General features: G+C 70.4%; 46 protein-coding genes and 3 pseudogenes (2 of these 49 running past the window's edge). 24 read left to right on the top strand and 25 right to left on the bottom strand.

Features of this window, described 5'->3' with window-relative positions; all coding sequences use genetic code 11:
- Positions 1-596 carry the 5' portion of a GNAT family N-acetyltransferase gene (locus EV375_RS08645; RefSeq protein WP_130298930.1) on the bottom strand. The gene continues 52 nt to the left of window position 1, outside the view, so the window shows 596 of its 648 coding nt (coding positions 1-596); the start codon lies at positions 594-596; the stop codon falls past the left edge of the window.
- Positions 597-866: 270 nt separating this feature from the next.
- Between EV375_RS08645 and EV375_RS08650 the strand changes: the two genes are divergently transcribed.
- The 4 genes from EV375_RS08650 to EV375_RS08665 all read left to right on the top strand — a co-directional run bounded on the left by EV375_RS08650 (position 867) and on the right by EV375_RS08665 (position 5,665).
- Entirely contained in the window at positions 867-1,490 is a 624-nt protein-coding gene (locus EV375_RS08650) for a TetR/AcrR family transcriptional regulator (RefSeq protein WP_207228026.1), read from the top strand.
- 142 nt (positions 1,491-1,632) lie between these two features.
- Positions 1,633-2,382, top strand: a complete 750-nt coding sequence (locus EV375_RS08655) for an ABC transporter ATP-binding protein (RefSeq protein WP_130298932.1) — start codon at positions 1,633-1,635, stop codon at positions 2,380-2,382.
- Between the two features lie 5 nt (positions 2,383-2,387).
- On the top strand, positions 2,388-4,757 hold the full coding sequence (locus EV375_RS08660) for an ABC transporter permease (protein ID WP_130298933.1): 2,370 nt from the start codon (positions 2,388-2,390) through the stop codon (positions 4,755-4,757).
- A gap of 284 nt (positions 4,758-5,041) precedes the next feature.
- Positions 5,042-5,665 (top strand): LysM peptidoglycan-binding domain-containing protein, encoded by a 624-nt coding sequence (locus EV375_RS08665; RefSeq protein WP_130298934.1) that lies wholly within the window; start codon positions 5,042-5,044, stop codon positions 5,663-5,665.
- 449 nt (positions 5,666-6,114) lie between these two features.
- Here the strand turns inward: EV375_RS08665 and EV375_RS08670 are convergent, their stop codons facing one another.
- From EV375_RS08670 to EV375_RS08680, 3 genes are all read right to left on the bottom strand, one after another.
- Positions 6,115-7,245 (bottom strand): helix-turn-helix domain-containing protein, encoded by a 1,131-nt coding sequence (locus tag EV375_RS08670; protein ID WP_130298935.1) that lies wholly within the window; start codon positions 7,243-7,245, stop codon positions 6,115-6,117.
- A 187-nt stretch (positions 7,246-7,432) separates the two neighbouring features.
- Entirely contained in the window at positions 7,433-8,011 is a 579-nt protein-coding gene (locus EV375_RS08675; RefSeq protein WP_130298936.1) for a dihydrofolate reductase family protein, read from the bottom strand.
- A gap of 29 nt (positions 8,012-8,040) precedes the next feature.
- Complete coding sequence (locus EV375_RS08680; protein ID WP_130298937.1) at positions 8,041-8,439, bottom strand: SgcJ/EcaC family oxidoreductase; 399 nt, start codon at positions 8,437-8,439, stop codon at positions 8,041-8,043.
- A gap of 174 nt (positions 8,440-8,613) precedes the next feature.
- Between EV375_RS08680 and EV375_RS08685 the strand changes: the two genes are divergently transcribed.
- Positions 8,614-9,519 carry an ATP-dependent DNA ligase gene (locus tag EV375_RS08685; RefSeq protein ID WP_130298938.1) on the top strand — a complete coding sequence of 302 codons (906 nt, stop codon included), beginning with the start codon at positions 8,614-8,616 and terminating at the stop codon, positions 9,517-9,519.
- A gap of 61 nt (positions 9,520-9,580) precedes the next feature.
- On the opposite strand, the gene EV375_RS08690 is transcribed toward EV375_RS08685, so the two are convergent.
- Positions 9,581-11,800 carry an FUSC family protein gene (locus tag EV375_RS08690; protein ID WP_130298939.1) on the bottom strand — a complete coding sequence of 740 codons (2,220 nt, stop codon included), beginning with the start codon at positions 11,798-11,800 and terminating at the stop codon, positions 9,581-9,583.
- A gap of 175 nt (positions 11,801-11,975) precedes the next feature.
- Between EV375_RS08690 and EV375_RS08695 the strand changes: the two genes are divergently transcribed.
- The gene (locus EV375_RS08695) at positions 11,976-12,476 is read left to right on the top strand and encodes a GyrI-like domain-containing protein (protein ID WP_130298940.1); all 501 of its coding nucleotides are present in this window, start codon (positions 11,976-11,978) and stop codon (positions 12,474-12,476) included.
- A gap of 44 nt (positions 12,477-12,520) precedes the next feature.
- Positions 12,521-12,994 (top strand): GNAT family N-acetyltransferase, encoded by a 474-nt coding sequence (locus EV375_RS08700; RefSeq protein WP_130298941.1) that lies wholly within the window; start codon positions 12,521-12,523, stop codon positions 12,992-12,994.
- Between the two features lie 137 nt (positions 12,995-13,131).
- On the opposite strand, the gene yczE is transcribed toward EV375_RS08700, so the two are convergent.
- Positions 13,132-13,752, bottom strand: coding sequence for a membrane protein YczE (gene yczE / locus EV375_RS08705; protein WP_207228028.1), 621 nt, complete (start codon positions 13,750-13,752; stop codon positions 13,132-13,134).
- Complete coding sequence (locus EV375_RS08710) at positions 13,749-15,368, bottom strand: alpha-amylase family glycosyl hydrolase (RefSeq protein ID WP_130298942.1); 1,620 nt, start codon at positions 15,366-15,368, stop codon at positions 13,749-13,751. The genes yczE and EV375_RS08710 overlap by 4 nt, the downstream gene beginning before the upstream one ends.
- Positions 15,369-15,519: 151 nt before the next feature.
- Here EV375_RS08710 and EV375_RS08715 point away from each other — a divergent pair, with 151 nt between their 5' ends.
- Positions 15,520-16,413, top strand: coding sequence for a LysR family transcriptional regulator (locus tag EV375_RS08715; protein ID WP_130298943.1), 894 nt, complete (start codon positions 15,520-15,522; stop codon positions 16,411-16,413).
- 54 nt (positions 16,414-16,467) lie between these two features.
- On the opposite strand, the gene EV375_RS08720 is transcribed toward EV375_RS08715, so the two are convergent.
- The 6 genes from EV375_RS08720 to iolC all read right to left on the bottom strand — a co-directional run bounded on the left by EV375_RS08720 (position 16,468) and on the right by iolC (position 24,571).
- On the bottom strand, positions 16,468-17,637 hold the full coding sequence (locus tag EV375_RS08720; RefSeq protein WP_130298944.1) for a serine hydrolase domain-containing protein: 1,170 nt from the start codon (positions 17,635-17,637) through the stop codon (positions 16,468-16,470).
- Between the two features lie 108 nt (positions 17,638-17,745).
- Entirely contained in the window at positions 17,746-19,242 is a 1,497-nt protein-coding gene (locus tag EV375_RS08725) for a CoA-acylating methylmalonate-semialdehyde dehydrogenase (RefSeq protein ID WP_130298945.1), read from the bottom strand.
- 226 nt (positions 19,243-19,468) lie between these two features.
- Positions 19,469-21,406: a 3D-(3,5/4)-trihydroxycyclohexane-1,2-dione acylhydrolase (decyclizing) gene (gene iolD, locus EV375_RS08730; RefSeq protein WP_207228314.1), complete on the bottom strand. Its 1,938-nt coding sequence runs from the start codon at positions 21,404-21,406 to the stop codon at positions 19,469-19,471.
- A 44-nt stretch (positions 21,407-21,450) separates the two neighbouring features.
- Complete coding sequence (iolB, locus tag EV375_RS08735) at positions 21,451-22,428, bottom strand: 5-deoxy-glucuronate isomerase (RefSeq protein WP_130298946.1); 978 nt, start codon at positions 22,426-22,428, stop codon at positions 21,451-21,453.
- A gap of 121 nt (positions 22,429-22,549) precedes the next feature.
- Positions 22,550-23,431, bottom strand: coding sequence for a Cgl0159 family (beta/alpha)8-fold protein (locus tag EV375_RS08740; protein WP_130298947.1), 882 nt, complete (start codon positions 23,429-23,431; stop codon positions 22,550-22,552).
- 123 nt (positions 23,432-23,554) lie between these two features.
- Positions 23,555-24,571, bottom strand: coding sequence for a 5-dehydro-2-deoxygluconokinase (iolC, locus tag EV375_RS08745; RefSeq protein WP_130298948.1), 1,017 nt, complete (start codon positions 24,569-24,571; stop codon positions 23,555-23,557).
- Positions 24,572-24,852: 281 nt separating this feature from the next.
- Between iolC and EV375_RS08750 the strand changes: the two genes are divergently transcribed.
- The 4 genes from EV375_RS08750 to EV375_RS08765 all read left to right on the top strand — a co-directional run bounded on the left by EV375_RS08750 (position 24,853) and on the right by EV375_RS08765 (position 28,983).
- Positions 24,853-25,764 (top strand): sugar phosphate isomerase/epimerase family protein, encoded by a 912-nt coding sequence (locus EV375_RS08750; protein WP_130298949.1) that lies wholly within the window; start codon positions 24,853-24,855, stop codon positions 25,762-25,764.
- A 175-nt stretch (positions 25,765-25,939) separates the two neighbouring features.
- The gene (locus EV375_RS08755) at positions 25,940-26,134 is read left to right on the top strand and encodes a helix-turn-helix transcriptional regulator (protein WP_055485277.1); all 195 of its coding nucleotides are present in this window, start codon (positions 25,940-25,942) and stop codon (positions 26,132-26,134) included.
- Positions 26,135-26,330: 196 nt separating this feature from the next.
- Positions 26,331-26,549 (top strand): cation transporter, encoded by a 219-nt coding sequence (locus tag EV375_RS08760; RefSeq protein WP_130298950.1) that lies wholly within the window; start codon positions 26,331-26,333, stop codon positions 26,547-26,549.
- Between the two features lie 64 nt (positions 26,550-26,613).
- Complete coding sequence (locus EV375_RS08765; RefSeq protein WP_130298951.1) at positions 26,614-28,983, top strand: heavy metal translocating P-type ATPase; 2,370 nt, start codon at positions 26,614-26,616, stop codon at positions 28,981-28,983.
- 698 nt (positions 28,984-29,681) lie between these two features.
- Here EV375_RS08765 and EV375_RS08770 read toward each other — a convergent pair.
- Positions 29,682-30,971, bottom strand: a complete 1,290-nt coding sequence (locus EV375_RS08770) for a citrate synthase (protein WP_130298952.1) — start codon at positions 30,969-30,971, stop codon at positions 29,682-29,684.
- A 166-nt stretch (positions 30,972-31,137) separates the two neighbouring features.
- Positions 31,138-33,381, bottom strand: a complete 2,244-nt coding sequence (recD2, locus tag EV375_RS08775) for an SF1B family DNA helicase RecD2 (RefSeq protein WP_130298953.1) — start codon at positions 33,379-33,381, stop codon at positions 31,138-31,140.
- Positions 33,382-33,593: 212 nt separating this feature from the next.
- Here recD2 and EV375_RS08780 point away from each other — a divergent pair, with 212 nt between their 5' ends.
- The 6 genes and pseudogenes from EV375_RS08780 to EV375_RS08810 all read left to right on the top strand — a co-directional run.
- On the top strand, positions 33,594-34,601 hold the full coding sequence (locus EV375_RS08780) for a LacI family DNA-binding transcriptional regulator (RefSeq protein ID WP_130298954.1): 1,008 nt from the start codon (positions 33,594-33,596) through the stop codon (positions 34,599-34,601).
- Entirely contained in the window at positions 34,598-36,277 is a 1,680-nt protein-coding gene (locus tag EV375_RS08785) for a sugar ABC transporter ATP-binding protein (RefSeq protein ID WP_130298955.1), read from the top strand. Before EV375_RS08780 ends, EV375_RS08785 begins: the two co-directional genes overlap by 4 nt.
- 40 nt (positions 36,278-36,317) lie before the next feature.
- Positions 36,318-38,310: pseudogene (locus tag EV375_RS29645) on the top strand (ABC transporter permease/substrate-binding protein).
- Between the two features lie 285 nt (positions 38,311-38,595).
- Positions 38,596-38,985 carry a D-ribose pyranase gene (gene rbsD / locus EV375_RS08800; protein WP_130298957.1) on the top strand — a complete coding sequence of 130 codons (390 nt, stop codon included), beginning with the start codon at positions 38,596-38,598 and terminating at the stop codon, positions 38,983-38,985.
- Positions 38,986-39,198: 213 nt separating this feature from the next.
- Positions 39,199-39,579: pseudogene (locus EV375_RS08805) on the top strand (VOC family protein); the annotation flags it as partial.
- A gap of 201 nt (positions 39,580-39,780) precedes the next feature.
- Positions 39,781-40,254: pseudogene (locus EV375_RS08810) on the top strand (GNAT family N-acetyltransferase); the annotation flags it as partial.
- Positions 40,255-40,293: 39 nt separating this feature from the next.
- On the opposite strand, the gene EV375_RS08815 reads toward EV375_RS08810, so the two are convergent.
- A complete protein-coding gene (locus tag EV375_RS08815; protein ID WP_130298958.1) occupies positions 40,294-40,647 on the bottom strand; it encodes an antibiotic biosynthesis monooxygenase in 354 nt (117 codons plus the stop codon).
- Between the two features lie 196 nt (positions 40,648-40,843).
- Between EV375_RS08815 and EV375_RS08820 the strand changes: the two genes are divergently transcribed.
- The 6 genes from EV375_RS08820 to EV375_RS08845 all read left to right on the top strand — a co-directional run bounded on the left by EV375_RS08820 (position 40,844) and on the right by EV375_RS08845 (position 48,609).
- Positions 40,844-45,517 carry an RHS repeat domain-containing protein gene (locus tag EV375_RS08820; RefSeq protein ID WP_130298959.1) on the top strand — a complete coding sequence of 1,558 codons (4,674 nt, stop codon included), beginning with the start codon at positions 40,844-40,846 and terminating at the stop codon, positions 45,515-45,517.
- 3 nt (positions 45,518-45,520) lie between these two features.
- A complete protein-coding gene (locus EV375_RS08825) occupies positions 45,521-46,156 on the top strand; it encodes a hypothetical protein (RefSeq protein WP_130298960.1) in 636 nt (211 codons plus the stop codon).
- Positions 46,157-46,174: 18 nt separating this feature from the next.
- Entirely contained in the window at positions 46,175-46,600 is a 426-nt protein-coding gene (locus tag EV375_RS08830; protein ID WP_130298961.1) for a hypothetical protein, read from the top strand.
- A gap of 276 nt (positions 46,601-46,876) precedes the next feature.
- Positions 46,877-47,218 carry a VOC family protein gene (locus EV375_RS08835; protein ID WP_130298962.1) on the top strand — a complete coding sequence of 114 codons (342 nt, stop codon included), beginning with the start codon at positions 46,877-46,879 and terminating at the stop codon, positions 47,216-47,218.
- 288 nt (positions 47,219-47,506) lie between these two features.
- Complete coding sequence (locus EV375_RS08840) at positions 47,507-48,406, top strand: Scr1 family TA system antitoxin-like transcriptional regulator (protein WP_130298963.1); 900 nt, start codon at positions 47,507-47,509, stop codon at positions 48,404-48,406.
- Entirely contained in the window at positions 48,403-48,609 is a 207-nt protein-coding gene (locus tag EV375_RS08845; RefSeq protein ID WP_130298964.1) for a DUF397 domain-containing protein, read from the top strand. Before EV375_RS08840 ends, EV375_RS08845 begins: the two co-directional genes overlap by 4 nt.
- Before the next feature lie 165 nt (positions 48,610-48,774).
- Here the strand turns inward: EV375_RS08845 and EV375_RS08850 are convergent, their stop codons facing one another.
- The 9 genes from EV375_RS08850 to EV375_RS08890 all read right to left on the bottom strand — a co-directional run.
- Positions 48,775-49,287: a zinc ribbon domain-containing protein gene (locus EV375_RS08850; RefSeq protein WP_130298965.1), complete on the bottom strand. Its 513-nt coding sequence runs from the start codon at positions 49,285-49,287 to the stop codon at positions 48,775-48,777.
- Between the two features lie 699 nt (positions 49,288-49,986).
- Entirely contained in the window at positions 49,987-50,838 is an 852-nt protein-coding gene (locus tag EV375_RS08855; RefSeq protein WP_130298966.1) for a sugar phosphate isomerase/epimerase family protein, read from the bottom strand.
- A complete protein-coding gene (locus EV375_RS08860; protein WP_130298967.1) occupies positions 50,835-52,031 on the bottom strand; it encodes a dihydrodipicolinate synthase family protein in 1,197 nt (398 codons plus the stop codon). Before EV375_RS08860 ends, EV375_RS08855 begins: the two co-directional genes overlap by 4 nt.
- A 97-nt stretch (positions 52,032-52,128) precedes the next feature.
- The gene (locus EV375_RS08865; RefSeq protein WP_165434703.1) at positions 52,129-53,280 is read right to left on the bottom strand and encodes a Gfo/Idh/MocA family protein; all 1,152 of its coding nucleotides are present in this window, start codon (positions 53,278-53,280) and stop codon (positions 52,129-52,131) included.
- A 162-nt stretch (positions 53,281-53,442) separates the two neighbouring features.
- Complete coding sequence (locus EV375_RS08870) at positions 53,443-54,051, bottom strand: hypothetical protein (RefSeq protein ID WP_130298968.1); 609 nt, start codon at positions 54,049-54,051, stop codon at positions 53,443-53,445.
- A gap of 6 nt (positions 54,052-54,057) precedes the next feature.
- Entirely contained in the window at positions 54,058-54,924 is an 867-nt protein-coding gene (locus EV375_RS08875) for a carbohydrate ABC transporter permease (RefSeq protein ID WP_130298969.1), read from the bottom strand.
- A complete protein-coding gene (locus tag EV375_RS08880; RefSeq protein ID WP_130298970.1) occupies positions 54,924-55,949 on the bottom strand; it encodes a carbohydrate ABC transporter permease in 1,026 nt (341 codons plus the stop codon). Before EV375_RS08880 ends, EV375_RS08875 begins: the two co-directional genes overlap by 1 nt.
- Positions 55,949-57,232 (bottom strand): ABC transporter substrate-binding protein, encoded by a 1,284-nt coding sequence (locus tag EV375_RS08885; RefSeq protein ID WP_130298971.1) that lies wholly within the window; start codon positions 57,230-57,232, stop codon positions 55,949-55,951. Before EV375_RS08885 ends, EV375_RS08880 begins: the two co-directional genes overlap by 1 nt.
- Before the next feature lie 98 nt (positions 57,233-57,330).
- On the bottom strand, positions 57,331-57,671 hold the end of the coding sequence (locus tag EV375_RS08890; RefSeq protein WP_130298972.1) for a cupin domain-containing protein. Its footprint extends 403 nt past the window's final position; 341 of the gene's 744 nt are visible here — the last part of the coding sequence; its start codon lies off the right edge, out of view; the stop codon is at positions 57,331-57,333.

The raw sequence follows: 57,671 nt of genomic DNA on the forward strand, positions 1-57,671 counted from the left end.
ATGCCGGGAACCAGCGGCGTGGCACCGTACTTGGTGAAACCCATGCGTTCGAAGAACCGCACCGCCCGGGTGTTCTCCGCCAGGGTCAGCAGGTGACACCCGGGTGAGCCGCCGGCCCGCAGCCGCCGGAACCACGCGTTCATCAACCCGTCCGAAGCGCCCGTCCCACGCGCCTCCGGTGCGACGTTGATGTGAAGATGCGCCGGCCAGCGCTCGTCACTGAAGTCCGACGCGGTCGGCTCACCCCGGAGGGCGGCCCGGCCCAGGTCGAGGACGCTGCGGGCCAAGAACGCCGCCGGCCGCGGCCGAAGGGCGAGCCGGTGCTTCTTGATGGCCCTCGCGATGCGCTCGCTCTCGCTGGGGAACCGCGAGGGGTCCAGGCTCCCCGCCAGATAGCCGGCCAGCGCTCCGTCCACCACGGCGACGAACAGCGATTCCGGTTCCAGGTCCATGTACGCGCGCAGGTAGATCTCCGCTTCCGACTCCTCGTGACCCCACAGCGAAGCCGTCGCCGCGCCCGCCCCGGTCTTGCGGAACAGCTGCCGCAGTTCGGTGCGGTCGGCCTGCGCGAACAGGCGGATCTCCGTCTCCGTCACTTCGGACGCACCCCCGTCGCCCTCCTGTCGTCACCCGTGGCTCCCAGGATGCCCCGGCCGCCCGGGAGGCGCACAGTCCACCGCACTCGTCGGCGGGGGCTTCTCCTCGGTCCCGGAAGGGCGTACTGTGACAAGCGAGATTGGACGTACGACCAAGTCGTTCGGCCAATGCGTACGCCCAAGTCGTACGTCCAAAACATGCCCGCACTGCCTGTTCCGTGCTGTACGGGCCCGTACAGGCAGGCCCTGAGGACCGAGTTGGAGCGAGATTTGACACCGACATCCGCGGAACGCGGCCACGAGACCCGGCAGCGGCTGCTCGACGCGGCGGCACAGCTGATCGTCGAGGACGGCTGGGGCGCGGTGACCACGCGGCGGGTGGCGGACCGCGCGGGACTGCGGCCGGGGCTGGTGCACTACCACTTCTCCACCGTGACCGATCTGCTGATCGAAGCCGCAATGGCCTCGGCGAGGCGCGAGATGGCGCAGGCGACCGAGGCGATCCTTCGAGCTGACGATCCGGCGCAGGGCGTGGCCCAGGTGCTGGAGGCGGTGGCGGAGTACTCCGCGACGGATCCGGCGACGGTGCTGTTCAGCGAGATGCTGCTGGCATCGACACGGCTGGAGCGGCTGCGCACGCAGCTGGCGGAGCTGCTGGCCGAGTGGCGCACGAGTGTCGCCGAGTGGCTGCGCGCCTCCGACACCACGGCGCAAGAAGGCAGTTCGGGCACGGCGGCGGGGCGCTCCGACGACGACGCGGAGGCCACCGCGCTGCTGCTGGGCGCCGTGATCGACGGACTCGTGCTGCACCGGCTCATCGACCCGTCCGTCGCGCGGATCCCCGTGTCGGGGCCGCTGGCACGCCTGGCCGGGGTCGCACGCACGACCGGTTGAGGCAGTCGGCACCCACGGCGGCCGAGGTCCGTGGAACCGGCTGCCCCGGACTCGGAGCCGTCCGGGAACGCGGCGGCCGGCCCGGCACGGAGACAACGCCCGGAAGCATCGGCAGGCCGGGCCCGGCAAGAGGGAGGAATCAGTGGCACACACCGGCACAGCCCGCACGGGAACCGGAGTCACGCTCCGGGGCGGGGCGCGGCTGCGAGGCCTGTCGAAGACGTACGGGACGGGGGACGCGGCCGTCGCCGCGCTCGACGGAGTCGATCTGGACCTGGACGCGGGCGAGTTGGTGGTGGTGCTCGGGCCCAGCGGCTCGGGCAAGACGACGCTGCTGAACGTGCTCGGCGGCATCGAACCCGCCGATGCCGGCTCGGCGAAGGTCGCCGGAGTCGACCTGACAGGACGACGCCCGCGCGAACTGGCCGCGTTCCGCAGGGATCACATCGGGTTCGTCTTCCAGTTCTTCAATCTCGTGCCCACCCTCACGGCCCGGGAGAACGTCGAGGTGATGGTCGAGCTGACGGGGCGGGGCGAGCGGCGCGAGGTGGCCGGGCTGCTGGAGTCCGTCGGCCTCGGGGACAGGCTGGACAACTTTCCCGCGCAGCTCTCCGGTGGGCAGCAGCAGCGTGTGGCGCTCGCCCGTGCCCTCGCCACCGACCCGGATCTCCTGCTCGCGGACGAGCCCACGGGCGCCCTCGACGTTGCGACGGGCAAGTCCGTGCTGAGACTGCTCCAGCGCACCAACCGCGAGGGCCGGGGCGTGCTCATGGTGACGCACAACGCCGCCGTGGCGCGGATGGCCCACCGGGTGGTGACCATGCGCGACGGACGTGTGGAGTCGGTCGAGCGCAACTCCGACCCGGCCGACGTCGCCGACGTGGACTGGTGAGCGGCATGAACCGGATTCTGCTCGCCAAGACCCGGCGTGATCTGCGGCGCCGCCTCCCGCAGTTCGTGGCGGTCGGGGTGACCGTGATGGTCGGCGTGCTCCTGTTCGTCGCCAGCTACGACGCCTACCGCAACCTGGGCTCCAGCTACGAACACACCTATTCGCAGATGCGGTTCGCCGATCTGACGGCCTCCGGCGGTGACGCCGCGAAGGCCGCCTCGGCGGCCCGGGCCGCGGACGGCGTCGAAGCGGTGGCCACCCGCACCCAGGGCCGGCTGCCGGTGAAGCTCGGCGGCGACGAACTCCTCGGCAGGGTCACGGGATTGCCCACCGGGAAGCAGCCGCAGGTCAACAAGGTCGACGTCGTATCGGGCCACTACCCGCGAAGCGGCGACCGCGACGGCGTACTCGTCGAACGGCACACCGCGAAGACCTTCGGCCTCTCCCCCGGCGACAGCACCAGGGTCCACGACGGCTCACGCTGGCGGACGCTGACCGTGCGCGGTGTGGCCGACTCGCCCGAGTATCTGTGGCCGGCGCTCACGCGGCAGGAAGTCCTCAGCGACCCGCACAACTTCGCCGTGCTCTTCGCGCCCGAGGCGACCGTTCGGAGACTCACGCACGAGGCGGCCACCGCGCAGACCCTCGTACGGCTGAGCGACGACGCCCGCGGGGACGGCACCGCCGCACGCGTCGCCGACCGCCTGCGCGCCGCGGGAGCCACGGAGGTCCAGCCGCGCGCGGAGCAGCCGTCCGACGCCACTCTGAACGAGGATCTGAAGGGCTTCTCACAACTCTCCGTCGCCTTCCCCGTGCTGTTCCTGTCGGCGGCGGCGGTGGCCGCGTACGTCCTGATCACGCGCCTGGTGCTGGCGGAGCGCAAGGTGATCGCCACCTTCCTGGCCGCCGGAGCCCAGCGCGGCACGGTCGCACGGCACTACCTCGGTCACGGCGTGCTCGCCGGTGCGGGCGGTGCGGTACTGGGCGTGGCCCTGGGCGCGGTGGCGACGACGGCGATGACCCACGCGTACACCGCCGAGCTCGGCATCCCGTACACGCTCGTCGAACGTCGCCCCGCGGTCATGCTGACGGGGCTGCTCTTCGGTGTCCTGGTGGGGCTGGTGGGCGGTGCCGCACCGGCGTGGGCGACGACGCGCACCGCACCGGCCGAGTCCATGCGGGGCGACGGCGGCACCCTGCGCCCGCCGGGCCGCTGGAGCGCGGTTCTGGTACGGGCCCGGCGCCTCCCGCTGATCCTGCGGCTGGCTCTGCGCGAACTGGCACGCAGCCGGCGCCGCACGCTGGCCACGATGCTCGGCAGTGTGCTGGCGCTGGTGCTGGTGCTCTCCTCGGCCGGGATGGCGACGAGCATGAAGGCCGCGCTGGACGTGCAGTTCGAGACGGTGCAGCGGGAGGACGCCACCGTCACCGCCGACGCCCGGGCGCCCGGTACCAGGAAGGCCCTGAGCGCCGTCCACGGGGTGAGCGCCGTGGAGCCGGTGACGACGGCACAGGTCACAGCCGCCGCCAACGGCGAGTCCTACAGCACATCGCTCACCGGTTACCGGCCGGAGACCACGATGCACGGGTTCCGCATGCCCGGCGGAGGGGAGCGCCGGCTGCCGGCCGACGGCGGCGTACTGGCGGGCAAGGCACTCGCCGCCCGCCTGCACATCGCCCCCGGCGACCGCTTCACCCTGCGTACCTCGGGCAGCGCGGGAGCCCAGGAGAGGCAGGTGCGGCTGGCCGGGCTGGTCGACGAGCCGATGGGTTCGGCGCTGTACGGCACACGGGAGACCGTCGAGGCGGCGACAGGCGCCGGACCCGGCGGTTATGCGCTGAAGTTCGCCTCCGGACCGGCGGCGCCCTCGCACGACCGCATACGCGAGGACGTCACGGCCCTCGAAGGCGTCGTCGCCTACACCGACTCACGGGCCGTCGAGCGGCAGGTCGACCGCTACATGACGCTGTTCCGCGTGTTCGTCGGGGTGATGCTGCTGCTCGGCGGGGTGCTGGCACTGACCGTCGTCTACGTGACGATGACGGTCAACATCGCCGAGCGCACGGGCGAGTTGGCCACTCTGCGCGCTGCCGGAGTGCCGTTGCGCCGCATCGCGGGGCTGCTGGCGGCGGAGAATCTCACTGCGACGGCGCTCGCTCTCCCGATAGGGCTCGCGGCGGGCCTCGCCGCGGCGCGGGCGTCTCTCGGCTCCTTCTCGAGTGACTTGTTCTCCGTCCGGCTCGAGGTCGGCTGGCCAGTCACCGTGGGGGCGGCGGTCGCCGTGCTGGGCGCTTCGCTGCTCTCCCAGGTCCCCGCGCTGCGTGCGGTGCGGCGGCTGGACATCGCACGCGTCGTGCGGGAGCGCGCCAACTGAGGGCCGGCGCGGGGCTGTCGGTGACGAGGGGCCGCGGGTGGACGGGAGGATGGGCCGTCAGGGTGTGACCCTTCTCTCCGCACATGGCCCCGAAAGCCCGGTTGTCCGGTTCACACCTCTCCGCATGACCTGCGGCGATAGTGACTCCTGGCGGCTTCCTTGCTCTACGTGATCACTCGTGTCGGTTTTTGCCCACCCGGGGCAGTGTGCTTACGGTCGCCACCGCTCGACACGTTCGCCGCAGAACATGTGGCGAACTCCGCGATCGTTAGGAAACATTCACCATGCTGTTTTCCGGTAACGGCCGTAACCGCGGGCCCGTGAAGGCCACCCGTCTCGCCGTGCTCAGCGGCGTCGCGGGTGCCGCCGTCGCCCTTCCGATGGTGACTGCGCCCAGCGCTCAGGCAGCCTCCGTCCGTACGTGGGACAAGGTCGCCGAGTGCGAGTCCAGCGGCAACTGGCAGGCCAACACCGGCAACGGTCACTACGGCGGTCTGCAGTTCTCCAACTCCAGCTGGAAGGCGGCCGGCGGCACGAAGTACGCGCCGCGCGCCGACCAGGCCACCAAGGCGCAGCAGATCGCCACCGCCGAGAAGCTGCTGGACCGTCAGGGGCCCGGGGCCTGGGCCTGCGCCGGCGAGGCAGGGCTGACCGCGGACGGCGCCCCGGCCAAGGTCGGCAAGGGCGGCTCCGGCGGCAAGGGTTCGCAGGGCAGCGAGTCGCAGCGCCCGGCCAAGGGCAAGACGCAGGCAGGGGGCAAGGGCAGCTACACCGTGAAGGCCGGTGACACGCTCTCCTCCATCGCCGCCGCGCACGGCGTCAGCTGGAAGAAGCTGCACGAGAACAACAAGTCCGTCGTCAACGACGTCGACGTGATCATGCCGGGCCAGAAGCTCAAGGTCGGCTGAGTCAGCCGCCACCTGCCCCGGCAGCCGCAGCCCGCGCCCTTCCCCCCGAGGGCGCGGGCTGCGGTGTGCTCTTCCCCCCGCCGACGGGCGCCTGCGGGCGGTTCCCCTGCCGGCGGTTCCCGGCGGGCCGCTCGGCCGAGTCCGTCCATGTGCCGACATCCGGCAGTCAGGACGGCGCCCGGCGGACTCCCCGAAACGCATCGAGCCGATGCCCTCACCCCCGTCGAGGGCATCGACTCGTGCTTGCACGCCTTGCGGCGCACGCTCATCGTGACACCGGAGGCCGCTGACACACATTGCCAGAACCCGGCAATCATTACGCGCTTTTGACGTCCTGTGAGCAACCAGGTCACCCTCGCGCCCCACGCGCCGGACCACGTCATCACGAGGGTCTGACAGTCCACGTGCCGAAACCGCCCGCGGGACCTCTTCGCCGCGGCCCGACCGCCTCAGAGGTCCTTGTCCGGCCAGCCCAGCAGCCGGGCGCCCATGACAGCCGCCTCCAGCGTGAACCGCTGCAAGGGATCGCCCGGCGAGTAACCGGTGAGGGTGCGGATGCGTTCCAGACGGTACGACAGGGTGCGCACGCTCAGGCCGAGCCGCCGGGCCGCCTCCGCGTTGACGTAGCCGGCCGCGGCACACTCCATCAGGGTCTCCAGCAGCGGCCGCGCCCCGCCGCGTGCGTTCGTCAGCGGCCCCAGCACGGTGCGGACGAGATCCGCCATGGCCCCGCGGTCACGCAGCAGCACCGGGAAGACCAGCAGTTCCGAGGCGTTCAACCGCACGCCTTCCAGGCCCAGTCGCTCGGCGAGCTCCAGTGCGCCCAGCGCCTCCTCGTAGCTGCTCACCACTCCCCGCGCGCCCGAGTGCTCACGCCCGACGGCGATGCGCCGCGCCGCAGGACAGCCCGTGCCCGGCTTCTCCGCCAGGCGCACGAAGTGATCCAGCACGTCGCGGTCGCCGCTCGCGGCGATGCAGACCAGCCGCCCCTCCTTCGTTGACAGCAGCACGTCCCGCGGTCCGAACCGCCCGATCAGCTCCCGCTCGATGTGCCGCACCGTGCGGTGCACGTCGTCGTACTTCTCCGGGCCCACCGCCACGGCGACCGTGTGCAGCCCCGCCAGGCGCAGCCCGAAGCGCTGGGCACGCTCCGCGAGCCGGCCCATGTCGCTGCGTCCGTAGAGCAGGTCGTCGACGAACTCGCGCCGCTCGCCCTCCTCCTGGCGCACAGCGAGCCGCTGCGCACGCTCGTGCCCCTCCCCCAGCGCCGACACGGCGACCTCGACGGCGGCCAGCAGGGCGTCACCGGTGCGGGCACGCTCGCTCGCGATCGCTGCGCGGGCGACTCCCGGCAAGGTGCCCCACAGTTCCCGTGTCCGCCCCAGGTAGAGGCCGACCAGGTCGCGCAGCGCCCACCCGTCCTCGGCCGCGCGTTCGCCCAGGGCGCGGAAGGAGTCCAGCTCGTGCCGGCGCGGCCGGCGGCCGGTCTCCGACACTTCGGCCAGCAGCTGCGGGTAGCAGCCGAGGAAGTCGCCGGTGCCGTCGTCCTCGTCGCCGGCCTGCGGTCTGTTCTCGTCCACAGCTCCGCTCTCCCCCTCGCTCCTCGTGGCACGCTCCCGCCCCGCGGGCACAGCGTATGGGAGTGGAGGCCCGGGGCACGGGGTGGTCCCGCCATCCCGTCCCGTCAGCCCTCCGCCGGCGGCCCCGCGCCGGCAGCCGGGGCAGGGCCTTCCGTGCCGCGTCCGGCGGGGCCCGCGGCGGTCCGGCTCATGCGGGTGCGGGGGCCTCCGCCCGCTCGTGGAGCAGCAGGACGACGCCGTTGCCGAACGTCCTCGTCCCGGTCAGGCGCAGCGGCGTTCTGCCGCCCGCCGGGGGGAACAGCGGCCTGCCCGCGCCGAGCAGGACGGGGTGGACGAAGGTGCGGTACTCGTCGACGAGGTCGTGCTGCCGGAAGGCTGCGGCAAGCTCGGCGCCGCCGACGAACATGTCACCGCCCGGCTGCGCCTTGAGCTCCCGGATCTCCTCGGGGTCCACCTCCCGCCTGACGGTGGCGTTCCCGCCGGCCCGCTCCAGGGTTCTGGAGAAGACGACCTTGGGGGTGTCGCGCCAGATCCCGGCGAACTCCAGCATCGGGCCTGTAATTGCCGGGTCGGACTCCGCGGTCGGCCAGACCGACTCCATGAGCTCGTAGTCGACGCGACCGAGCAGGAAGACGCTCACGTCCTCGAACTGCTGGTTGATGTACTCGTGCAGTTCGTCGTCGACCATGTGCCAGTCGATCGTGTGGTCCGGCCCCTCGAAGTAGCCGTCCAGCGAGACCGACATGGACAGGATGATCCTTCTCATGGGCCTGAACTCCTCCTGGTCGTCCGGGGTCAGCTCTTGTGGGGGAACGAGTGGTGCTCGTGCGAGACGGTCCAGCCTCCGTCCTCCTTGCGGAGGCCGACCGTCAGACGCAGGCGGCTGTCCGGGTCGGCCCGCAGTCCCTCTGCGGTGCCGCAGCGCAGCAGGGCGTGCGCGAAGGCCACGTCGGCGCCCGCCGTGACGTCCAGCGAGACGATCTCGAAGCAGGCGCCCTGGCGCTGCCAGTCGAAGAACGGCGGCCACGTCTCGCGGTAGCGCTCGATGCCGCGCACACCGTCGTCGGGCGGCGGCACGTCGAACATCACGATGTCGTCGGCGTGACCGTCCAGCACGGCGTCCATGTCGCCCTCGTGCACCGCTTTCGCCCAGCGTCCGATCAGCTCGCGGATCTGCGTCTCGTCGTCGGCCACACCGGCTCCCCTCGTGTCCCTCGCGTACGAATGCCGCGTTTCGCGTACCGGTGCTGACCCGGGTGGCGCCCGTAACTCATCGGCACGCCCCCGCTCCGCCACAGCGGTGGCGTGCTCGCGCGGCTGCGGCGTGGCCGCCCGGCCGCCCCTGGCCACGGCAAGAGGGTGGGCGCTGTGGATTCCGGTGCGAACGGCGGGCTCGTTGTGCGGCTGCCGTTGGAGCTCGTGCGGCCGAAGCCGGCGGAGGCCGTCCCCGACGGGCCGGGCTGGCAGCACTCCATCAAGCTCGACGGCTGGCGCGTGGCCCTCGCTGTCACCGCCGAGGGCGTACGGATCCACTCGCGCAGCAAACGTGAGGTGACCCGCCAGTTCCCCGAACTCGTCGATGCGGGCGCGCGGTTGGGGACCGGAACCGTCATCGACGGCGAGGTGGTGGTCTGGAACGAGCAGCAGCGCGCCTTCGACTTCGAGGCCCTCCAGTCGCGGGGCCTGGCGAGACGGCCCGCTTCCTCCGCGCCCGGTGCGGTCCTCGTCGCCTTCGACCTGCTCGCCGCGCCGCACACGGATCTTCGCACCGAGCCTCTGCGTACGCGCTGGGAGCGGCTGCGCGACGTCGTCGGCGAGGCGGGCCCCGAGATCCAGCTGATCCTCGCCACGGACGACGCCGACGAGGCCCGCGCCTGGATGGGCGACATGAAAGCGCAGGGCGTCGAGGGGGTCGTCTCCAAACGCTGGGACTCCGCCTACCGCCCCGGAGATCCACGGTCCGCATGGCGGAAGGTGAGGTCGGCGGACACGGTCGACGCACAACTCATCGGCATCACGGGCCCGGAGCGGCGCCCTTGGGGGGCCGTCGTCGAACTGCCCGGCGGGCGCCGGGCGGTGACCACGCCGCGACTGGCCCCGGTGACCGCGGCACAGCTGGGGCGGGCCGTCGCCGGCCGGCTCGGCGCGGCGGTCGCGGACACCGAACTGGACGTGCGCTGGCGGCCGTTGACCGAACCGCTCACGGCGGAGGTGCGCGTGCGCACGGGCCGGGTCCCGCTGGTGCGGTACGTGCGGCTGCGTCCGGACGTCTGAGGGGTGGGGGCCGGCCGCCCCGTCCGGCCGCGGGCTGCGAACCGCGCGGTCAAAGGTCCGCTCACTTCGGCTTCGGGGTCACCGCGTCGGCGAGGTCCTCCAGGGCGTCGGCGAGCAGGTCCGCGCTGCGCAGGGCCACCGACGGGGAAGGCCGGCCGGCCTCCCGCTCCCACCACCGCGACAGCGCGTCGTGCACGGGCCCGAAGTCCGGGAGTTCCCTCTCGCGGACGGCCTTCGCCGCCTCGGGCAGCGTGCTCTCCAGGGCGGAGGCGAACTCCCGTGCGCCCGGGTCGGGTTCGGCGTCCGGTCCGGGCAGGTGGGCCTCCAGCAGCATCGTGACGCGCCCCGTCGTGATCAGCGCGTCCTGCGCGTCGGCGGCGGAGCGCCGCGAGAGTCCGCCGCTGTGGCGTACGGGCTCGGCTCCCGCACGCGAGACCGTCTGTTCCCACTCCTGGCGTGCGGCCCGCGTGTCGAGCAGCGCTTCGCGGATCCTGCGGTCGGGATGTCCCGGCAGCGGCGTGCCCGTGGGACCCGAGGCGGTCACCTTCGGACGGGCGAAGCGGTCGAGCACCGCGACCGTGTAACTGCCCGTCGCCGTGAGCCAGTCGGCGAGCCGGTCCCGCAGCTTCGGTGTCTCCCACGCCGGGAAGACCGCGTAGCCGACCATGGCCGCCGCACCGCCCAGCGCCGTCAGCCAGATCCTCTCCAGCACGGTCTGCGACCACTGCGACCCGGCGATGCTCAGCAGGAAGACGACGTACGCGCCGATACACGCGGAGGTGATGGCGTAGCCGGTGCGCATCAGCAGATACATCAGGGCGATGCTCGCGACCGCCAGCGCGGCGCTGCCCCAGGGCGAGGGATGCGCCAGCGCCGTCACCGCGCCGGCGACGGCCACCCCGACAAGCGTCCCCGCGAGCCGCGCGAAGCCCCTCTCGTACGTACGGGAGAAGTCGGGCCGCATCACCATCACCACGGTCAGCGGCGCCCAGTAGCCGTGCTCGGGCGGCAGCGCCCTGCCCAGCAGATAGGTCGCGGCGACGGCGGAGGCGACGCGCACCCCGTGCCTGCACACCGGCGAGGACCAGCGCAGCTCGCGGCGCACCGTGCGCAGGGCGACCGGCACGAGTCCGGTCAGGGTCGGCCGGCTCAAGTGCCGTGGCACACGTGCCCGTTCGGGCGTCGCCTCGGGGTCGGCGTAGACGTCCTCGTCCTCGGAGCGGTCCGCCCGTGCCGGCATCCGCCACGTCGCGCGCGGAATCAGCGGCAGGGAGCGGGTGACCTCGACCGGTTCCTGTGCGGCGTCGACGGCTTCCTGCGTGAGGGCTATGAGACGCATGGCGGCCTTGCGTGCCGGTCCGTGCAACACCGGTCCCGCCTCGGGGACTTGGAGCACGTCGAGCGCGTCCTGAGGGATGCGCACGCGTTCGCCGCGGCGGATCGCGCGGGCCGTGGCGTCCAGCACGGTCGCGGCGGCCGACAGCAACTCCCGTACGCGCTCCCGCTCCTGCCCCACCATGGGCGCCCCCACCTCGGGGTCGGCGAGGGAGGCGAGCACCGGCCTGAACCGCTCGGCAAGCCCCCGGTATCCGCCCAGCTGCCGCGGCCGGCGGCGTGCCTGGCGCGGCGTGACCGCGGCGGCGCTGCGGGCCGTCATCAGGGGCTTGGGATCGAAGGGGGCGCTGGGGTCGTGGCGCAGGCGGCGGGCGTAGTCGGCGACGGCGGCCAGCGCGTCGGCGAGCGCGTCACGCCGCTCGCCCCAACGCCGTACGGGGAGCAGCACGATCAGGGCGGCCTGCACACACCCGCCGGCCGCGATGAGCGCCGCGTGCGTGAGCGCGCCGAGGAGCGTCGTGGGCAGGGTGACGGTGACGAGCATGACGGCGACGGTCGAGGCGGCCACCACTCCGGCGGTGGGCCCCACTCCCCACGCCATGCCGGACAGGAACGCCCAGACGGCGAGCAGCAGTACGAACGCCAGTGGCTCACCCGCCGCGAGGAAGCCGACGAAGGTCGACAGGGCCAGGCCCGCCGCCGCCGACAGCGCCAGCACGGGACGCGGCCGCCAGCTGCGCTGGAACGTGGCCACGCCGGAGGAGAACGCGCCGAACGCGGAGGAGACGGCGAGTTCGGGCGAGCCGGCCCACAGCGTGAGCCCGATGACGATCGCGACGCCGAGCGCCCCCCGGAGAGCCACGAGCGGATGGAGCGCCGTCGGCTCCACCGAGAGTCCGGACCTCGCCGTCCCACCTATCGCTCGGAGCCAGGGCAGGACCTTCATGCCGTCGAGCTTACGGGGACGCTTCCGGACCGACGCCCGAGGTCACGGGTGTGCGCAGCACCACGCGGCAGCACCGCACCGCCGGAGGCGATGAATTCCACCCGGCGGACCGGTCCGACTCGGATACACGCACACGCGCACGCATGCCCGCGTGCGCGCGCCCCCGGGGAGGATCATGACCAGCAACGCGTCACAGCACGAATCCGGAGCAGGGCCAGCCGGGCCGGAGCTCGTCACGGTGGGCGGGAGCGTGACCGCCGTCGTCCGCGGCGTGGTGCCGCTCGCCGGGCTGCGGGACTTCTTCGACGCCTCGTTCCGGACACTGGGCGAGACCCTCGCACGTCAGCAAGTCGCCGTGACGGGACCGGCGTTCGGCTTCTACCGCGAACCGCCGAAGGAGAGCGCCGACCTGGAGGTCGGCTTCGCGACGGACCGCCCGGTGCGGCCCGAGGGGGACGTCGTCGCCGGCTCGCTCCCCTCGACGCGGGTCGCCCGGCTCGTCCACCGCGGTCCGTTCGACGGGCTGGGCGCCTCGTGGCAGCGGCTCTACTCCTGGACGCGAGAGCAGGGACTGAAGCCCGGCCCGGGCCTGTGGGAGGTCTACCTCACCGAGCCCACACCGGAGATGGACCCGGGGGATCTGCGCACGGAACTCAACCTTCCCGTCGCGGAGTGACGGGAAGGCGACACGAGCCGGTTGGGCCGGGCCATCATGGACAGGTGAAGAACATCGGCATCCGTCCGGTACGGCCCGGCGAGCTGGAGGCCGTCGCCCTGCTCCGGTGGCGGTGGGCCGAGGAGACGGGACGGACGCCCGTCGCGTCCCGGGACGAGTTCGTCCGGCAGTTCGTGACGTGGGCGGTGCACAACGCCTCCTCGCACAGGTGCCTGGTCCTGGTCCGTGACGGGGAGGTCATCGGCATGGCATGGCTGGCTGTCACACAGCGCGTGCCGCATCCTGGCGCTCCCGTACGGGCGTCGGGGGACGTGCAGTGCGTGTACGTGTCGCCGGAGGAGCGTGCCGGCGGGCTGGGCGGCCGGCTCCTCGACGCGGTCCTGGAGCTGGCTCACGAATCCGGACTGGAGCGGGTGACGGTGCACTCCAGCGACCGCGCGGTGTCCGCGTACACCCGCGCGGGCTTCAGCCAGTCTCCCAACCTGCTCCAGTCCGCCCCGGGCCGGGAACGGACCTGAGGGCAGGCTCAGGCCGACGCCGCGTAGCGCAGAGTCCCGCACCCGCTCCGGTCAGGGCCGAAGAGCCGGCCCAGGTCCGCCGTGCCCGAACAACAGGGAAGTCCATGTGCGCGACGGCCCTCGGCGCGGAACGGCGACTATCGATCGGGCCGAACGGGACGGTGTCCCAGGGCCGGAGCGGGATCAATGGACAGCAACCTTATGGACGACTGTGCAAGCGGACCGATCGCCAGGGCGAAGAGGAGCGTCCCCATACCGACTGCACCGCCGAGCAGCCATCCGGTGGCGAGCACGGCCACCTCGATTCCGGTCCGGACGGATCGGACCGAATGCCCGCGAGCGGCGATTCCGGTCATCAGACCGTCACGCGGTCCCGGACCGAGGCCCGCTCCTATGCAGCAGCCCGTGCCTGCGGCGGTGGCCGCAACTGCCGCTATGAGATACCCGGAGCGGGTCACCACTCCGTCCGGATCCGGCAGGAGGTGAAGAAAGAGGTCGGCGAACGGCCCCAGCGCGACGGCGTTGGTGACGGTGCCGATTCCGGGTCTTTGGCGCAGCGGAATCCACAGGAGCAACGCAAGCACGGCAGTACCGGCCACGCATGTGCCGATCGTCAGACCGGTGCGGCGGGCAAGACCGTGGTGCAGCACGTCCCAAGGGGCGTTGCCCAGGCCCGAGTCGACCTGGAGTGCAATGCCGAGCCCGTACATGGCGCACCCGACGAACAGTTGACCGAGGCGCCGCAGGATGAAAGTCACTGGGCTCGATTCGCGTGAGGCAGTTGCACGATGACTCCCTCATGGGCGGCAAGCCGCAACGGATCCAGCACGATGGAGGTCTTCGGACCAGGCAGGGTGCTCAGCAGGCGCCGGCCCGCGGCGGGCAGCCCGGTCATCCGCACGGTGGCCGGAGTCGCTGCGAGGTTGAGCGCGATGAGCAGTCGCTCTTCGTGGGTTCGGCGTTGAAAGGCGAAGACCCCGTCGCTTCCGGATCTCACCGCCTCGTAGGTACCGCGGGTGAGGGGCCGGTGCCGACGGCGGATCGCCAGCAAGTCCCGGTAGAGGCTCAGCAGTGAACGTGGATCGCCGCGTTGGGCCGCCACGTTGACGCTTTCGGAGCCCGCGGAGGTGGGCAGCCATGGTCGGCCCACGGTGAACCCGCAGTGCTCCGAGTCGTCCCATTGCATGGGGCTGCGCTGGGAGTCGCGGCCGTCAGGGTCGGACTTCACGGTCGCGGGAATGAACGCGTCCGTCATTCCGATCTCTTCGCCGTAGTACAGAAATGGCGTGCCTCGCAGGGAAAGCAGCATCATCGCGGCCAACCGCATGCGTGCCGGGCCGTGTCCGCCGTGGTTGTAGCGGCTGGCCGCCCGCGGCAGGTCGTGGTTGGACAACGCATAGGTGGGCCAGGCATGGGATGGCGTTGTGGACTCCGCGACCGCGACCGTTTCCTGAAACCTGTCCGCGGACCAGGGCTGGGACCAGAACGCGAAGTTGAAAGCAAGGTGGAGTTCGTCGCCGTCTCCGGAATACGTCGCCAGTCGCAGTGGGTCGGTTATTCCGACTTCGCCGACCATCATCCGGTCGGGACAGGAGTCGAGAACACGTCGCAGACCACGCATCACTTCGTGTATCCCGGGATGGTCGAGATTGCGGGGCCGGGTGCCGGCGGGTACCTGCGCCGCCCGACGCAGACCTGCCAGTTCGGGGGGATTGTCACGAAGATCCGGGTCCTTCAGGATTCGATGTGGTACGTCGACACGGAACCCGTCCACACCGCGATTCAGCCAGAACCGCATCACTTCGGCGAATGCACTGCGAACCCGCGGGTTCCACCAGTTGAGGTCGGGCTGGTGGCGGGTGAAGGAGTGCAGATAGTACTGCCCGGTCTGCTCGTCCAACGTCCACGCAGAACCGGTCGCAGGAAAGCAGCTCAGCCAGTTGTTCGGCGGCCCCCCGTCAGCAGAGGGGTCTGCCCAGATGTACCAGTCCCGGCGCTTCGAATTACGACCCGATCGGGAGTCGAGAAACCAACTGTGCTGGTCGGAGGTGTGGTTGGGAACAAGGTCAGTGATGATCCGCAGGCCCCGGCGGTGTGCGGCGGCGAGAAGTTCGTCGAAGTCGGCGAGAGTTCCGAACACCGGATCAACAGCGCAGTGATCGCTGATGTCATATCCGAAGTCGACTCCCGGCGAGGGGTAGAACGGCGAAAGCCAGAGGGCGTCCACGCCCAGTCCCCTGGTTGCGTCGCTGAAGTGATCCAGATTCGCGGTGATCCCCGGCAGATCACCCACTCCGTCTCCGTCGGAGTCGGCAAAGCTGCGGGGATAGATCTGATAGAAGACCGCGTCCTGCCACCAATTCCGGCTGTCCATTACTTCGCCTCCCGTTCTGGCCCTGTGGCCGGCCCGGTGCCGGCGCTCCTCGCAGTTGCGCCGGCCCCGCCGCAGACGCTAGGAGACGGGAACGATCGGAACCAGAGGAAACAACCTCTGCTTGTATCGGCATCTCCTATAGATTGCTCGTATGGAGCTTCGCCAGATGCGCTACTTCCTCGCCGTTGCCGAATGCCTGCACTTCAGCCGGGCCGCCCTCCTGCTCGGCGTCTCACAGGCCACCGTGAGTGAGCAGATACGCCGCCTGGAGGACGAGTTGGGCTTTCCTCTCCTGACTCGCACAAGCCGTCATGTCGGCCTCACATCAGCGGGTCACGCCTTCCAGCAGGGCTGCGAGCGTGCTCTGGAACAGCTCGACGACGCCGCACTGGCAGCCGCCGACGTCGCCGCCGGACGGCTCGGCCGCCTCAGGCTGGGAGCCGGGGGCGCCCCCCTCACCCGCATCGTCCCGGCGATCCTCCGCTCACTGCGCAGCCAGGCTCCCGGTTTGACGGTGACGGTTTCTCAACTCAGCATCGCCGCTCAACTGGCAGCACTGAGACACGGCGACATAGACGCCGGCTTTCTCCGCGCCGCAGAAGCAGGCGCAGACCTGCGAGTGGAACCGCTGATCTCCGAGAAACTCATTGTCGTGCTCCCCGCCGACCACCGGCTGGCTGAGGCCGAAGACGTACGCCTGGACCAACTCGCCGACGAAACACTGGTGATGTGGCCCCGCCGCGACGGGCACGGCTTCTACGACCAGATCATCAACCTCTGCGCCCAGCGAGGCCTCCAGCCGCACACCGTCCTCCAGGCACCGGACACGACCACTCAGGTCGCGCTCGTGGCCGCCGGCCAGGGGATCACGATCCAACCCAGCACCTTCAACACTCTTGGCGCAGACGTGTCGATGGTCCCGATCGCGCCGCCCACCCCGACGACGACTCTGCAAATCGCCTGGCGCGCATCCACCGACAGTCCCGGTCTCAGCCGCCTGGTGGAGACCGCACACCGAATCGCACGCGAGCAGTTCGACTCCTGAGCCTGCGATCGAGCCCCCGGTGATCCGCACGACAGACCGCGGGCCGCTTCGGAATCACGCCGCGTAGCGCCAGAAGTCCCGCATCCGCTCGGGCCAGGACGGTCCGGACAGCCGCAGTTGGGTGAGCAGGATGGTGACGGCGCCCGTGGACGGGACGATATGGGCCGCTGTTCCGCTGCCGCCGACCCAGCCGTAGCGTCCCGGCACGTTCCAGGACTCGAGGGCCTCCACGTCGACCGAGCCGCCGAAGCCCCATCCCTGGCCCTCCATGAAGTGCCTGCCGGCCCGGCGTTGGGACTCCGCCAGGCGGTCCGTGGTCATCTTCCGCACCGATGCCCGCGAAAGCAGCCGACGGCCCCCACCGCTTCGGCCCGCGCCCTCTCCGGCCATGCCGTCGGCGAGCAGCATGCGGGCGAAGGAGTACCAGTCGTCGAGGGTCGATACGAGCCCGCCGCCACCCGACGGGAACGCGGGAACACTGCTCCACTGACCATCGGGGCCGTCCACCGGCTCGACCTCGCCGTTCCGCCGTGCGGGCAGGTGGAGGGTGGTGAACCGGTCGCGCTTGCCCTCCGGTACCGCGAACCCGGTGTCCCCCATTCCGAGCGGCTCGAACAGCCGCTCCGCGAAGAACTCCGGCAGCGGCATCCCCGACGCACGGGAGATCAGCACGCCCAGAATGTCCGAGCAGGTGTGGTACAGCCAGCCCTCGCCGGGCTGGTGCAGCAGCGGGATGCGTGACAGCGCCGCCATCCACTCCTCCGGAGGGGGCGCGGCCTGGGGGCGTACGGGGTCGACTTTCAGGTCGCGGAAGAGCTGCTTGACCACCGGCAGGGAGAAGTCGGGCGCGTAGCCGTACCCCGCGCGGAAGGTGAGCAGGTCGAGCACCGTGATGGGACGCGACGCCGGAACCACGTCCTCCACCGGACCGGACGGCGTACGCACCACCACCGGCGACGCCAGCTCCGGAAGCCACTCACCGACCGGATCCCCCAGCGCGAAGCGGCCTTCCTCGACGAGCATCAAGACGGCCGCCGCCGTGACCTGTTTGGTCAGCGACGCGATCCGGAAGATCGACTCCCTGGTGACCGGAGAGCCGCCGCCCACATCCGCATGGCCGACGGCCTCCACCTCGATGCGGCCCCCGCGGGCCACCATCCCCACCGCCCCCGGCGGCGAGCCCCGGCCCACATGCCGTTCCAGGACCTCACGCAAAGCCGTCATCGTTCCCCTCCACGGTCGGCGGACGAAGCGAGACCCCGCCATATCGCGGCATCATCGCCCACACCCGCAGCCCCGGAAAGGCTCCCGCCCCGCTCAGGAACGACGACGCTACGACGACGTGGGGAAGCCCAGGTTGATCCCGCCGCTCTCGGCGGGGTCGGGCCAGCGGGTGGTGACGACCTTGCCGCGGGTGTAGAAGGCGACACCGTCGTTGCCGTAGATGTGCAGGTCCCCGAAGAGGGAGTCCTTCCAGCCGCCGAAGGAATGGTGGCCGACCGGCACCGGGATGGGCACGTTGACGCCCACCATGCCCGCCTCGACCTCCAGTTGGAACCGGCGGGCAGCGCCGCCGTCGCGCGTGAAGATGGCGGTGCCGTTGCCCCACCGGCTGCTGTTGATGAGGCCGACGGCCTCCTCGTAGGTCTCCGCCCGGACGACGCACAGCACGGGCCCGAAGATCTCGTCCCGGTAGGCGTCCATCTCCGGGGAGACCTTGTCGAGGAGGGAGACGCCGAGGAAGAAGCCGTTTTCGTGGCCCTCGACGGTGTGGCCGGTGCCGTCCACGACGACGTCCGCGCCCTGTTCGCGTGCGCCGCCCACGTAGGAGGCCACCTTGTCGCGGTGCTCGCGGGTGATGAGCGGGCCCATCTCGGAGGACGGGTCGTCGCCGGGGCCGATGCGCAGCTTGCGCGCCCGGTCGGCGATCTTCGCCACGAGCTCGTCGCCGGTGTCGCCGACGGCGACGACGACGGAGACGGCCATGCAGCGTTCGCCGGCCGAACCGTAGGCCGCGTTGATGGCGTTGTCGGCGGCGAAGTCCAGGTCGGCGTCCGGCAGTACGAGCATGTGGTTCTTCGCGCCGCCCAGCGCCTGGACCCGCTTTCCGTGCGCGACGGCCTCCGACTGGATGTACTTGGCGATCGGTGTCGACCCGACGAAGCTGACCGCGGCCACGTCCGGGTGGGACAGCAGCCGGTCGACCGCGGTCTTGTCGCCGTTGACGACGTTGAGCACCCCGTCGGGCAGGCCCGCCTCGGCGGCGAGTTCGGCGAGCCGGTACGGCGCGGACGGGTCCTTCTCGCTCGGCTTCAGCACGAACGCGTTACCGCAGGCGATGGCGAGCGGGAACATCCACATCGGCACCATCGCGGGGAAGTTGAACGGCGTGATGCCCGCGACGACTCCGAGCGGCTGCCGGATGGAGGAGACGTCGACCCGCGAGGAGACCTGTGTGGACAGCTCTCCCTTGAGCTTCTCCGGGATGCCGCAGGCCAGTTCGAGGATCTCCATGCCGCGGGCCACCTCTCCGAGCGCGTCGGAGTGGACCTTGCCGTGCTCGGAGGAGATCAGTGCGGCGATCTCGTCGCGGTGGGCGTCAAGGAGTTCGCGGTACTTGAAGAGAAAGGCCGTGCGCTTTGCGAGCGAACTCTGCGACCACTCCTCGTACGCGCGCCGTGCGGCGTCGACGGCCGAGTCCACCTCCTCCACGGAGGCGAACGCCACCTGTGTGGGCTGCGTGCCGGTGGCGGGATCGTAGACCGGCCCGACGTTTCCCGAGACGGACTCGACCGCCTTGCCGCCGATCCAGTGTCCGAGAGTCTTCATGTGGTGGCCTTTCTCAGGGTGTTGGGCAAGGGGCTTGCTCGAAGTCGGTTGTCGAACTCAGGGGTCGTGAATTCCGGAGGCCGGAAGCTGCGAGGTGAGGTGGCTGCGACGTCGGATGGTTGCGACGTCAGGTGGTGGCGGCGAAGTCCGGTCGCGTGCGGGGCTGTTCGGCCGTGGCCCCGCCGGCCTGGCGGCCCCCCGAGCCCGGCCCCGGCCGGCCGGGGCGTCACAAGTGCCGCCGCCTGGCCGCCGCGTGGCGTTCGTACTCCTCACGTGCCCGGCGCGCGGCCGGACGGTCCGAGGTCTCCGCGACGACCACGTCCCACCAGGCCGCCGCCCCCGGCGGTGCCGGCGCGGAAGGGCTGGTGTCGGTCTCGACGTACACGCAGGTCGGACGGTCGGAGGCGCGCGCCTGCGCGAGGGCGGTGCGCAGTTCGACGACGGTCTCCGCACGGATGACGTCCATGCCGAGCGACGCGGCGTTGGCGGCCAGGTCGACGGGCAGCGGATCGCCCGTGTAGGTGCCGTCCGGCGCGCGGTACCGGTAGGCGGTGCCGAAGCGTTCGGCACCGGTCTGCTCGGACAGGCCGCCGATCGAGGCGTAGCCGTGGTTCTGCACCAGAACCACGTTGATGTTGACGCGCTCCTGCACCGCGGTGACGATCTCGCCGGGCAGCATCAGATACGTGCCGTCGCCGACGAGCGCCCACACCGGCCTGTCCGGCGCGGCGAGACGGACGCCGATGGCGGCGGGGATCTCGTAACCCATGCAGGAGTAGCCGTACTCCAGGTGGTACTGGCGCGGTGAGCGGGCCCGCCACAGCTTGTGCAGGTCGCCGGGGAGGGAGCCGGCGGCGTTGATGACGACGTCGTCGTCGCCGACGGCTCCGTCCAGGGCGCCCAGCACCTGGGTCTGCGTGGGGCGCGCGCCCTCGTCCTTCGCCGCGTACGCGGAATCGACGGTCCGCTCCCAACTCGCCTTGCCCTGCCCGTACTCCTCCTCGTACGCCGCCGGGACCCGGTGCCCGAGCAGCGCTCCCGTGAGCGCCTCCAGTCCGGCGCGGGCGTCGGCGACGAGCGTCGTCGCGCCCATCTTGTGCGAGTCGAAGGGAGTGATGTTGAGGTTGAGGAAGCGCACGCCGGGCTCGGCGAAGAGCGTGTTCGACGCGGTGGTGAAGTCGCTGTACCGGGTGCCGACGCCGATCACGAGGTCCGCGGCGCGCGCCAGTTCGTCGGCGACCGCCGTTCCCGTGTGGCCCACGGCGCCCACGTCGCAGGGGTGGTCGTGGCGCAGCGAACCCTTGCCGGCCTGGGTGCTCGCGACGGGGATGCCGGTGGCGTCGGCCAGTGCGCGCAGCGCGTCCTCGGCCTCGCTGTGGTGGACGCCTCCGCCCGCGATGATCAGGGGCCGGCGTGCGGCCAGTACGGCGGTGGCGGCGGCCGCGACCTCGGCGGCCTCGGGGCCGGGCCGCCGTACGTGCCACACGCGTTCGGCGAAGAACTCCTCGGGCCAGTCGTACGCCTCGGCCTGCACGTCCTGCGGCAGCGCCAGCGTGACGGCACCGGTGTCGGCGGGGTCCGCGAGGACGCGCATGGCCTGGAGGGCCGCCGGGATCAGCGCCTCGGGCCGGTGCACGCGGTCGAAGTAGCGGGAGACGGGCCGCAGCGCGTCGTTGACGGAGACGTCGCCGGCGCTCGGCACCTCCAGTTGCTGAAGCACCGGGTCGGCGGTGCGGGTGGCGAAGATGTCGCCGGGGAGCAGCAGGACCGGCAGCCGGTTGATGGTGGCGAGTGCGGCGCCGGTCACGAGGTTGGTGGCGCCGGGGCCGATCGAGGTGGTGACGGCGTGGGCGGAGAGGCGGTTGTTCTGACGGGCGTAGCCGACGGCCGCGTGCACCATGGCCTGTTCGTTGCGTCCCTGGAGGTAGCGCAGTGGCGCGTCGTCGCCCTGGCCGCTCTCCACGAGAGCCTGGCCGAGGCCGGCGACGTTGCCGTGGCCGAGGATGCCCCAGCAGGCGTCGATCAACCGGTGGCGCCGCCCGTCGCGTTCGGTGTACTGGACGGCGAGGAAACGCACCAGCGCCTGCGCGACCGTCAGGCGCACTGTGCGCGCGCCCTCCGCGGCGCCGCGGGCACGGCCGCGGTCCGGGCTTGCGGCAGGCACGGCGGTCCGGTCGTCCGTGCGGCGGTCCGCTTCCGGTACGGAGCTCACTTGGCCGTCTCTCCTTCCACAGTCGGTGCGTGGTAGAGCGGCAGCCTTGGATCGACAGGCTGCTCATCCCAGCTGCCTCGGATCCAGGCGTGGTCTGGATGGTCGCAGATAAGCCACGCACGCTCCAGACCCGGTCCGGCCATCACGTTCAGGTAGTACATGTCGTGACCGGGCGCGGCGATGGACGGCCCGTGCCAGCCGTCCGGGATCAGCACGGCGTCGCCGTCACGCACCTCGGCGAGCACGTCGGTGCCGCTGCGGGGGCCGGAGGGCGAGACACGCTGGTAGCCCATGCCGGGCACGGTGCCGGTGTCGGTGCGGTGGGGGGCGATCTCGAAGTAGTAGATCTCCTCCAGTTCGCTCTCCACGCCGGGCCGGTCCTCGTCGTGCTTGTGCGGCGGGTACGAGGACCAGTTACCGCCCGGCGTCAGCACCTCCACGGCGATGAGCTGGTCGGCCTCGAAGACGCCGGCGGCGCCGAAGTTGTTGACCTGCCGTGAGCAGTTGCCCCTGCCGCGCAGCTCGACGGGGACCGACGAGGCGGCGCCGTACCGTGCCGGCAGCCGCCGGCTGCACCGGGCGCCGGTCAGTGCGAAGCGCCCGCCCGCGGTGCTGGTGACGCTCACCTCGGCGTCGCGCGGAACGTACGCGAAGTCGCTCACGCCGTCGAAGACGCTTGTGCGGCCGTGGAGTTCGAACGTCTCACCCTCGGCGGCGACCGTGCAGCCCCCGCTGAGCGGGAGGACGATCCACTCGCTGTCCCCCGCGCCGAACTCGTGGGTACCGCCGGGCTCCAGCTCCAGGACGCGCAGCGAGGAGTAGCCCCAGCCGGCCCGGTGCGGATCGATGTCGAGGGTGTACGCGCGTGAGCCGGCGCTGCCCGCCGGGAGATGGAAACCCGCGCCGGAGCCGACCGGGGCCGCCGCCGCGCGTGCCGTTCCGTCCGTTCCTGTGGTGCCTGTCGTGCTCGTCATGTCCGCCGTCCTCGACCGTGTCGCCGCTGCGGCCCGCGCGCCGTGCCCGGGCCCTCGTCGTTCCTTGTTCCGCTCCGGGGGTTGCTGCTCGGGCGGCTTCGACCCATGGCGGGCGGGCCGTTCACAGCAGCCCGACCGCGGTGTCCACGGCGCCCGCGACGTCGCCGTCCGCCGGGTAGAGCAGGGAGCGTCCCACCACCAGCCCGTGGACGACCGGCAGGCGCAGCGCCGTCCGCCACTTCTCGTACGCCCCTTCCTGGTCGCCGTTCGTCTCCCCGCCGAGCAGCACCACCGGCAGGGTCGAGGTCTCGCACACCCACGTCATGTCGCCGGGGTCCTCGGCGACCGGCAGTTTGAGCCAGGTGTAGGCGGAGGTTCCGCCGAGCCCGGAGGCGATCGCTATGGAGCGGGTGATGGCCTCGGCCCGGAGGTCGTTGCGGACCTGGCCGTCCACGCGGCGGGAGATGAACGGCTCGACGAAGACGGGCAGCCGGCGGGCCGCCATGTCGTCCACGGCGCGTGCGGTGGAGTGCAGGGTGGCCAGCGAGCCGGGGTCGTCGTAGTCGATGCGCAGCAGAGCCTTGCCGGCGTCGAAGCGCAGCCGTTCGATGTCCTGGGCGCGGTATCCGGTGAAGCGGTCGTCGAGTTCGTAGGAGGCGCCGGCCAGGCCCCCGCGGTTCATCGACCCCATGACGATCTTGTTCTCGAGGGCGCCCAGGAGCAGCAGGTCCTCCAGGATGTCGGCGGTCGCCAGTACGCCGTCGACTCCGGGACGGGACAGGGCCAGCACCAGCCGCTCCAGCAGTTCCGCACGGTTGGCCATGGCCAGGTCGCTGCCGCCGGTGCCCAGGGCCCCGCGGGCGGGGTGGTCGGCGGCGACGATCATCAGCCGGCCGCTCTCGCCGACCAGGGGGCGGCGGGCGCGTCTGGCGGCGGCCTCCGCGATCGCCTCCGGGTGCCGGGCCCGTACGGCGACGAGGTCACCGATGCTGATGCTGCTCAAGTGGTCTGCTCGCTTTCGTGGCTGGACGCGGGCGCGGCCGGGTGCGGGCGGGTGCTGGCGGGTGCGGGCGGGGGACGGACGCCGGCGCGGCCCAGCGGCGGGGCCGGTTCCGGGGCGTGGCCGTCATCCCCGCATGAGTTCCTCGACCTCGCCGGCCGTGGGCATCGCGGCGGAGCAGGCGAGCCGGGAGGCGACCAGCGCGCCCGCGGCGTTCGCGTACCGCATCAGGTACTCCAGGTCCCAGCCGGCGAGCAGTCCGTGGCAGAGCGAGCCGCCGAAGGCGTCGCCGGCTCCGAGGCCGTTGACCACCTCGACGGGATGCGGCGGAACCTCCGTGCGGGTGCCGTCGCGATGCGCGGCGAGCACTCCCTTGGGCCCCTGCTTGACGACGGCGAGTTCGACACCCGCTTCCAGGAGTGCGTCGGCGCAGGCCTGGGGCTCGCGCGTGCCGGTGGCGACCTGGCACTCGTCGAGGTTGCCGACGGCGACGGTGGCGTTCGCGAGGGCCCGGCGGTAGTGCGGGCGTGCTTCGGCCATGACGTCCTCATCGGTGGTCCCGCCGCCCTCCCCCCAGAACATGGGCCGCCAGTCCATGTCGAAGACGGTGGCGGCCGGAGCGTGGTCCGTCCCGCCCGTGTGCCGCATCCGGCTCTCCGCGCGGGCCTCCAGCGCGGTGAGTGTCGTGGTGCGGCTGGGCTCGGCGCACAGGCCCGTGCCCGTCACCCAGAAGACGGGCGCGGACCCGATCGCGGCGAAGTCCAGGTCTTCGGGGACGAGTTCGAGGTCGGGGGCCTTGGGCTCGCGGTAGAAGTACAGCGGGAAGTCGTCGGGCGGGAAGATCTCGCAGAAGGTGACCGGCGTGGGGTACTTGGTCACAGGTGTCACCCAGCGGTCGTCCACGCCGAAGTCCCGCAGCGCCTGGTGGCAGTACTCGCCGAAGGGGTCGTCACCGGTGCGGCTGATGACGGCGGCGGAGCGGCCCAGGCGGGAGGCGGCGACGGCGACGTTGGTGGCGGACCCGCCGAGGAACTTGCCGAACGTCTCCACCTGCGGCAGCGGGACGCCCGTCTGCAACGGGTAGATGTCGACGCCGATGCGGCCCATCGTGACGACGTCGTGCGGCTCTTCCGTGGCTGCCATGGATGCCCTCTCCTGGGTCGTTCCCGCGGTCGGCCTCCTCATCGTCGGCGCTGACGGCGAAACCTGTCAATGATTTGTCCTTACATACTGACGTACCAGTGACATGACGGCCCGGCGCCACGGTGACGGCACAGCGGTCTCCCCGGTCTACGTCCGTATGAAACATTGTCCTTACATACTCTTGACAGTGGCGCCGCCCACCGAGTTGGCTCGCCCCGTCGCACCGACGCGACACACCCGCGGCCCGTGACACGTACGCACAGCACAGCGAGGAGCCCTTCGTGACTTCTGCGACCCCTTCCCTCGACCGCATCCGGGTCGGCTCGGCTCCCGACTCCTGGGGCGTCTGGTTCCCCGAGGACCCGGAGCAGGTGCCGTGGCGGCGCTTCCTCGACGAGGTCTCGCAGGCCGGCTACGAGTGGATCGAACTGGGCCCCTACGGCTACCTGCCCACCGACCCCGCACGGCTCACGACAGAGGTCGGCGCCCGCGGCCTCAAGGTCTCCGCGGGCACCGTCTTCACCTCGCTCCACCGCGGCCCGGACGTGTGGGACGCGACATGGGAGCACGTCGGCCAGGTCGCCGCCCTCACAAGGGCGATGGGGGCGGACAACCTCGTGGTCATCCCGTCGTTCTGGCGCGACGACAAGACGGCCGAGGAGATCGAACCGCGCGAACTGACCGCCGAGCAGTGGCGTCACCTCGCGAGCGGCACCGAACGGCTGGCCCGTGAGGTGAGGGACGAGTACGGCTTGCAGATCATGGTTCATCCGCACGCGGACACCCACATCGACACCGAGGAGCACGTCGAGCGATTCCTCGACGCGACCGACTCGGACCTGGTCAACCTCTGCCTGGACACCGGGCATTACGCGTACTGCGGCGGAGACAGCGTCAAGCTCATCGAGACCTACGGCGAGCGGATCGGCTACCTGCATCTCAAGCAGGTCGACCCCGCGGTCCTCGCCGACGTCGTGGAGAAGGGGACGCCGTTCGGGCCCGCGGTCCGGCAGGGCGTGATGTGCGAACCGCCGCTGGGCGTACCGGCGATGGAGCCCGTGCTCACCGCGGCACAAAGCCTGGGCGTCGACCTCTTCGCCATCGTCGAGCAGGACATGTACCCCTGCCCGCCCGACCAGCCGCTCCCGATCGCCCAGCGCACACGGCGATTTCTGCGCGGATGCGGCGCATGAGCCCTGCTTGAGCGCCGTGTTCGGGGTGTCGGCGCCCTGTCACGAGCGTCACCATTACCCGGTCGCCGCGTCACAGCCCCTCAACAGGCCCTCCCCCTTGGTCACTCAGCGTCGTTCACCGGGCACAGGCTGGTGATCAACAACCACTTCTGTGGTCCCTGTGGGAGGTGCCGAGTTGGCCGATCGACGACTGTGGTCGTACAAGGACATCGCCGCGCACATCGGAGTCCGGACGGACACTGTGCGCTCGTACCGCAAGCACGGCCTGCTGCCGCCACCCGACCTCGTGGAGGGCGGCAAGCCCTTCTGGTACGCGGACACCGTACGGACCTGGGTCACCCGGCGCCCCGGCCACCGTGGAGGGCGGTGACGCACGACTGACGGACCCACCCGTCCGGTGACGCAGGCCGAGGCCCCGGCGCCCGGCCCCCGAGGATCCTCGGGGGCCGGGCGCCGGGGCCTCTGTCATATTCGGAGCCGCCGCACAGGACCGAGGGAATACCTAGGGGGGGTATAGTGGTTCTCACCCGTGCAGGCACCGGAGCACCAGAATCCAGGGAGCGGACATGAGCACAGTCACCACCACCTACAAGGTCAGCGGCATGAGCTGCGGGCACTGTGAGGGTGCCGTCTCCGGCGAGATCTCCGAGATCGAGGGCGTGACCTCCGTGAAGGCCGTCGCCTCGGCGGGCGAGGTCACCGTCACATCCACGACGGAGCCGGACTACGAAGCGGTGCGTGCCGCCGTCGACGAGGCCGGGTTCGAACTGACCGGCCGCGCGTAAACCGCGGGCGCCGCGAGAACCCGCCGACCCCCGCGGAAACCCGACCACTTCCCGGAGCATCACGATGACCAGCACCACGGAACACCAGGCACCCTCCACGGACGAGCACCGTGTGGAACTGTCCGTCGGCGGGATGACCTGCGCCTCGTGCGCGGCCCGGGTCGAGAAGAAGCTCAACCGGATGGACGGGGTCTCCGCCAGCGTCAACTACGCGACGGAGAAAGCGAGGATCTCGTACGCGGACGCGGTGTCCGTCGACGACCTCATCGCCACGGTGGAGCGCACCGGCTACTCGGCGCAACTCCCGCCGCCGTCACCGGCAGCGCCCGGACCGGAGGCACCGGCCACCGCTCCGGGCGGCGAACGGGGCGACGAGGCCACCGGGGCCGCCGGGGCCGAAGCGCACGGGTCCGGTACGGACTCCGGGTCCGAGGGGACGGGTGAACTGGCCGCGCTGCGGCAGCGCTTCCTCGTGGCCCTCGTGTTGTCCGTGCCCGTGGTGCTGCTGTCGATGGTGCCGTTCCTCCAGTTCGACAACTGGCAGTGGCTCTCACTCGTCCTCGCCGCGCCCGTCGTCGTGTGGGCCGGCCTGCCCTTCCACCGCGCCACGTGGAAGAACCTGCGGCACGGCGCCGCCACCATGGACACCCTCATCTCGGTGGGCACGCTGGCGGCCTTCGGCTGGTCGCTGTGGGCGCTGTTCCTCGGTGACGCCGGGATGCCCGGCATGCGCCACGGCTTCGAGTTCACCCTCTCCCCCGGCTCCGGCGGCGGTACGTCCGCGCTGTATCTCGAAGTCGCGGCCGGCGTGACGACGTACCTCCTGCTGGGGCGCTATCTGGAAGCGCGCGCCAAGCGCAGGGCGGGCTCCGCCCTGCGTGCCCTGATGCAGCTGGGCGCGAAGGACGTGGCGGTGCTGCGGGACGGCGCCGAGCACCGGATTCCCGTCTCGCGCCTGGCGGTCGGCGACCGCTTCGTCGTACGCCCCGGGGAGACGATCGCCACGGACGGCACCGTCGACGAAGGGTCCTCGGCCCTCGACACCTCGATGCTGACGGGTGAGTCGGTGCCCGTCGACGTGGGCGAGGACGACGCGGTGACGGGCGCCACCGTCAATGTCTCGGGCCGTCTGGTGGTCACGGCGACACGCGTCGGTTCCGACACCCAACTCGCCCGTATGGCACGGATGGTGGAGGACGCGCAGAGCGGCAAGGCCGAGGTGCAGCGGCTCGCCGACCGGGTCTCCGCGGTGTTCGTTCCCGTGGTGCTGGTGCTGGCGGCCGCCACCCTCGTGGGCTGGCTCCTGGCCACCGGCGCCGTCGTCGCCGCGTTCACGGCGGCCGTGGCAGTGCTGATCATCGCCTGCCCGTGCGCTCTGGGGCTCGCGACGCCGACCGCGCTCATGGTGGGCACGGGCCGCGGCGCCCAGCTCGGCATCCTGATCAAGGGGCCGGAGGTGCTGGAGTCCACGCGCCGGGTCGACACCGTCGTGCTCGACAAGACCGGCACCGTCACCACCGGCCGCATGGAGCTTCACGACGTCGTCCCGGCCGAGGGCGTCACCGAGGACGAACTGCTGCGTCTCGCCGGTGCGTTGGAGGACGCCTCCGAGCACCCCATCGCCCGCGCCATCGCGCGGGGCGCGCGGGAGCGCCGCGGGGCGGACGCACCGCCGCTGCCCACCCCGGAAGACTTCGGCAACCTCACGGGCCTCGGTGTGCGCGGCACGGTCGATGGCCGGGCCGTGGAGGTCGGACGGACACCCCAGGGCGGACTGCCGGAGGCCCTGGCCGAGGCGGCTGCCGCGGCGGAGGCCGAGGGCCGCACGGCGGTCACGGTCAGCTGGGACGGCTCCGCGAGGGGCGTGCTGGCCGTCGCGGACACGGTGAAGGACACCAGCGCCGAGGCGGTACGGGAACTGCGGGCGCTGGGGCTCACGCCGGTGCTGCTGACGGGCGACAACAGAACCGTCGCGGAAGCGGTGGCCCGCTGCGTCGGCATCCTGAGTGACGGAGCCGCCGCCGAAGACACGGTCATCGCCGGGGTGTTGCCCGAGGACAAGGCCGGCGAGGTGCGGCGCCTCCAGGCCCGAGGACGCACGGTCGCCATGGTCGGCGACGGAATCAACGACGCGGCAGCCCTCGCGAGCGCCGATCTGGGCCTGGCGATGGGCACCGGCACGGACGCGGCGATCGAGGCCGGCGACCTGACCCTCGTGCGGGGAGACCTGCGGGTGGCCGCGGACGCGATCCGCCTGTCCCGCAGGACGCTCGCCACCATCAAGGGCAATCTCTGGTGGGCCTTCGGCTACAACGTGGCGGCCCTTCCGCTGGCGGCCGCCGGGCTGCTCAACCCGATGATCGCGGGGGCGGCGATGGCCTTCTCCTCGGTCTTCGTGGTCACCAACAGCCTGCGGCTGCGCCGCTTCAAGTAGCCGGCCCCGCCCCGTTCGGACACCCGGTCTTCGGACACCCGGTCTTCGGGCGCCCAGTCTTCGGAGACCCGTCTTCGGACGCCCGGAACCCTCGCACGGCGCCCCCGCGGACGACTGGTTCCGGACCGACGGCGGAGTGGAACCGGCGCCGCGGGTCCGATAAAAGTGAGGGAAGCGTGAAGATGAAGTGACGGCCATCCGCCCGCATTTCCCTACGCGTCACCCTTGATGCAAGAAATCCGGAATAACGAACTCCACCGTTCCGCGCGCCCTTTGGGGCCACCGGCAGCCCCGTCAGGGCAACGAAAAGCGCCCCGCCGAACAGGTCCCCCACGGGCCTGTTGACGGGGCGCTTCCGTTTCCCGGTCACGGATTCCCCCCACGGGATCCTGGCCGGGTGCTCACTGGCTGCACGTACGGACGGGAGGGCCGCTCAAAGCTCCCCGCGCACGCTTGCCGATTCTGCTCACCGGGTCCGTCCCCCAAAGACGTACTCGGTGGTGACTGCGGCCCCGCCGGGGTGCCGCTGCCACCCGGTTAGACGCCCGACCCCGGGCAATGGTTACCCCCCAATTTCTGTGACCTACGTCTCTCCGGGAGTCTACGCATACGGAAGGCCCCGATCCGCTTGGATGGGGCCTTCCGCGGACGCCTCTCAAGGGAGCGTCACGCACTGTACAGCAAACGTCACCCGGCGGTCAGCGGGATTCGATGGGGACGTACTCACGCTCGACGACCCCGGTGTAGATCTGCCGCGGACGCCCGATGCGGGAGCCGGGCTCCTTGATCATCTCGTGCCACTGGGCGATCCAGCCGGGCAGCCGGCCGAGGGCGAACAGCACGGTGAACATGCTGGTCGGGAAGCCCATCGCCCGGTAGATCAGACCGGTGTAGAAGTCCACGTTGGGGTAGAGCTTGCGCTCGACGAAGTAGTCGTCACTGAGGGCGTGTTCCTCAAGCCGCAGGGCGATGTCGAGCAGCTCGTCACTCTTGCCGAGGGCCGAGAGGACGTCGTGCGCAGCCGCCTTGATGATCTTCGCCCGGGGGTCGAAGTTCTTGTAGACGCGGTGGCCGAAGCCCATCAGCTTTACGCCGTCCTCCTTGTCCTTCACCTTGCGGATGAAGGTGTCGACGTCGGAGCCCGACGCCTGAATGCCCTGGAGCATCTCCAGCACGCTCTGGTTGGCGCCGCCGTGGAGCGGGCCCCAGAGGGCGTTGATGCCCGCGGAGATCGACGCGAACATGTTCGCCTGCGAGGAGCCGACGAGCCTCACCGTCGAGGTGGAGCAGTTCTGCTCGTGGTCGGCGTGGAGGATCAGCAGCTTCTCGAGGGCGTTGACGACCACGGGGTTGAGCTCGTACTCCGCTGCCGGGACGGAGAAGGTCATCCGCAGGAAGTTCTCGACGTAGCCGAGGTCGTTACGCGGGTAGACCACCGGGTGGCCGATCGCCTTCTTGTAGGCGTAGGCGGCGATCGTCGGCAGCTTCGCCAGCAGCCTTATGGTCGACAGGTGCCGCTGCTTCTCGTCGAACGGGTTGTGGCTGTCCTGGTAGAAGGTCGACAGCGCACTGACCACGGACGAGAGCATGGCCATCGGGTGTGCGTCACGCGGGAAGCCGTCGTAGAAACGCTTGACGTCCTCGTGCAGCAGGGTGTGGCGGGTGATCTCGTCCTTGAAGGAGGCCTGCTGGTCGACGGTGGGAAGTTCGCCGTGGATCAGAAGGTAGGCCGTCTCCAGGAACGAGCCCCGCTCCGCCAGCTGCTCGATCGGGTAACCGCGGTAACGCAGGACACCGCCCTCACCGTCGAGGTAGGTGATGGCGGATTTGTACGCGGCGGTGTTGCCGTAGCCCGAATCCAGGGTCACCAGACCGGTCTCGGCGCGCAGCTTGCCGATGTCGAAACCACGGTCGCCCACCGTGCTGTCGACCACGGGGTAGCTGTACTCGTCGTCCCCGTACCGAAGTACTACAGAGTTGTCGCTCACGTCTTCCCTCACCGACGTAGTGCCTCTTCTTCGAGGTGCCCTGACCCTTTCCACTGTCTCCCACCGAGCGCGGTGCGGTGCACTCGGGGTCGGCCAAAGGGCTCTTTGGTGGCACGCAGTGCCGTCCTATTTCGTTCAACATCCTGCACCCTCCACGCGGCGGCGGTCACCCCCCGGAACAGCGGTCACTGCCGGGGAGCGCGGCGCCACCACGCAGCCGGTGATCCAGGGCCGTGCACCTGCGGCCCGCCGATACCGTGCGGACTGCCTGGCCGATCGCCTTCCGCGACCCCACGAGCACCACCAGACGCTTTGCCCGGGTGACGGCGGTATAAAGCAGATTGCGCTGAAGCATCATCCAGGCACTCGTGGTGACGGGAATCACCACCGCCGGGTACTCGCTGCCCTGCGACCGGTGGATGGTGACGGCGTAGGCGTGGGCCAGCTCGTCCAGTTCGTCGAAGTCGTACTCCACCTCCTCGTCCTCGTCCGTACGGACCGTCAGACGCTGGTCCTCCACGTGGAGAGCCGTGACGACGCCGACGGTGCCGTTGAAGACCCCGCAGGCGCCCTTCTCGTAGTTGTTGCGGATCTGGGTGACCTTGTCGCCGACCCGGAAGACCCGTCCGCCGAAACGCTTCTCGGGAACGTCCGGCCGGGCCGGTGACACCGCCTGCTGGAGCAGGCCGTTGAGCGTGCCCGCGCCCGCCGGGCCGCGGTGCATCGGCGTGAGCACCTGGACGTCACGGCGCGGATCGAGGCCGAACTTCGCCGGGATGCGCCGCGCCACGACGTCGACGGTGAGCTTCCCGGCCTCCTCCGCGTCGTCCTCCGCGAAGAGGAAGAAGTCGCTCAGCCCGTGGGTGACGGGCTGGGCCCCGGAGTTGATGCGGTGGGCGTTGGTCACCACCCCGGACTGCTGCGCCTGCCGGAAGATCCGCTTCAGCCGCACGGACGGGACGGGACCACCTTCCACGAGCATGTCCCGCAGCACCTCGCCCGCACCGACGGACGGCAGCTGGTCCACGTCCCCCACCAGCAGCAGATGGGCCCCCGGAGGCACGGCCTTGATCAGCTTGTTGGCGAGCAGCAGGTCGAGCATCGACGCCTCGTCGACGACGATCAGATCCGCCTCCAGGGGGCGGTCGCGGTCGTAGGCGGCGTCGCCGCCCGGCTTCAGCTCCAGCAGCCGGTGCACCGTGGAGGCGTCCGCCCCCGTCAGCTCCGACAGCCGCTTGGCCGCCCGCCCGGTGGGCGCCGCGAGGACCACCCGCGCCTTCTTGGCCCGCGCCAGCTCCACCACGGACCGGACGGTGAAGGACTTGCCGCAGCCGGGGCCGCCCGTCAGCACGGCCACCTTCTCGCTGAGCGCCAGCTGGACCGCCTGTCGCTGCTCGGGGGCCAGCTGGGCGCCCGTGCGCTCCGCGAGCCACCCCAGGGCCGCCTCCCAGTCGACGTCCTGGAACCCGGCCATCCGGTCCTCCGGGGCGTGCAGCAGCCGGCGCAGCTGAGCGGCGAGGGACAGCTCGGCACGGTGGAAGGGCACGAGATAGACGGCCGTGAGCGGCTGCCCGTCCTCCCCCGGAACGGTCTCCTTCACCACTCCCTCCTCCTCGGCGGCGAGCTGGCCCAGGCAGTCGATGACGAGGCCCGCGTCGACCTGGAGCAGCTTGACCGCGTCGGAGATCAGCCGTTCCTCGGGGAGGTAACAGTGCCCCTGGTCGGTGGACTGCGAAAGGGCGTACTGGAGACCGGCCTTGACGCGCTCCGGACTGTCGTGCGGGATGCCGACGGACTGCGCGATGCGGTCGGCGGTGAGGAAGCCGATGCCCCACACGTCAGCCGCGAGCCTGTACGGCTGGTTCTTCACCACGGAGATCGAGGCGTCGCCGTACTTCTTGTAGATCCGCACGGCGATGGAGGTGGAGACGCCCACGCCCTGGAGGAAGACCATCACTTCCTTGATGGCCTTCTGCTCCTCCCAGGCGGCGGCGATCTTCTCCGTGCGCTTCGGGCCGAGACCCGGGACCTCGATCAGCATGCGGGGGTCGGCCTCGATGACGTCGAGCGTGCCCGTGCCGAAGTGGTCGACGATGCGCTCGGCGATGCGCGGGCCGATGCCCTTGATGAGGCCGGAGCCGAGGTAGCGGCGGATGCCCTGCACGGTGGCGGGCAGGACCGTCGTGTAGTTCTCCACGGTGAACTGGCGGCCGTACTGCGGGTGGGAGCCCCAGCGGCCCTCCATCCGCAGCGACTCGCCGACCTGCGCGCCCAGCAACGAGCCGACGACCGTGAGCAGTTCGCCGCCGCCCCGGCCGGAGTCGACCCTGGCCACGGTGTATCCGTTGTCCTCGTTGGCATAGGTGATGCGCTCGAGGACCCCTTCGAGCACCGCGTTCTGGAAGGACATGTGACAGACGGTAGCGCCCGGCGCCGACAAGACGGCAGGCCTGTGGACAACCCGGTCACGCACTCGACGGCGCTCTTCCGCCGCGGTGTCACGATCGGGTGTCGGACCCTTGTGCAGCGCCGGTGCCGTCCTTTCTCATGTCGGATGTAATCGTTACCACGGAGCCGGAGTTCAACCGGCGGTCAGCCGGACTTCAAGGACGGGCAAGGCAGTTGACCAGCATCAAGGACGTCGCATCCCACGCCGGGGTGTCGGTCGCCACGGTCTCCCGGGTGCTCAACGACCACCCGGCCGTGCGCCCGGACACACGCTCGCGCGTGCTGACGTCCGTCACCGAACTCGGCTACCGCCCCAACGGCGTGGCCCGTTCGCTGAGGACGCACCAGACACGCACCCTCGGCCTCGTCATCAGCGACGTCCTCAACCCGTTCTTCACCGAGCTGGCCCGCGCCGTCGAGGACGCCGCCCGTGAACGCGGCTACAGCGTCATCATCGGAAACGCCGACGAGCGCCCCGCACTTCAGGAACACCACGTGCGCACGCTCCTGGAGCGCCGCATCGACGGACTGCTGGTCTCCCCCACCGACGGCGGCAACGCGACGATCCGCGACGCCGCCGCCGCGGGCACCCCCATGGTCTTCGTCGACCGGTGGATACGCGGCCTCGACGTACCCGTCGTGCACGCGGACGGACGCGCCGCCGTCCACGACCTCGTGGCGCATCTGCACGCGCTCGGCCACCGGCGCCTCGCCATCATCGGCGGCCCCAGCGAGACCACCACCGGCGACGAACGGGTGGCCGCCTTCCGTGCGGCACTCGACGCGCACGGACTGCCGCTGCCCCAGGAGTACACGGGCCAGGGCGACTTCCAGACCGAGAGCGGCAGACGGGCGACCGCGGCCTTCCTCGACCTGCCCGAGCCGCCCGAGGTCGTCTTCGCCGCCGACAACCTCATGGCGCTCGGCGCGATGGACGAGCTGCGCCGCCGGGGCCTGCGCGTCCCGGACGACGTCGCCCTCGCCGCGTTCGACGACATCCCCTGGTTCCTGCACACCGATCCGCCGATCACCGCGATCGCACAACCGACCGGCGAACTGGGGCACAAGGCCGTGGAGGCCCTGATCAGCCTCGTCGAGGGGCGCCCCGCCGCGTCCGTGACCCTCGAAGCCCGCCTTGTCACGCGCCGCTCCTGCGGCGAGAGCGAAGGGAAGAGCCGTTGACAACGCCCAGCCCCCCACGGCCGCGTGAGCTGCTGCGCACCGAAGGAATCCGGAAAGCCTTCCCCGGCGTGGTCGCGCTCGACGGCGTCGACTTCGACCTGCACGAGGGCGAAGTCCACGTCCTGCTGGGCGAGAACGGCGCCGGCAAGAGCACCCTGATCAAGATCCTCTCCGGAGTCCACCGTGCGGACTCCGGGCGGGTGCTGCGCGACGGCAGGCCCGTGCGCATCCACGGCGCCGGCGACGCGGAGAAGCTCGGAATCGCCACCATGCACCAGGAGTTCAACCTGGTGCCCCACCTGAGCGTCGCCGAGAACATCTTCCTCGGCCGGCAGCCCCGCCGCTTCGGTCTGCTCGACCGCACCCGCATGGAGGCGGACGCCGCCGAAGTGCTCGCCCGCGTCGGCGTGGACATCGCGCCGGACACCCCGCTGCGCGAACTCGGCGTCGCGCGCTCGCAGATGGTGGAGATCGCCAAGGCGCTCAGTCTGGACGCCCGCGTACTGATCATGGACGAGCCGACGGCCGCGCTCACCGCCGACGAGGTGGAGAAGCTGTTCGACCTCGTGCGGAGGCTGCGTGCAGACGGCGTCGGCATCGTCTTCATCACGCACCACCTGGAGGAGATCGCCGCGCTCGGCGACCGGGTCACGGTGCTGCGCGACGGGCGCAGCGTCGGGCAGACCGCCGCGTCCACGCCGCGCGACGACCTCGTACGGATGATGGTGGGGCGCAGCATCGAGCAGCAGTACCCGCGGGAGACGGGAGCCGCCGCCGGCACGTCCGCAGAGGCGAGCGGCCCGCCGCTGCTGCGCGTCCACGGGCTCACACGCTCCGGCGGCTTCTCCGACGTCGGCTTCGAGCTGCGCGCGGGCGAAGTCGTGGGCCTGGCAGGGCTGGTGGGGGCGGGCCGTACGGAGGTGGCCCGGGCCGTCTTCGGCGCCGACCCCTACGACTCGGGCACCGTCGAGGTGCAGGGCAGGCGGCTGCGCCGGCACGACATCACCGCCGCTCTCGCCGCCGGCATCGGCCTCGTCCCCGAGGACCGCAAGGGACAGGGCCTGCTGCCGGACTCGTCCGTGCAGGACAACCTCGGCCTGGTGACGCTGCGCAGGGCCAGCCGCGCCGGCTTCGTGAACCTCTCGGGCCAGGAGGAGTCCGCGGACCGCATCGCGAAACGGCTGGGCGTGCGCATGTCCGGGCTCGGGCAGCGCATGGGCACTCTCTCGGGCGGCAACCAGCAGAAGGTCGTCATCGGCAAGTGGCTGCTCGCGCAGAGCAGGGTGCTGATCCTCGACGAGCCGACGCGCGGCATCGACGTCGGGGCGAAGGTCGAGATCTACGAACTCATCAACGAACTCACCGCGTCGGGGCACGCCGTCCTGATGATCTCCAGCGATCTCCCAGAGGTGCTGGGCATGAGCGACCGCATCCTCGTCATGGCCCAGGGCCGCATCGCGGGCGAACTGGCCGCACGGGAGGCCGACCAGGACGCCGTGATGCGCCTCGCCGTCGGCGCCGCCCACGGGCAGGGCGCGTATGCGCAGGGCCAACAGCCGTCGCAGCGGCCCGCGTTCACCGAGAGCAGCAGTGGCACGAGTACCGGCGTGACGAAGACCGGCACGAAGACCGGCGGCACGAAGACCGAGAGCAAGGAGGGCCCCCGTGGCCACTGACATCCACAGCAGCAGCGGACAGGGTCAGCGGGGGCAGTCCCTGGGCAAGGGTCCGGCGAACGGCCGCGGCCCGGGCGGCGGCGAACGCGGCGCCGGTCAGGCACTGCGCAAGGTCCTCAAGGACAACGGCGCGCTGAGCGGACTCGTCGTCCTGGTCGTCGCGTTGACGGTCATGTCGCCCGACTTCCTCAGCACCCAGAACCTGCTGAACGTCGGCGTGCAGGCCGCCGTGACGGCGATCCTCGCCTTCGGTGTCACCTTCGTCGTCGTCTCCGGAGGCATCGACCTGTCGGTCGGTTCGGTCGCCGCCGTCTCAGCGATCATGCTCGGCTGGACGTCGACGAAGGAAGGGCTGCCCGTCTGGCTGTCCGTGCTGCTCGCGGTCGGCACGGGCGTCGCCTGCGGCCTCGTCAGCGGCGGCCTCATCGCCTACGGCAAGCTGCCGCCGTTCATCGCGACGCTGGCGATGCTCTCCGTCGGGCGCGGCCTGTCGCTGGTCCTGTCCGAGGGAACGCCGATCGCGCTTCCCTCCTCCGTCGCCACGGTCGGTGAGACGCTCGGCGGCTGGTTCCCCGTACCGCTGCTGGTGCTGCTCGTCATGGGCGGCATCACCGCGCTGGTCCTCGCCCGCACCTACAGCGGCCGCGCGATGTACGCGATCGGCGGCAACGAGGAGGCCGCACGGCTCTCCGGAATCCGAGTGCGCCGCCAGAAGCTCGTCATCTACGCGCTCTCCGGGGCGTTCGCCGCGGTGGCCGGGATCGTGCTGGCGTCGCGGCTGGCCTCGGCGCAGCCGCAGGCAGCCACGGGGTACGAACTGGACGCCATCGCGGCCGTGGTGATCGGCGGGGCGAGCCTCGCGGGCGGCGTCGGGAAAGCGTCCGGAACACTTGTCGGCGCACTTATCCTCGCGGTCCTCCGCAATGGTCTCAATCTGCTCGAAGTCTCCATCTTCTGGCAGCAAGTCGTCATTGGGGCAGTGATTGCCCTCGCTGTCCTGCTCGATACACTCCGTCGTCGCGCATGATCTCTGTGCGTCGGGGGGACAGCACGACGTTCGTTCACTGTCGTCGACTGCAAGGAATGCAGCCATGAGCACGCGAAAGAGCACGGTTGCCGTAGTGACAGCTGCGGCGTTGATATGCGCAGCGGCCACCGGATGTGGCAGCGGCTCGGGGAAGTCCGGGGAGAAGAAGGACATCAAGCTGGGCCTGGCCCTCTCGACCCTGGACAACCCTTTCTTCGTGGAGATGAAGAAGGGGGCGGAGGCGGAAGCCAAGGCCCAGGGCGTCAAGCTGAATGTGCAGGACGCACAGAACGACGCGTCCCAACAGGCGAACCAGCTGCAGAACTTCACAAGCCAGAACGTGAAGTCCATCATCATCAACCCCGTCGACTCCGACGCTGCGGCACCCTCCGTCAAGGCGGCGGACAACGCCGGCATCCCCGTTGTCGCCGTCGACCGCGCGGTCAACAAGGCGAAGGTCGCCACGACGGTCGCCTCCGACAACGTCTCCGGCGGCCAGAAGGCGGCCAGGGAGCTGGCGAAGCAGCTCGACGAGCAGGGCAGCGTCCTCGTCCTGCGCGGTCAGCCCGGCACTTCCGCCTCGCGTGAGCGCGGCAAGGGCTTCATGTCGGCGATCAAGAAGTACCCGAACATCAAGATCGTCGGTAAGCAGGCCGCCAACTTCGACCGCGCCAAGGGCCTCGACGTCACCACCAACCTTCTTCAGTCCCACCCCGACGCGACCGGCATCTTCGCCGAGAACGACGAGATGGCGCTCGGCGCCGTCAAGGCGCTCGGCAGCAGGGCCGGCAAGGAGATCAAGGTCGTCGGCTTCGACGGCACCCCCGACGGCTTCAAGGCGATCAAGAAGGGCACGCTCAACACCTCGATCGCCCAACAGCCGTCCGAGCTGGGCAAGATGGCGGTGCGCAACGCGATCCGCAAGGTCGAGGGCAGCGACCCCGACAAGCAGATCATGGTCCCGGTCGTCACCGTGGACAAGTCGAACGTCAACCGGTACTCCTGACCGGCCGCCCGCTCCCTCCGTCCCGGGCGTGGGTGCCCGGGGCGGAGGCGGGAGCGGGGCAGCGGAGGAGGTGGTCGGTCGGGGGTGACCAGCCGGGGGCAACAGGCCGGGGGCAACCGGCCGTCGCCGCAGGGGCGTTCGCCGTCACTCACCAGTCGCGGGCACGAGCCGCAGGCACGAGCCGCCGCCACCGGTCGCCGCACCGGTCGTCGCCACCATTCGTCATCACCGGGCCCCGAAGGGGGCCGCAGGAAGTCGGACACGAAGAAGGAGCTGGCCGTCCGCATGAAGAAGTCGGGCATCCTCAACCGTCATCTCGCGGGCGCACTGGCCTCGTTGGGCCACACCGACCGCGTCGTCGTCTGCGACGCGGGGCTTCCGGTGCCCTACGGCCCGTTCCTGGTCGACCTTGCGTTCCGCGCGGGCGTCCCGCCCTTCGACGAGGTGCTCTCCGGCCTGCTGGACGAACTCGAGATCGAAGGTGCCACCGCCGCCTCCGAGGTGAAGGACAGCAACCCGGAAGCGGCCGAGCTGCTCCACGGCCGCTTCCCCGACCTGCAACTCGTCTCGCACAAGGAGTTCAAGGCCCGCACCCGCCAGGCACGCCTCATCGTCCGCACCGGCGAGGTCCGTCCGTACGCGAACGTGATGCTGCACTGCGGGGTGCCGTTCTAGACACGGCGTTCCGGAGACCGGGTTCGGGCCACCGGTTCTGGACGGAGACCCGGTTCCAGAGACCCGGTTCCGGCCACCGTTCCGGACGGCACCGGTCCCGTTCCGGACGGCACCGGTCCCGTTCCGGCCGTCCCGCCGCTGCCTTCCGGCCCTTCGCCGGGGGCGCGCCGAAACGCGATGGCGCCGCGTGCCCCGCGGCGGCAGGATCGCCGGATGCCTCACCTCGGCCTGGTGACCGTCGTCGTTCCCGACTACGACGACGCGATCGCCTTCTACGTGGACGCCCTCGGCTTCGAACTCGCCGAGGACACACCCCTCGACGACGGGAAGCGCTGGGTGGTGGTCGCACCGCGGGGAGCCCGGGAGACCGGCGTGCTGCTCGCCAGGGCCGGCACCGGCGAACAGCGGGCCCGCATCGGGGACCAGACCGGGGGACGCGTCGGCTGGTTCCTCAGCACCGAGGACTTCGCGCGGGATCACGCCCGGATGCTGGCCGCGGGCGTCGCCTTCGAGGAACCGCCCCGGCACGAGCCGTACGGAACGGTCGCGGTCTTCCGCGACCCGTACGGGAACCGCTGGGACCTGATTCAGCCGCGCCGGGTTCCCGTGGAGGGGGCCGGGCCGGAGAGCGGGAGACCGGGACGTACGGAAAGTACGGGGGACAGGGGCGAGGCGTCGCAGGAGCAGGGCGCGGCCGACGGGGACGACGGCGGGCCGGCCGCCCGGGACCGTCCGGCTCCCGGCACGGAAGTCTGGCCCGCCGCCGGGCCGATGACCACGGCCCGGCTTCTGCTGGAGCCCCTGCGCCCCGATCACGCACCGGAGGCCTTCCCGGTCTTCGACGACGAGCGGCTGCACGCGTGGATCGGCGGATCGCCCGACTCCGCCGCGGAGTTGCAGGCCCGGTACCGGCGGCACTCCGCAGGGCGCTCGCCCGACGGCGGACAGGGGTGGCTGAACTGGATGCTCCGCCGTCGCTCGGACGGGCAGCTGGTGGGCACGGTGCAGGCCACGCTGCACCGTCCGGCCGAGGGAAGCCTCACGGCCGAACTCGCCTGGGTCGTCGGCTCGGACCACCAGGGCAACGGTTACGCGCGGGAGGCGGCAGCGGCCGTGCGGACGTGGCTGCGGGAGCGGGATGTGGACACCTTCGTCGCCCACATCCACCCGGAACACGAAGCGTCCGCCGCCGTCGCGCGCGCCATCGGTCTCACGCCCACGGAAACCGTCGTCGACGGAGAGATCCGCTGGAGCAGCACGGGGCTGTGACGCTGCCCCGCGTCCTGCCGGATGCCGCTGTCGCCTGCCTCAGGACTCGCCCCCGGGGTCGGGGAATTCCGCGTACGAGGTCGCGTGGGGACGTTCCCGGACCCATTCGTGGAGCTCGGGCCCGAGAGGGCCGTACAGCTCGACGCCGATCGACTCCGTGCACTTGCGCACACGGTCCAGCAGCTCCGTGGCGCTGTCGTTGTGCGCGAGCGCCGACGCCGTGTCGGCGTACTCCTCCAGCAGTGCGTATCTGCCGGAGCCGGAGGAGAAGAACCGATAGGTCAGGATCCCGGGACCGCCCTCGGCTTGTTCGCACAGCGCGAGTGCCAACTGCTCGAATTCCGCCCTTTGTTCGTCACTGACGTCGAACCGGACGCGTACGAAGATGCTCATACCGCATTCCAGCAGAACCGGCCCGGCCCGCCGGCCGGTGACTCGCCCTCCGGCGCAAAAGGTGAGGTGTCACACGGCCGAACTACCCTGTGTACAGGGCATGTTGACGCTCATTAAAATGTCGGCCGCTTCGAACTGGCTGTCGCCGAGTCGGTGTTGGGCGCGTTCGCGCGCTGCGAGACGGGGGGTACGGGGGATGGGTTACGTTCTGCCGGGCTGGCTGGATGAGATTCTGGACTTCATCGGGATCAACTGGCCCAACGTGGACGAGGACGACTACCGCGAGATGGCCGACGCCATGCGGGAGTTCGCGGAGAAGTTCGAGGGCCACGGCGGGGAAGCGCACGCGGCGGTCAACCGCATCCTGGCCTCCAGCGAGGGCTACGCCGTCGACGCCCTGAAGGGGCACTGGGGCAAGGTCAAGGGCTCCCATCTGGACAAGGTCCCGGAGATCGCGCGGACGTTCGCCAAGGCGTGTGACGTGGTCGCGGACGTCATCTACGGGATGAAGGTCAAGGCCGAGATCGAACTGGGGGCGATGGCGGCCTCGGCGGGCATCGCGATCGGCGCCGCCGTCGTCACCGGCGGGCTGTCGGCGCTGATCGGTGCGGCGCAGGTGACGGCGATGCGGGAGCTGATCCGCCGCCTCATCAAGGAGGCGCAGGAAGAGATCGTCGAACGGCTGCTGGCGGAGGTGACCGAGCCGGTCACGGCCAAGCTGGAGAAGCTGACCGAGGACATGATCCTCGATCTGGCCGACGACGCCATCAGCCTCCCGCCAGGACAGGGCGGTGGTGGTGGCGGGGACGCCGGTGGCGGTGGCGGCGACGGCAAGCCCGGGGGCATGAACCTCAACTCCGCCGGCGGCGGGGGCGGTTCAGGCGGAGGCGCCGTCGGCGGTGGCGGTGGCGGTGGCGGTGGCGGCCGGATGCGGATCGATCTGAACGAGTTCGACAACGGTGCGGAGAAACTCTCCCGCCACGGCTCCGACCTGCACACCAACGCCCTTGCCCCGCTGGGCCGCGCCAAGGGCGCCTTCGGCCGCACCAAGGGACGCGACCCGTTCACCCAGGCCTTCGACAGCGTCCTCGACGGCGCGATCAACGGCTCGGAGAAGGCACTCAAGAAGGTCGCCAAACACGTCAGCGAAGGCGTCCCCGGCGGCGTGCGCTCCATGGCGAAGCGCCACCGCGACAACGAGAACTCCGTCGCCGACTCGATGAAGGCGATCACCTCACGCGGCGACGGCAAAGGGCCGAACGGGCTGCCCGGCGGGCCCAACCCGGCCGGCAAGAACGCGCCGGGCAAGCACAAGCCCCCGTCGCCGGAGCTGTCGGCCAAGGGCCGCAACGCGGCCGACAAGTGCCTGGGCGGCGACCCCATCGACATGGCCACCGGCGAGGTCTTCCAGCACCAGACCGACCTCACCCTGCCCGGCGTGCTGCCCCTGGTGATCGAGCGCACCCACATATCCGGCTACCGCAACGGCCGCTTCTACGGCCCCTCCTGGGCCTCCACCCTCGACGAACGCCTCGAAGTCGCCGAGGACGGCAAAGAGTTGTGGTGGCACCGAGTGGACGGTTCCTCCCTGCGGTACGGCCACGCCCCGGACATGATCGGTGAACAGGTCCACCCCTACGAGGGCCACCGCATCCCGCTGACCTGCGTGCAAGGCTCCAGCGGCTGGGACCTGGCCGTCACCGACCCCCGCACCGGACTGACCCGCCGCTTTCTCCCGCCCGAGGACGGCGCGCAGGGCCTGTGGTGGCTCACCGAGGTCGAGGACCGCAACGGCAACGGCATCAGCATCGACCGCGAAGCCGACGGCACCCCCACCGCCGTGCGCCACGACGGCGGCTACCACGTCGAGGTCACCACCGACGACGGCCTCATATCCGCCATCGCGGTACGCACCCCTGACGGGCCGGTCCAGGTCAAGTCGTACGCCTACGACGACGCCCGGAACCTGACGCACATCGTCAACTCATCCGGCCTGCCGCTCGTGTTCGGCTACGACGACCAGCACCGCATCACCTCCTGGACCGACCGGAACGACTCGACCTACCAGTTCATCTACGACGAACGCGGCCGTGTCACGCGCACCGTCGGCCCCGAGGGCTACCTCTCCTCGCAGTTGGAGTACGACACCGCCCAGCGCATCACGCGCTACACCGACTCCCTCGGCGCGGTGACCACTTACCACCTCAACCATCTCGGCCAGGTCATCGCGGAGACCGACCCGCTGGGCCACACAGTCCACCGCGAATGGGACCGCCACGACAACCTGCTGTCGCGGACTGACGCGCTCGGCCACACCACCCGCTTCGAATGGGCCGACAACCACATAGACCTCGTCGCCGTCCACCGCCCGGACGGCACCACGACGACCACCACCTACAACGCCATGCATCTCCCCGTGGAGATCACCCTCCCCGACGGCGCCGTGTGGCAGCAGGAATTCGACAGGCGCGGCAACCGAACTGCCGTCACGGCCCCCGACGGAACCGCCACCCGCTTCACGTACGAGCCCGCCGGGGCCGTAGCCTCCATCACCGACACACTGGACGCGCAGTCCTGCATCACCAACAACTCCGTCGGTTTGACGGTGGCCATCACCGATCCGGTTGGGGCAGAGACGACCTGCAGCCGTGACAGCTTCGGCCGGATCGCATCAATCACTGACGCAGCTGGGGTGACAACGCGGCTTGGATGGACGATTGAGGGCAAGCCCTCCCACCGCATGGCGCATGACGGCACGGAGGAGTCATGGGAGTGGGACGGAGAGGGCAACTGTCTCAAGCACGTCGGGCCCGATGGACATGAGAACTCCTTCACTTACACCCATTTCGACCAGTTGTCGTCTCGCACCACCCCTGACGGTGCCACTTACGCTTTCAGCTACGACACCGAACTTCGCCTGACGCAGGTCACGAATCCCCTTGGCCTGATCTGGGACTACATCTATGACCGCGCGGGTCGCCTCACGTCCGAGTCAGACTTCGACAATCGCGAAGTCACTTACCACCACGACTCAGCGGGGAGGGTGACATCCCGAACCACGCCGCTCGGGAACACCATCAGCTATGAGTTCGACAGCACGGGTCGCCTGAAGTCAAAGGACGCGGCTGGAGCCGTCACCACCTACGCGTACGACGACGCAGGCCGCGTGGTACGCGCCGTGTCGCCCTCTTCGGCTCTCGAACTTCAATACAACACCGTCGGCCGGTTGTTGGCAGAGACGGTCGACGGCCGCACCATCCACTACGAGTACGATCAACTCGGCCGTCGCACATCACGCACCACCCCAACCGGTGCCACGACCATCACCACATACGACCTGGCTGGGAACCGCAGCTCACTCTCCACCGACGGGCACCAGATCGGCTTCGCACACGATGAGATGGGGCGGGAGACGGAGCGCAGCTTCGGTGACGCCGTCAGTCTCATGTCCGCATGGGACCCCTTGGGGCGCATGACCCGACAGGATCTGGTCACCAACACCCGTACTCAGCGAGCTCGTTCTTACACGTACCGAGCCGACAGCCACCTGACGTCCGTTACCGACGAAGTCACCGGGGCAAGCCAGCAGGTTGGTCTGGACACCGTGGGTCGGCCGATTACCGTCACTGCGGACGGATGGACCGAGTCCTACGCCTACGACCAAGCCGGCAACCAGACCCAAGCCTCATGGCCCGAGAGCGCCGAACGCTCCGGGGCCCCGGGCGATCGAATATACGAGGGCACTCGCATCACTGTCGCGGGAGCCGTGCGTTACGAACACGATGCGGCTGGTCGTATGACCTTGCGTCAGAAAACGCGACTCTCCCGCAAGCCGGACACCTGGCGCTATGAATGGGACGCCGAAGACCGTCTGGTTGCCTGCACCACACCGGACGGCGTCCGGTGGACCTACACCTATGACCCGCTCGGACGCCGCATCGCGAAATTCCGTCTCAGCGACAACGGTTCAGCTGGCGAAGCGACCTACTTCACCTGGGACGGCACCCGCCTCGCCGAGCAGTCCGACTCAACCACCGGGGTCATCCTCACCTGGGACCACGACGGACACCGCCCGCTCACCCAGTACGAACGCAAGCCGCTCACCCAGGAGCAGGTCGATTCCCGCTTCTTCGCCATCGTCACCGACCTCGTCGGCACCCCCACCGAACTCGTCGATGAACATGGCGACATCGCATGGCACACCCGCACCACTCTCTGGGGCCATACCACTTGGAACCGGGACGCCACCGCATACACCCCGCTCCGCTTCCCGGGCCAGTACGACGACCCAGAGACCGGCCTGCACTACAACTACTTCCGCCACTACGACCCCGAAACCGCCCGCTACGTCACCCCCGATCCGCTGGGCCTCGCGCCGGCACCCAACCCGAACACCTACGTCCGCAATCCCCACATCTGGACGGACGTTCTTGGACTCTCGCCGTGCCGCCCCGGCACAGAGGACGATGCCCGGCTGGCCTTGAACCGTGCTGAGGAGTTGCAGTCACAACGCAACGACTACTTCATGGCTGACAAGAAGGGCACGACTGCTGTCATCGGGGTCTTCAACTCCGAGACAGGGCAATACACCAACCGAATCGGGATCAACGGCGGCGGGGCCATGCCTTCGAACTGGACCCTGCGCCCTGGGGAGGAGTTCGTACAAGCGCCGGGACATGCCGAAGAAGGGATTCTGAACTCCTTGGGACCCAATGAACATGCTGTATACGGTGGCGCGTCCCGCAACTTCTGCCGAGATATATGCTTGCCCATGATCGACACACGGGGAGTCGAACTTGGCGGGGTGGGCGTTCGAGGCCATATGCCCCAAAATTCTCCCTATACGATGTTCTGGGCTCAGAGGGAATGATGTATGACTCGCAACGATGATGTGTACACCGCACTTCGCTCCGCATCACCGGCGGAGCTCGTGGCCTTCTGCGCCAGCTGTGCCGAGAGGGCAAGCGGAGTCTTCCGCCTGCTCAACGGAGAAGCCGAAAACGACTGGTTCCGTGGCGCTTTGGACTTGGGTTGGCAGGCGGCCTCGGGAGCGGATGTAGACAACCACGCTGCTGAAGTCTTGGAAGAAGCCATGGCCGACCTGGACGAGGAAGAGGAAGACGATCCGAGCAGCCAGGAGTTCTATTCCTCACAAGTCGCAATGCTGGCCGTCAACACTCTGTCGGTGTACTTGAACCCCGTTGCCCAGCAGGCAGAAATGTCCGGGCAGACAGTGGAGACACTTTTTTCTGATTTCGACCTCACCTTGAGTGGTGATCAGGCAGTCGTTACAAGATATGGGCAGCCGCCGGCTCCGCCCGGTGAACTGCAGCGGCTGGAACAAGAAGCGCAGGCCGAGTTCGTGCGTGATTTCGTCGACGGCACGGGGACCGCTGTAACTCCAGAGTCTGTGCAAGATCTACGACAGACAAGTACCACACTCCGCGACCAAATCGTAGGGAGGCTCCGAGCGGTGGCCGACGCCAGAGGATGGGAGGCTTCCGCATAGAAAGGAGCCCAAGGGGAAATGAGCAAGATCGAGGACTTGTGGGTCAACGAAGAAGTCCCCGTAGACAATGCGCTTCACTTCGCCGACGGGCGCTCCTACGATGTACGCGTGGACCCGAGCAGCCCCAATGGTATTTCCATCGAAGAAGAATTCGACCTGGAAGAGCGCCTCGCAATTGCACCGGACTGGGTTTCCGTGGTCGACGGACGGAAGATCGACCTCGAAGACGGAGGTGCGCTCTGGCATGGAGACGGCGACAACGGTTCCGAGGGCTTCCTTGCAAGGGTTAAAAAGGACGGCTCCCTCGACTGGGTGGTTTTCTTCACTGCTTCCAATCCGTTCACGGAAGGAGAGGTACGAAACAATCACGCCACATTCCGCTCGACCGCGGCAGTGACGATTACTATCGATATTGACGACCCCACGAGGCCAGTCACGGGCTGAGGTGGCAGGGCACCGCTACATCTACCTCGTGGAAGATCCGGACCGGGCCCGTAACGCCCCGCTTTGTCGTTACACCCGCCTGCTTGGGGTCCAAGTTCGAGGCCGAAAGCTGACGGAACAGTGCTTGGCTGCTTCGACCGAGCTGGCCCCGGTAGCGGTTCAACCCAAAGGAGCCCGACGGTCCGTCTGTACCGCTCCCGGCCCCGGACGGCGATGAATATCCGCCGCCCCCGAAGTCTGCATGGGCGACCTCATCCACCCCACATGGAGGACGGCATGGCCAGGGAACTGTTCGCAGGTGTCCCCGTCACCGACTACGCCTCGGCTCTGCCCTGGTACGAGCGGTTCTTCGGGGAGGAGCCGTCGTTTCTGCCGAACGACATCGAGGCGGTGTGGGAGGTGGCCGAGCAGCGCTACGTCTACATCGTGGAGGACCGGGACCGGGCGGGGAACGCGCTGGTGCTGTCGTTCGTCGACGACCTCGACGACCGGGTCGCCCAGATCGCCCGGCGGGGCATCGAGCCCGCGAAGCGCGAAACGTACGAAGGCGGCGTGACCAAGGTGAGCTACCGGGACGCGGACGGCAACGAGATCAGCCTCGGCGGCGGCCCAGGCTGACGGCACCTCCGACACCGAGGAAACCGCTGATCCTCCGGCGGGAGCAGGTCAGTTGTCGGTACGACCGCACTCCGGTACTACGACCCGCGCCGCCAGCGCCCCGCACGGTGGCTGACGGCCTCGCCTGCTTGTCAGCGGCAGGGCAAGTCACGCAGCCCCGATCCGCCCGCCGCCCCGTTGTACCGCTGCCGCCCCCGTCCGTACCGCTCGTCGGCCGTAACCCGCAGGCCGCCGACTCCCGTTGAACCACGCAGGGACACCGGACAGAGGGGTACAGGGGTACGGGCCATGGACGGGGACAAGGGCGGCGGCGCTGCGAGTGCCGCCGGGCGAAGGGACTACACGGCCGACGGGGCCGACAGCACCGGGTGGGACCCGGGGTTGGAGGACGACTCCGGGGCGGTCGTGAAGGCCGTCGGGCGGCAGATCAAGCTGTGGCGGGAGGCGGCCGGGCTGACGCAGGCGGAGCTCGGGGCAGCCATCGGGTACGGGGAGGACCTGGTGTCCTCCGTGGAGCGCGGAAGGCGCGTGCCCAGGCCGGAGTTTCTGACGGCGGCGGACGAAGTGCTCGGCGCCGACGGCAAGTTGGCTGCGATGAAGGGGGACGTGGCGGAGGCCCGCTATCCGAAGAAGGTGCGGGATCTGGCCAGGATCGAGGCCGAGTCGGTGGAGCTCGGGGCGTACGGCAATCACAACGTCCACGGTCTGCTTCAGACGGAGGAGTACGCGCGGGCGCTGTTCCGGATGCGTCGCCCCGCCTACAGCGAGGACGACCTGGAGCGGTTTCTGGCCGCCCGCATGGCCCGGCAGGAGATCTTCCGCAGGACTCCGCCGCCGACGCTGACGTTCGTCCAGGAGGAGGTCACGCTGCGGCGTCCGGTCGGCGGCAGGCCGGTGCTGCGGCGACAGCTCGAACACCTCCTCCACGTGGGCGAGTTGCGGCATGTGGAGATCCAGGTCATGCCGACGGACCGGGAGGATCACGCCGGGTTGGGAGGCCAGCTCCAGGTGCTCAAACTGAAGGAGGGGGCGACGGTCGGGTACTCGGAAGCTCAGCTGATCACGCACCTCATCTCCGACCCGAAAGAGGCTCAGGTGCTGGAGCTGCGGTATGGAATCATCCGGTCTCAGGCTCTCAGCCCACGGGAGTCCCTGGCCTTCATCGCGAAAGTGCTTGGTGAGACATGACTTTGCAGCCCACTGCCCAGGACGCCTCCAACCTGGCCTGGATCAAGAGCAGTTACAGCGGCAGCGACAACAACGACTGCGTCGAGGCCGCCGCCACGACGGCAGGCGTCCACGTCCGCGACTCGAAGAAGGCGCACGGCCCGCGGCTCAGCTTCCCCGCCGGGGCCTGGAGCGAGTTCGTCTCGTTCGCCGCGCCCCGCTGATCCGGACGAGCACCCGGGCATCATCCGATGCCCGGCCTTCAGCCCGGAGCCGATCCGTCAGGTCAGCCCGACCCCGGGCGGTGCGTCAGTCATCGTCCCGGGGCCGCGGGCGCCGAACGCTCAACCCCCGAACGCTCAACCCCCGAACGCCCAGGCGCCGAACGCTCAGGGACGGTTCCAGCGCCTCTCGCCCAGGCCCTCACCCGTCCACTGCCGCTTCACCTCGTCGGCGAACTCCAGCGCACGCCGGGCATCCCGGATGCCTTCGAAGGGGGCCCGGTACGTCCGCGTCGGGGACGGCACGGCCGAGGGCGTCCGCGTGGGCTGTGTCGTGGCGGGCGCCGGCTTCGGCGGGGCCTTCGTCTTCGTGGGCTCGGGAGTGGAAGGCGGTGGCGACGGCGTGGGCTCGCGGGGAACGGCCGAGGCTGGGGGCCTGTTCTTGGAGATCGGCTCAGGGTCGTCCCCGCCCGCCAGCAGGACGCCCGCGGCCACTCCCGCGCCGACGAGAGCGAGGGCGACGCTCACCGTGAGCCGTGCGGGCACGCGGTTCCGGAAGGTCAGCCGCAGAGCGGCGGACGAGGTGGGATAGGCGACGCGGTAGAGATCATGACCGCAGTCGCCGCAGGACTCGGCAGTCGCGGATGATCGCGTCCCGCATCGGGGGCATGTGGTCAGCATGCGCACACTCCAGGGCAGCCTCGGGGTCACACCACTATCCGCTTGCACTCGTGTACCTGCGGACAGTAACGGCGCAACCGCCGGTAACGAGACCCCCAGGCTGCATGAGTCGGCTCGGTGCGGTCGACGCGATTGTCATCAACTGACATATGGAGGCGTGGTGTTGCACCGGCTCAGGCGAAGCCGGGGGACGGGCCGCCGGGCCAGGAGGCGTGACCGCGAACCGCGACTGGGGCGGTCAGGGCGGTCAGAGCGGGCGCTCCCGGCTCACCTTCGCAGCCGGCGGGTCGTCTTCACGCCGACGCGGGCCAGCACCACCGCCGCCCTGAAAAACTTTAGGGGCCCGGCTGCCGTGCTCCAACCGCCGGGCCCCACTTGCCCCCTTCGACCCCTTGCATCCCCCCAAGAGGCCCAAGCACCAGGTAAGACCTATAACTCCCCGGAAGGGTTGCACGCGACCCGGAATTTCTTCTTCAGGATCTTCCGGACCCACCTTCCGGGCCAGTCTGCGCTCAAGCCGGTGAGCATCAACCGGTGAGCACCCCACCGCCGGTGAGCACTCACACAGCGTGTGAGGACCCCACGCTCACGACGTCACCGTCTCGGCCCCCCCGCTCACGACGTCGCTGTCCCGACCCCGTGCTCACGACCCCGTCCTCACGACCCTGTCCTCACGACCCTGTCCTCACGACCCCGCGCTCACGACCCCGCGCTCGCTACGTGCCGCACGTACCGGTCCGCCGTCTCGGCCAGGACTTCGGCGCCGTCGCGCGCCCACAGTCCCGGGTTGAAGATCTCCACCTCGATCGGCCCGTCGTAACCCGTGGCGTCGACGAGTTCGCGGAATCCGCGCAGGTCGACTGCTCCGTCGCCGAGTTGGCCGCGGCCGAGCAGCACCCCCTCGGGCAGCGGCGTGATCCAGTCCGCGAGCTGGAAGGACGCCAGCCTGCCGCCCGCTCCGGCGCGTTCGATGTGTGCCGGAGCCCGGTCGTCCCACCAGACGTGGTACGTGTCCACGACGACGCCCACCTGCTCCGCCGGGAACCGCTCGGCCAGGTCGAGGGCCTGCCCGAGCGTGGATACGACGCAGCGGTCGGAGGCGAACATCGGGTGCAGCGGCTCGATCGCCAGCCGTACGCCGCGCTCCCCTGCGTACGGGGCGAGTTCGGCGAGCGCGTCCGCGATCCGCTCCCGCGCACCCGCCAGGTCACGGCTTCCCTCGGGGAGCCCGCCGGAGACCAGCACCAGCGTGGATGTCCCCAGGGTCGCGGCCTCGTCGATCGCGGCGCGGTTGTCCGCGATGGCGCGGCGGCGCTGCACCGGGTCGAGGGCGGTGAAGAAGCCGCCGCGGCACAGCGAGGTCACGCTCAGGCCCGTGTCCCGCATCAGTTTCGCGGACGCCTCGGGGCCGTACTCCTGGACGGGTTCGCGCCACAGTCCCACCTGGGTGATGCCGAGCCTGCCGCAGGCGTCGGCCAGTTCGGGAAGCGCGAGCTGCTTGACGGTCTGCTGGTTGACGGAGAAGCGGGCGAGCCCCGCGGCGGCGCTCACGCCTCCACCCCGTGCACTCCGAGGAGGCGGCGCATGCGCTCCTGGGCGAGGGCCGGGTCGGGGAACAGGCCCAGGGAGTCGGCGAGTTCGTATGCCCGCGCGAGGTGCGGCAGCGACCGCGCCGAGTGCATGCCGCCGACCATGACGAAGTGGTCCTGGTGGCCCGCGAGCCATGCGAGGAGGACGACTCCCGTCTTGTAGAAGCGTGTCGGCGCCTGGAAGAGGTGCCGTGACAGCGCGACGGTCGGGTCGAGCGCCGCGCGGAACCCGGCGGTGTCGCCGGCGTCGAGCAGTCGGACGGCGTCGGCCGCGAGCGGCGCGAGCGGGTCGAAGATGCCCAGCAGGGCGTGGCTGAAGTCCCGTTCCGCCACCGGGTGTTCGCCGCTCTGCCCGTGCCCCGCGATGAGTTCCGGGTAGTTGAAGTCGTCGCCGGTGTAGCAGCGGACTCCGTCGGGGAGGCGGCGCCGCAGGGCCACTTCGCGGTCAGCGTCGAGGAGGGAGACCTTCACGCCGTCGACCTTCGCGGGGTGTTCGGCGATGATCTCCAGGAACGTGTCGGTGGCGGCGTCCAGGTCGGTGCTGCCCCAGTAGCCCTCCAGCGCAGGGTCGAACATGGGCCCGAGCCAGTGCAGGATGACGGGTTCGGCGGCCTGGCGCAGCAGGTGCCCGTAGACGTCCCGGTAGTCCTCCGGGCCGCGGGCGGTCGCGGCCAGCGCACGCGAGGCCATGATGATCACCTGTGCCCCGGCCTTCTCCACGACCTCGGACTGCTCCTCGTACGCGGCGCGCACCCGGGCCATGTCCGCGCCGCCCGGGGGGAGCTGGTCGGTTCCCACGCCGCAGGCGATGCGTCCTCCCACGGCCCTCGCCTCCGCGGCGGAGCGTGCGGTCAGCTCGGCCGCGACGGACCAGTCCAGGCCCATGCCGCGCTGGGCGGTGTCCATGGCCTCGGCGACGCACAGGCCGTGCGACCACAGGTGGCGGCGGAAGGCGAGCGTGGCGTCCCAGTCGAGCGCGGCGGGCGGCTCCGTCCCGGCGCTCGCCCGGTACCGGTCGGCGACGACGTGCGCCGCCGCGAAGACGGTGCGTGAGGCGGGCGCCGCTCCCGCCGGCGGTCCGGCGACCGCGGCCGCGGGCTCGGCTCTGGGCCGGTACGTGCGCAACGCCCCGTTCTCGTCGGGCAGTCGGATCACGGATGTTCTCCCTCGAAGCCTGAATCGGGACTGTGGAACGGGACTTGCGGACGCGACCCGCGGCCGGGAGCCGGCCCCGGGGCGGCTGGACCGGGTCTCAGAGCGACAGCTCCGGAACGGACATGCGGCGGCCCTCCGCGGACGAGCGCAGGCCGAGTTCGGCGAGCTGGACGCCGCGGGCTCCGGCGAGCAGGTCCCAGTCGTACGGCGTCCCGAGCGCGACGTGCCGCAGGAAGAGTTCCCACTGGGCCTTGAAGCCGTTGTCGAACTCCCCGTTGTCGGGGACCTCCTGCCACTGCTCGCGGAAGACCTCCGTGGCCGGCAGGTCCGGGTTCCACACGGGCTTGGGCGTGCCCGACCGGTGCTGTGCGCGGCAGCGGCGCAGCCCGGCGACGGCCGAACCCTCCGTGCCGTCGACCTGGAACTCGACGAGTTCGTCGCGGTTGACGCGCACCGCCCAGGAAGAGTTGATCTGCGCGACGACGCCGCCTTCGAGTTCGAAGACGCCGTACGCGGAGTCGTCCGCCGTGGCGTCGTAGGCCCGCCCCTGCTCGTCCCAGCGGCGCGGGATGTGTGTCGCCGCGAGCGCCTGTACGGAGGTGACCCGGCCGAAGAGCCCGTGGAGCACGTACTCCCAGTGCGGGAACATGTCGACGACGATGCCGCCGCCGTCCTCGGACCGGTAGTTCCAGGAGGGGCGCTGCGCCTCCTGCCAGTCGCCCTCGAAGACCCAGTAGCCGAATTCGCCGCGCACGGAGAGGATGCGCCCGAAGAAGCCACCGTCGACGAGTCGCTTGAGCTTGAGCAGACCCGGCAGGAAGAGCTTGTCCTGGACGACGCCGTGCTTGATGCCCGCCTCGTGCGCGAGCCTCGCCAGGGAGAGGGCGCCGTCGAGGCCGGTGGCGGTGGGCTTCTCGGTGTAGATGTGCTTCCCGGCGCCGATCGCCTTGCGCAGCGCGTCCTCGCGGGCGCTCGTGACCTGGGAGTCGAAGTAGACGTCAATGCTGGCGTCGGTGAGGACGGCGTCGAGGTCGGTGCTCCACTCGTCCAGGCCGTGCCGCTCGGCGATCGCCTTGAGGGCGAGGTCGCGGCGGCCGACGAGCACCGGCTCGGGCCACAGGGTGCTGCCGTCACCGAGGTCGATGCCGCCCTGCTCGCGGATGGCCAGGATGGAGCGCACCAGATGCTGGCGGTACCCCATGCGTCCGGTCACACCGTTCATGGCGATGCGCACTGTCCTGCGTGTCACGTGGGTTGTCTCCTTCGGCTCCGCACCAGGGATTGGCAAGATCGACAGCAAGCGCTTTCTATCAGGAAAGCTAGCCGCACTTCTCCGGGGCCACAAGGCCCCGGCCGGCCGGGCCGGCGCGTACGGGTAACCGGGACGGCACGCGCCGGGCGGCGGCCCTGCTCACCGTCCGGTCTCCTGCCGCAGTTCGACGGCGGTCAGGGCCAGGGCCAGCGGCCCGGGAAGCAGAAGGACAACGGGCAGCAGCGCCCACGCGCACACGGCCGCCGTCAGCACGGCCAGCAGCACCAGGCCGCTGCCCGGCAGATCCTTCACCGTGCGGACGGCGCCCGCCTGCACGGCGGGGAGCCAGCCCGGCAACTGCTCGTGGGACTGCTGGGCGCTCGCCCGCAGCCCGACGACCGCGGTCGCGGTGGCGACCACCGCCAGGGCCAGGGCGAAGGGCCCCGCGCCCGGCAGGCCCGCCGAGGCGAGCCCGGCGTCGGCGGCGACCAGCGCGCCGAACGCGAGCGCGACCGCCCCCGCGGCCCATTCGCCGCGCCGGGCCAGCCGCCGGCGCAGCACGGCGAAGTAGCGTCCCGCTGTGCAGGGTTCGGCGAACAGGCGACGGCGCCGAAGCAGCGTGCACGCGGTGGACAGCGCCGCCGGGAACGTGACCAGCGGCAGGGAGGCGACGGCCGCGGCGAGCCCCAGCGCCAGTACGTCGGCGAAGAGTTCGAAGCGCGCCCCGAAGAGATCGCCACGGTCACGGGGTATCCGCGAAGTGCTCACGGAAGTTCAGCCTTTCAGCCCGGAGTTGGCCATGCCCTCGACGAGCAGCCGCTGGAAGGCCAGGAAGAACAGCACGATCGGCAGCAGCGCGAACACCGACATCGCGAACATCGGCCCGTAGGCGGACTGGCTGGAGGTGTCGACGAAGGTGCGCAGCGCCAGTGTGAGTGTGTACTTGGCCGGCTCGAAGAGGTAGATCAACTGTGTGAAGAAGTCGTTCCACGTCCAGATGAAGGTGAAGATCGCGGTGGTGATCAGCGCGGGCCTCGTCAACGGCAGCACGACGCGGGCGAAGATGCGGAACGGTCCGCAGCCGTCGATCTTGGCCGCCTCGTCCAGTTCGCGCGGCAGCCCGCGCATGAACTGCACGATGAGGAAGACGAAAAAGGCGTCCGTGGCAAGGAACTTGGGCAGCACCATCGGCCAGAACGTGTTCACCATGCCCAGCTGGTTGAAGACGATGTACTGCGGGATCAGCACGGCGTGGTGCGGCAGCATGATCGTGGCGATCATGAAGGCGAACAGGGGCCCGCGCATGGTGAACCGCAGCCGCGCGAAGGCGTACGCGGCCAGGGAGCAGCTGAGCACGTTGCCCAGGACGGCACCGAGCGAGATCGTCAGCGAGTTCCCGAACAGCTGGAGCAGCGTGACGCCTTCGATGCCCTCGGCCGCGGTGCCGTAGTTCTCCGTGGCCAGCCGGGAGGGCAGCAGGGCGAGGCTGGCGAGCACTTCGTCCGCCGGTTTGAACGAAGTGGCGACGAGCCAGGCCAACGGGTAGAGCAGTACGAGGAGCACGGCCAGGGCCCCTCCGTGGAGCGCGACGCGCCGCCAGTCGATGCGGCGGTGCCGCCCGGGGACAGCGGTGACGGACATCAGGCCGCCTCCTCGTTCGCGTAGAAGACCCAGGACCGGGAGGTGCGGAACAGCACCGCCGTGACGATGCCGATGGCGAGCAGCAGCATCCAGGCCATCGCCGAGGCGTAGCCCATGTGCGAGGCGGTGAAGCCCCGTTCGTACAGGTAGAGCGTGTAGAAGAGCGTGGAGTCCGCGGGGCCGCCCCGGCCGCTGCTGATCGCGAAGGCGGGCGTGAAGACCTGGAAGGCCTGGATGGTCTGGAGCACCAGGTTGAAGAACAGCACGGGAGAGAGCATCGGCAGGGTGATCGAGGCGAACTGGCGCCACCGGCCCGCCCCGTCCACGGAGGCGGCCTCGTACAGGTCCCGCGGGATCTGCTGGAGCCCGGCGAGGAAGATGACCATGGGCGCGCCGAACTGCCACACGGTCAACAGCGCCACGGCCAGCAGCGCCCAGCCCGGCCGGTTGACCCAGCCGCCGATGTGGAGGCCGAGGCCGCTCAGCAGGTTGTCGACGGTGCCGCCGTCGTTGAACATCGCCCGCCACACCAGCGCGACGCTCATGGAGGCGCCGAGCAGAGAAGGCGCGTAGAAGGCGGAGCGGTAGAAGTTCCGTCCGCGCCTCATCGACTTAAGCGCGACGGCGACCGCGAGCGCCAGTGCGAGTTGCAAGGGCACGGCGACGAGGACGTACAGCAGCGTGTTGCCGACGGAGCGGAGCAGCCGCGGGTCCTCGGTGAACATCTGGACGTAGTTGCGCAGGCCGACCCACGACGGAGGATCGAAGAGGTTGTAGTCGGTGAACGACAGGTAGAGCGAGACCGCCATCGGCAGCAGGGTGAGCACGGACGCACCCAGCACCCACGGGGAGAGGAACACCCAGGCCGGGCCCTGCCGTTCGCGCCTGGGCGGGCGGCCGGGACGGCGTCCGCCCGGGCCGGGTGCGGCGGTGACGGGCGTGCGGGTCCCGGGGAGCGGGGAGCTGCCGGGCGCAGCCGCGGGAGGGGCGGGCTGGGTGCGCGAAGTCGTCGACGGTTCCGCCATCAGTGCCTCAGCTCCGCTCGCGCCTCGGTGAGGAAGTTCTCGGCGGCCTCGCGCGGTGAGAGCTTCTCGAAGGAGACCTGGTCGTAGTCCCGCTGGAAGGTGGACTGGAGGCCGTTGTCACCGCGTGGCGGAGCGGCGGGCGGCGCCTTCAGCTTGCCCTGCAACGACGTCTGGAGCCGCGCAACCTGCTTCTGGAACCCCGTCACCGTGGAGAGCACCCTGCGGCGCTGCGTGCTGTTGACCGGCGTGCCCCGGTCGACGCCGAGGATGTCGGCGGCCTTGTCGGAGTTGAGAAAGAAGTCGATGAACTGGGCGGCCTCGCGGGGGTGTTCGCTGCGGGAGGCGATGCCGAGCAGCATGGAGGGCTTGTAGTACTGCCCGAAGGTGCCGTCCTCGCCGGTGGGCGTCGGGGCGATGGCGAGCCGGTCGCCGTACATCGCCTCGTAACCCGCGGAGGGCGCATCCCAGTTGAACTCCGCGACGGCCTTCTTGCGTCCCATCGGTGCGTCCTCCACCGAGCCGGACATCTGTGTGGTGTCCGTGGCCGGGCTGACCAGTCCCTCCTTGCGGAGCGAGGAGGTGAAGGTCCACCAGCGCGCCAGGTCGCCCGCGCTGAAGGCGATCCGTCCGTCGTCGGTGTAGAGCTTCTTCCCCCGGCCGCGCAGCCAGATCTCGAACTGGTCCTCCGCCGCGCCCGGGTCCGTCATGGCGTAGGTGCCGCGGTCGTCCTTCACCTTGCGCAGTGCCCGCACCCAGTCCTGCCAACTCCAGCCCGCCTCGGGCGGTTTCACCCCGGCGTCACGCCAGGCCTTCTTGTCGTGGGCGACCGTCTGCGTACCCACCCCCATCGGCAGGGCGTACTGCGCGCCGCGGACCTGCCCGGTGCGCAGCAGCGCCGGGTCCATCTTGTCCGTGGACAGGTGCCGGCGCTGCCGGGACAGGTCGAGCATCACGTCGGAATCCGCGTACTGGCTGATCTGCCGGTAGTCGAGCTGGATGAGGTCGGGCACGTCGCCGCCCGCCGCCTGGGTGGCGAGCTTCTGCTTGTACGACTCGTACGTGGAGTAGGAGGTCTGGATGTCGATGGACGGATGGGCCCGTTCGAAGGCGGCCACGGCCTTCTCGGTGCGGGCGGCCCGGTCGGCGTTGCCCCACCACGTGAAGCGGAGCGTGACCTTTCCGTCGGCGGCGGCCGAGGGTCCGCCCCCGCAGCCGGCGAGCGTCGCGCACAGGGCGATCGCCACGGCTGCCGCGCAGGACGCCTTCGTCCTGGATGCGGGCATGCGATGAACCTTCCGGTACGTGCGGGCGGGGTGGTCGGAGGCAGGCGGTCGGGGGCAGGCGGTCGGGGGCAGGCAGTCGGGTGGTCGGGGGCTCCGGGCTATTCGCCGTGGTACGGCAGCGTGGTGCCGGGCAGTTCGTACTCGTCGCGGCGTCCGCACATCCCGTAGCCGCCGCGCCGCGTGGGCCCGGTCGAACGGGCGTGTGCGCCGGAGAGGTGGGAGGCGTCGCCGCCGGCGAGGGCGACGAGGTGCCGCCCGGTGAGTTCCGCGGCGGCGAGCGCGCCGTCCCGCCAACGCGGCTGCCAGGCAGCCACCTTGGGCGCGACGAGGCGTGCGGCGGCGCGGTGGAACGCGTGCAGCGGCTCGCTGTCGCCGCTCTTCACCGCGTCCCTGAGGACGAGGTAGCCGGCGACGGCGAGATCGCGCCGCTCGCGTGCCG

The sequence above is a fragment of the Streptomyces sp. CNZ301 genome (genome assembly GCF_004217425.1).

Coding starts and splice junctions, on each gene's coding strand:
- EV375_RS08720 (WP_130298944.1), bottom strand. CDS start 17,637: ATGACGGCTTTGCGTGAGGTCCTGGAACGGCATGTGGGCCGGGGCTCG.
- EV375_RS08850 (WP_130298965.1), bottom strand. CDS start 49,287: ATGCTGACCACATGCCCCCGATGCGGGACGCGATCATCCGCGACTGCC.
- EV375_RS08725 (WP_130298945.1), bottom strand. CDS start 19,242: ATGAAGACTCTCGGACACTGGATCGGCGGCAAGGCGGTCGAGTCCGTC.
- iolB (WP_130298946.1), bottom strand. CDS start 22,428: ATGACGAGCACGACAGGCACCACAGGAACGGACGGAACGGCACGCGCG.
- EV375_RS08885 (WP_130298971.1), bottom strand. CDS start 57,232: ATGCCCGCATCCAGGACGAAGGCGTCCTGCGCGGCAGCCGTGGCGATC.
- EV375_RS08695 (WP_130298940.1), top strand. CDS start 11,976: ATGACCAGCAACGCGTCACAGCACGAATCCGGAGCAGGGCCAGCCGGG.
- EV375_RS08825 (WP_130298960.1), top strand. CDS start 45,521: ATGACTCGCAACGATGATGTGTACACCGCACTTCGCTCCGCATCACCG.
- EV375_RS08690 (WP_130298939.1), bottom strand. CDS start 11,800: ATGAAGGTCCTGCCCTGGCTCCGAGCGATAGGTGGGACGGCGAGGTCC.
- EV375_RS08710 (WP_130298942.1), bottom strand. CDS start 15,368: ATGGACAGCCGGAATTGGTGGCAGGACGCGGTCTTCTATCAGATCTAT.
- EV375_RS08845 (WP_130298964.1), top strand. CDS start 48,403: ATGACTTTGCAGCCCACTGCCCAGGACGCCTCCAACCTGGCCTGGATC.
- EV375_RS08675 (WP_130298936.1), bottom strand. CDS start 8,011: ATGAGAAGGATCATCCTGTCCATGTCGGTCTCGCTGGACGGCTACTTC.
- EV375_RS08765 (WP_130298951.1), top strand. CDS start 26,614: ATGACCAGCACCACGGAACACCAGGCACCCTCCACGGACGAGCACCGT.
- EV375_RS08820 (WP_130298959.1), top strand. CDS start 40,844: ATGGGTTACGTTCTGCCGGGCTGGCTGGATGAGATTCTGGACTTCATC.
- EV375_RS08660 (WP_130298933.1), top strand. CDS start 2,388: ATGAACCGGATTCTGCTCGCCAAGACCCGGCGTGATCTGCGGCGCCGC.
- EV375_RS08715 (WP_130298943.1), top strand. CDS start 15,520: ATGGAGCTTCGCCAGATGCGCTACTTCCTCGCCGTTGCCGAATGCCTG.
- EV375_RS08830 (WP_130298961.1), top strand. CDS start 46,175: ATGAGCAAGATCGAGGACTTGTGGGTCAACGAAGAAGTCCCCGTAGAC.
- iolC (WP_130298948.1), bottom strand. CDS start 24,571: ATGGCAGCCACGGAAGAGCCGCACGACGTCGTCACGATGGGCCGCATC.
- rbsD (WP_130298957.1), top strand. CDS start 38,596: ATGAAGAAGTCGGGCATCCTCAACCGTCATCTCGCGGGCGCACTGGCC.
- EV375_RS08875 (WP_130298969.1), bottom strand. CDS start 54,924: ATGTCCGTCACCGCTGTCCCCGGGCGGCACCGCCGCATCGACTGGCGG.
- EV375_RS08840 (WP_130298963.1), top strand. CDS start 47,507: ATGGACGGGGACAAGGGCGGCGGCGCTGCGAGTGCCGCCGGGCGAAGG.
- EV375_RS08880 (WP_130298970.1), bottom strand. CDS start 55,949: ATGGCGGAACCGTCGACGACTTCGCGCACCCAGCCCGCCCCTCCCGCG.
- recD2 (WP_130298953.1), bottom strand. CDS start 33,381: ATGTCCTTCCAGAACGCGGTGCTCGAAGGGGTCCTCGAGCGCATCACC.
- EV375_RS08665 (WP_130298934.1), top strand. CDS start 5,042: ATGCTGTTTTCCGGTAACGGCCGTAACCGCGGGCCCGTGAAGGCCACC.
- EV375_RS08815 (WP_130298958.1), bottom strand. CDS start 40,647: ATGAGCATCTTCGTACGCGTCCGGTTCGACGTCAGTGACGAACAAAGG.
- EV375_RS08835 (WP_130298962.1), top strand. CDS start 46,877: ATGGCCAGGGAACTGTTCGCAGGTGTCCCCGTCACCGACTACGCCTCG.
- EV375_RS08760 (WP_130298950.1), top strand. CDS start 26,331: ATGAGCACAGTCACCACCACCTACAAGGTCAGCGGCATGAGCTGCGGG.